Below are 54,418 nucleotides of genomic sequence, written 5' to 3' on the forward strand. Positions count from 1 at the left end.
GGCTGGCATCATGATTTGGACAATGTTGAATACCTGGTACGCCCAGCGTCTCATGCAGCGCTCGCGGCACGGCAAGGCCCTCAAGGAACTACCGCCCGGCCTGTACAATTACTGGAAAAGCAGCGCACGTCTCGAATACCACGGCATCCCGACGGATGCCGTTTTTTTTGCCCGATCCGCGATTGGCCTGCTCGACTTTTTCGAATGCGCCGCACAGGGCAGGACGCCATGCGCCTTGCCCTCGAAGGCCGCCGACTCGGTCTGGCATGCCTGGCTGCGCCTATCGCCGCTCAAGCTGGAAGCGTTCTGCCGCAAGCACTTTGGTCGCGTGGTGCCGCATGTGGAAGGTTCTGCCATGGGCGGCAACCTGGATGAAGCGCTGGCGGTCTGCCTGGTCAGGGCGCGCCATGCGGAAGGACTGAACCGCGAAGGACCGCGGCTGCCGTCGCTCTTCCTGTTGGACAAGAAGCTGAATATGCCGCTTGGCTATGGCTACTCGGTCAAGCACGGACAGCCGGGTTACAGCCAGCTCGACGCACGAGGCCGGTTCGACCCAAACATCAACTGCCCACCGCAGATGGCTGCCGCCGGCTTGCTGACAGCGGGCCTGATCACGACCGCACAGTTCAACGACTTCGAGCAACGCGCCCGGCAGCAGGCTGCGAGCAGTGACAGCAGCGGCAGCAGTTGCGGCTCCGGCTGCGGCAGTTCGGTCGACTGCAGCGATGCCTCAAGTTCCAGTTGCGACAGCGGAGGCAGCAGCTGCGGCGGAGGCGGCGACTAACGCTACGCTCGAGCCCGTGTCACACCCTGGGGTCACACCCCAAGTGTGACACGGGCTCGGCTGTTCACGCAGATGAGGCCGTGTCACTGTCGGGGTGTGACCCCATGGTGTGACACGGGCTGGGCCGTGGGATTTCAGGCGGGGCCGGTGGCGACGGGACGGGTGCTGTCGGCGCACCATTCGGACCAGGAGCCGGGGTACAGCGCGGCACCTGGCAGGCCGGCGATTTCCAGTGCGAGCAGGTTGTGGCAGGCGGTGACGCCGGAGCCGCATTGCATCACGGCGCTGGCCGGCGCGCCGACTATCTGCTGCAGTTCCTGTTTCAGCACTGCGGGCTCTTTGAAGCGGCCGTCGGCTTGCAGGTTGTCCTTGAAGAAGCGGTTGCGCGCGCCGGGGATATGGCCGCCTACCGGGTCGATCGTTTCGTTCTCGCCGCGGAAGCGGTCGTTGGCGCGGGCGTCGACGACTTGCAGGCGTTTCGTGTCGAGATTTTCAAGCAGCTCGCCGACCGTTGCCGTGCGCACCAGCGTTGCCTGGTCGGCGAGCTTGCCGCGCGGGCGCTCGGTGATCGTCGTCACCAGGGGCTGGCCGGCGGCGCTCCACGCTGCCAGGCCGCCGTCGAGCACCGCTACCGCGCCATGCCCGACCCAGCGCAGCAGCCACCACAGGCGCGCTGCGTACATGCCGCCGTGTGCATCGTAGGCGACGACTTGCGTGTCGTCGTTGATGCCCCAGCGGCGCAGGGTTTCCAGCAGCGCTGCGCGTTCCGGCAGCGGATGGCGGCCGCGGAACACGCCTTCGGCGTCCTTCTTGGGGCCCGACAGGTCGGTGTCGATATTGGCGAATTGGGCGTTCTGGATGTGGCCTTTGGCAAAGGCATCGCGGCCGAAAGCGGGATTCATCAGGTCGTGGCGGCAGTCGAGGATGATCCATTGCGGGTCGTCCAGGTGCTGCGCAAGGGTGTTGGCGTCAATCAGGGTGGTATGCATGCAGTTTCCTTCAGTGTCGCTGGCAATGCTGGCGACTATAGCAGCTTAGCTCCGCGCATGACAGCGCGTGGGGCCGCCTGCTCAGACTTCACTGGCAATCGGGTCGGTTTCGGAAATGGCCTTGCCGCGATCCGTGCTGCGTGTGTTGTAGAACGTCGCGGCCACGCCGGACAGCAGGATGATCGCCATGCCTACCCAGCTTAACCAGCCGAAGCTGTCGCTGAACAGCAGGACGCCCCAGATGCTGGAGAACACAATCCCGGTGTACTGCAGGTTGGCTACCACCAGCGTCTTGCCGAGGCGGTAGGCGCGCGTCATTGCCACTTGCGCGGCGGTGGCGCACAGCCCCACGCCCAGTATCAGCAGGATGCTGCGCGAGTTGTCCAGCGGGTGCCAGTGCCAGCCGCTTTCCAGCAGGTGTCCGCTGAAACCGGCGAAGAGGTTGGTCACGCTGAAGAAGAACACCACGCGCGATTCGGGTTCGCCCGCCAGGCCCAGCTTGCGCACCTGCATATAGGCCATGGCCGACAGCACGGAGGAGCCGAGCGCCATCAGGGCCGGGCCCAGCTGGTTGGCGTCAAAGGCCGGCTGCAGCAGGCAGGTGACGCCGACAAAGCTCATGCCGACCGCCATGATCAGCGGCCATTCGACGCGGTTTTTCTGGTGCCACCAGCCATGCGCGAACAGCCACACGGCGATCCAGATCGGCGCCATGTAATTAAGCGTCATGGCCGTGGCCAGGGGGAGCTTGGCGATGGTGTAGTACCAGATCCAGAGGGAGAGCACGCCGACTGCGCCGCGCCAGAGGTGGGCCAGCGGCATGGTGGTCTTGAGGGTGCCGCCTTGCAGGCGCAGCATGGTGAACAGGATGATCATGCCGATCACTCCGCGGTACATCACCATTTCGGATACGCTGAATTCGTCGGACGCCAGTTTCACGCACACCCCCATGGCGGCGAACAGGAAACTGGCAACTAACATCCAGAGTGATTGCATCAGATGTCCAGTTTGCTCCGGTACCATTCATGGAAGTGCTGCATGCCGTCTTCCATCGGCGATTGGTAAGGGCCGGCGTCGTTTTCGCCGCGCTCCATCAGGATCTTGCGGCCGGCGTCCATGCGGGCGCCGATTTCATCGTCCTCGACGCAGGTTTCCATGTAGGCTGCGCGTTCGGCTTCGATGAATTCGCGTTCGAACAGCACGATTTCTTCCGGATAGTAGAACTCCACCACGTTGCGGGTGCGGTTCGGGCCTTCCGGCCACAGGGTCGACACCACCAGCACGTGCGGGTACCACTCGACCATGATGTTCGGGTACAGGGTGAGCCAGATCGCGCCGTGCTTCGGCGGTTCGCCGTTGCGGAACTTGAGCAGCTGCTCGTGCCATTTCTGGTAGGTGTCCGAGCCGGACTTCTTCAGGCCGCGGTTCACGCCCACGGTCTGCACGCTGTAGTCCTGGCCGAATTCCCAGCGCAGGTCGTCGCAGGTGACGAAGCTGCCCAGGCCCGGGTGGAACGGCTCGACGTGGTAGTCCTCCAGGTAGACCTCGATGAAGGTCTTCCAGTTGTAGTCGCAGTGGTGCACTTCCACGTGGTCCAGCATGTAGCCGCTGAAATCCAGGTCCTTCGTGACCGACAGGGCGCCCAGCTTGTCCATCACGTCGTAGCCGTTCTGCTCGAACAGCAGGCCGTTCCAGTTCTGCAGCCTGGCTTTCGGCAGGTTCAGGCACGGGGTGTCCGGGAAGTGCGGCGCGCCAATCAGCTCGCCCTTCAGGTCGTAGGTCCAGCGGTGCAGCGGGCAGACGATGGTGTCGGCATTGCCGCGGCCATTGAACATCAGCGCCTGGCGGTGGCGGCAGACGTTGGACAGCAGTTCGATGCCGTTGGCATTGCGGACCAGCATGCGGCCTTCATTTTCAGCCGCCAGCGTGGCAAAGTCGCCGATATTCGGCACCATCAGCTCGTGGCCGACGTAGCGCGGGCCTTTCTTGAACAGTTCCTGCATTTCACGCTGCAGCAGCGTTTCGTCAAAATAGACGTTGACCGGAAGTTGCGCGTTCGAACGCGCCAGCTTGGCGTGGCTACCCAGATCGGACATCCAAACCCCCCTTAATTAAATATCAAACCAAGAAGAGAAAGATCCGTAAAGACCTGAATTCAGATTATAAAAACGGTATTTCGGACAGAACCGGAGATTATAGCGCGGAATAGGCTATCTTCGCTGAACTTTCTGGGGCGGGGCGCCCCGCAGGCGGCGTGAATGTAATTGCAACGTTTCCACCCTGTTTAGAGGCCGCTTTTTAGACCGAATGCAGGAGTTTGTTCTAAAATAGCGGGCTACACTAGTGTTATATAGCTTTATGACCAAGAAAATGAATGCGCCCGCCACCTTTGAGGAAGCGATGGCCGAACTGGCCCAGCTGGTCAGCCAGATGGAAGCCGGCCAACTGCCGCTGGAAGCTTCGGTGGCCGCCTATGCGCGCGGCTCCGAACTGGTGAAGTTCTGCGCCGGCCAGCTCGACAAGGTCGAAGCCCAGGTCAAGGTGCTCGAAGGCGATATGCTCAAGCCTTTCGCCGAAGACGAGGAGGCAGCCCAATGAGCGCATCGTTCCAGGACTGGATGAAGACCATCCAGGCCGGCATGGAGCAGGACTTGTCGTCCTACCTGCCTGCCGAAGATGTTGTTCCAACCAAGCTGCATGCCGCCATGCGCTATGCCGTGCTCGATGGCGGCAAGCGCGTGCGGCCGCTGCTGGTGCATGCCGCCGGGGCCCTGTCCGGCGCCGACGCGCAGGCCCTGAGCCGCGCCGCCGCCGCCTTGGAAATGATCCATGCGTATTCGCTGGTGCATGACGACATGCCCTGCATGGACGACGACGCGCTGCGCCGCGGCAAGCCGACCGTGCACGTGGCTTATGACGAAGCCACCGCGCTGCTGGTGGGCGATGCGCTGCAGGCGCAGGCCTTCGGCGTGCTGGCAGGCGTCGAATCGGTGCCGCCGCAACGCCTGGTCGGCATGCTGCGCCTGCTGGCCGATGCCGCCGGTTCGGCCGGCATGTGCGGCGGCCAGGCCATCGACCTCGATAGCGTGGGCATCAGCCTGACGCTGGAACAGCTCGAGCGCATGCACCAGCTGAAGACCGGCGCGCTGTTGCGTGCCTCGGTCGTGCTGGGCGCGATGGCTGGGAAGCACTTGACGGATGCCGAGCTGGCGGCCCTGCACGATTATTCGCGCGCCATCGGCTTGGCCTTCCAGGTGGTGGACGATGTGCTCGACGCGACGGCCGATTCGGTCACGCTGGGCAAGACGGCAGGCAAGGATGCGGCGGACAACAAGCCGACTTACGTATCCATCCTCGGCCTGGAACCATCGATCGCCCTGGCGGAAAAACTGCGGCAGGATGCGCACGCTGCGCTGGCGCCGTTCGGAGAACAAGCTCTGCGCCTGCGTGAACTCGCAGACCTGATCGTGCAGAGGAAAGCTTAAAATGAAACTGCTTGAAACCATCAATAACCCGGCCGACCTGCGCAAGCTGGCTCGCCACCAGCTCACGCCGCTGGCCGAAGAACTGCGCAGCTTCCTGCTCGATTCCGTGTCCAAGACCGGCGGCCACCTGTCCTCCAACCTGGGCACGGTGGAACTGACCGTCGCCTTGCACTATGTGTTCAACACGCCGCAGGACCGCATCGTGTGGGACGTGGGCCACCAGACCTATTCGCACAAGATCCTGACCGGCCGCCGCGACCAGTTCCATACACTGCGCCAGTTGAACGGCATTTCCGGCTTCCCGCGCCGTGTGGAATCGGAATACGACACCTTCGGCACCGCGCACTCGTCGACCTCGATTTCCGCTGCGCTGGGCATGGCCCTGGGCGCCAAGATCAAGGGCGAGCACCGCCACGCGATCGCCGTGATCGGCGACGGCTCGATGACCGCGGGCATGGCGTTCGAGGCGCTGAACAACGCAGGCGTGGAAAAGGACTGCAACCTGCTGGTGATCCTGAACGACAACGACATGTCGATCTCGCCCCCGGTCGGTGCACTGAACCGCTACCTGGCGCGCCTGATGTCGGGCCAGTTCTATGCAGCAGCCAAGAACGTCGGCAAGTCCGTGCTGCCAGGCCCGCTGCTGGAAGTGGCCAAGCGCCTGGAAGAACACGCAAAAGGCATGGTGGTTCCTGCCACCATGTTCGAAGAGCTGGGCTTCAACTACATCGGCCCGATCGACGGCCATGACCTCGATTCGCTGATCCCGACGCTGCAGAACATCAAGCAGCTCAAGGGCCCGCAGTTCCTGCACGTGGTGACCCGCAAGGGCCAGGGCTACAAGCTGGCCGAGGCCGAGCCCATCCTTTACCACGGTACCGGCAAGTTCAATCCGGCCGAAGGCATCAAGCCTGCGCTGGCGCCTTCTAAGAAAACCTATACCGAAGTGTTCGGCGACTGGCTGTGCGACATGGCCAAGGCCGACAAGCGCCTGGTGGCGATTACGCCGGCCATGCGCGAGGGCTCGGGCATGGTGCGCTACGAGAAAGAGCACCCGGACCGCTACTTCGACGTCGGCATCGCCGAGCAGCATTCGGTGACCTTCGGCGCCGGCCTGGCCTGCGAAGGCTTGAAGCCGGTGGTGGCGATCTACTCGACCTTCCTGCAGCGCGCCTACGACCAACTGATCCACGACGTGGCGCTGCAAGACCTCGACGTGACCTTTGCGCTGGACCGCGCGGGCCTGGTGGGCGCCGACGGCGCCACCCACGCCGGCAATTACGACCTGGCCTACCTGCGCTGCATCCCGAACATGGTGGTGATGGCGCCGTCCGACGAGAACGAATGCCGCCAGATGCTGACGACCGCTTACCAGCATCCTGGTCCTGCGGCCGTGCGTTATCCGCGCGGCGTCGGCATCGGCGCGACCATTGTCCAGGAACTGACAACGCTGCCGATCGGTAAAGGCGAAATCCGCCGCAAGGGCCAGAAGATCGCGATCCTGGCTTTTGGTTCGATGGTGGCCCCGGCCATGGGCGCGGCCGAACTGCTGAACGCCACCGTGGCCAATATGCGCTTCGTGAAGCCGCTGGACGTGGAACTTGTCAAGCAACTGGCGGCCGACCACGATGTCCTGGTGACGGTGGAAGAGGGCTGCATCATGGGCGGCGCAGGCGCCGCCGTGGCCGAAGCCCTGGCGGCCGAAGGCATCATCAAGCCGCTCCAGATGCTCGGCCTGCCGGACAAGTTCATCGACCACGGCGACCCGGCCAAGCTGCTGGCGCTGGTGGGCCTGGATGCGGCCGGCATCGCGGCCTCGATCAAGGGACGTTTCGGCGACGAACCGCGCCTGGTGGTCAACAACGGCTGATCACGCACAGCCTGCAAGGGACGGCAAGAGGCGAGGGATGCTGGCCGGGCTCCGGAGTTCAGCCAGCTTGGCGGGCGCTGAGTGCCTATTGGTGATTGACCCCGAGGTGCTGCACGGGTTCAACCCGGCAGCGCTGGATGCCTCGATCCGGCGCGCCGCGCCTTAGGGCAGGCGTGCCACGCGCAGCGTTGGGGCTTCCTTGTCGCGTGCATCAAGCGTGAAGGAGTAGCGGCCGGCGCTTTCCACTTTGAGGCGCAGGCGCTTGCCCTGTTTGGCCAGCGGCACGGCTACGCCGTCCGCTAGCTGCTGTTCCGGCGCCGGCGCGCCAAGGCTGATTGCCGCCAGGCCGCGCGTGCCGACCTTGAATGAATGTGAGCCCTTGTCCAGGTCCAGTTCTGCGGCGTAGATGCCTTCCTCAACCCTGCGCAGCGGATTGCGCGAAGCCCAGTCGCTCATGGAACCGGTCACGAACAGCGTTTGCAGCCAGGGATTGGCTTTTTCTTCCGGCGTCAACTCCGGGGCGTAACGCAGCTCGATGCGGGCTTCGTTCGACCAATCGCTTTCGCCGATCGGCGAGCGGAAACTGAAGTCGCCGGTATCGAGCTTTTCGTGGCGTTCGCCGTCGATGATTTCGGCGCTTTCGAGCGGGCGCAGGCTGCGGAAGGCGAACCTGATCTTCTTCTTGTCAAAGCTCATGTCGCACCAGTTGGTCGTCATGGCGACAGTGTTGACGAACAGCTTCATCATCAGGCCCATTTCCTTCTTGGCGATGGCGATCATCACCTGGCATTCCAGGCGCAGGTCGCCCAGGCGACGGACGTTTTCCGGCAAGCCTGGCGTGCGGATATCGGGGTAGCCTTTCAGCACTCCCTTCTTGCGGTTCAGTATCAGATCGGCATCGTCATCGATTGCCGATTGCACGCGTGGCACGGCGAAGGTGCCGTCTTGCGCGATGGGGACCGGGATCGGTTCGCCGTTGCCGACAATGCGCAGGTAGAGGGCATCGCCGGCAGGCTGCTCCTGGCCCTCGCGCCCCGTCAGCCGGAAGCGCAGCTCCGGCACCGATGGCGCCAGCGCATGGTGCTCCTCGAATGCATCAAGGCCGGCCACGACGGCGCGGTAGGACTTCATGTCCGGATTCTTTACGCCCTGTACCTCGACGCTTGGAGTCGTCTCCTGGGCTGCCGCGCCACCTGTCGCGAACGCGACTGCGATGGCAAAAACGCATTGTTGAAATTTTCGCATCTGCGCAGTCTAACAAAATTCCATCAAATCTTGTGCCTGCGGCGAGTGTCGCCTAGATTGGTATAAATAGTTTATTCCAATCGAGGGAGTGAAATGCGCTATCTCCTGCTCGCACTGCTGGTCTCGGCCTCGCAAGCCATGGCGCAGGTTCCCGAATCCGGCCGCTGGCAGGAGCTGCGTTTTCCCGCCGAAGAAGTCGAGCAACAGGCGGAGAGCCAGTATATCGAGCAGACGGTGTCGCTGGCTGCTGTTGGCCGGCTTGACCGCGACAAGGTCCTGCTGCTGCGCGTGAAGGGCATCGCCGATGGACTGGTGCGCGCAGCCAGCTCGCTAAGGCCCGCTGCTGCGGGATGGCCGTGGGAATTCCACGTTACCGACGATCCGGCTGTGGAAGCCGAAAGCCAGGCCGGCGGAAAATTGTTGGTCGGCAGCCTGTTTGTCGAACGCCTTCGGCTGAATGATGGCGAACTGGCGGTCCTGCTTGCGCATGAAATTGCCCACGTCGTCGCAGAACACGAGCGCGAAACCCTGTCGGAGGCCTTGCTCGACAGCCGGCGCGACTTGCCGCTCGATGTGGTTCTGGAGCGGTTGGCCTCCGACGTGCCCCTGCAATTCCGCCTGTCCAAACTCGCCGCGATCCAGGAGCGGGAGGCTGACCAGCTTGGCATGCTGATCGCCTATCGCGCGGGCTGGCCATGCGCGGCCATGCTGACCTTTTACAGCAAGCTTGCCGCCGATTCCCCCGCCTTAACCGTGCTCGCCAGCCACCCCAGTGGCGCCACTCGCCTGAGCCTTGCCAAAGGCATGTCGCGCTTGCTTGGCGATTAATGCTGCGGCGCGTGCCATTTCGGCATAGCCAGCGTCGCTGGGGTGCAGGTGGTCACCAGAGTCGAATTCGGGGCGCAGGCGGGATGGGTGCGCAGGGTCTTGCAGCAGGTGGTCGAAATCGATAATGGCGTCGAACTCGCCGCTGCGGCGGATCCACTCATTGACTTCGCGGCGTACGCGCTCCTTGGCGGGCGAGTAGTGGCCGGCGTAGGGCGTGCCTTGCAGGGCGTCTTCGAAGGGCAGCAGCGTGCCGCCGACGATGCGCACTTGCCGGGCGCGTGCGGCGGCGATCAGCTTGCGGTAGCCGGCGATCATGGCGCCGGCCGTGACTGGCGGCTCGTGCGGGGCAAATGCGCTGCCAGGCCAGCCGATGTCGTTGATGCCCAGCAGGACGATCACCGTGTCCACGCCTGGTTGCGACAGCACATCCCGCTCGACGCGCGCAGCCGCCTTTTCGCCCATGCCATCCGCCAGGAGGCGCGCGCCGGAAATGCCGGCATTGACCACGGCGACGCCCTCGGCACGCTCGGCCAGCTGGTCGGGCCAGCGCAGGTTGCGGTCGGGTGTGGAGCCGTTGCCGTCGGTGATTGAATCTCCGAGAGCGACAACGGTGCGTCGCGCTGGGCCGGAGACTTGCACGGCACTCAGGAAGGTGCGGCCAGCCAGCGCTTGGGCGCCCGGCAGCTCGGCGGCAGCGGCCCAGTTGCCGGGAGCCGCAAAGGCCGTTTGCTGCGCACCCCAGTGGAAAGTCGTGAGCGGAGAGCGTTGCGGCAGCCAGGTGGAAATTGACAGGCGCTGGCGGGCGCCAACCGCCAGCGGGGCCGCGTCGCTGGTGACCGACTGTCCCGGCGCAATTGTCACGCTGCGCTGGCCACCAAAGGTCAGTTGCACGCCTGCGCCATCTTGCTGCGACGTAGCTGCGCGCGACGGTTCGCCGCGGGCCGGCGCCAGCCGCACTTCGCCGATCACGAGCGGCGCGCTGCCATAGCGGTTGGAATAGCTGACGCGCACCTGGTCGCCGCCGACGCTGGTGCGCACGAACTCCCGCACTGTCTGCGCCTCCAGCGACGGCGGCATCATGGTGGGCAAGGCGAATTCGGCGCCCCAGGCCGGCATCGGCGCAGCGTACCAGCTGGTGCGCCATTCGGCTGCATGGACGGCTGTTGCGGCGAGCAAGGCAGCCAGGGAAAAAGCAAGGCGTTTCATGTGGATTCTCCAGTCAAGTTCGGATGGAGCCATGCTCCATTATTCCGATGTCGACTGGTAGTCGCGAAAATGGACTATAGTTAAGTCCAAAAAGGAATGATGGATGGACACTTTACGCTCCCTCGAATGCTTCGTGCGTGCCGTTGAACTGGGTAGTCTTTCGGCCGTCGCCCGCGAGCAGCACACCACGCAATCGAATATCAGCAAGGTCGTCGCGGCGCTGGAGGCCGACCTTGGCGTGCGACTGCTCGAACGCAGCACGGCCAGCCTGTCGCCGACCGTGCCCGGACGCCGCTTTTACGAACGCGCCCGCGGCGTGCTGGAAGAATATGCCGACGCGGTAGCCGACGTGCGCGGCGAGACGGCTGCCGCCAGCGGCCTGCTGCGCATCAATGCACCGGTGGCCCTGGGGCAGTTCTGCCTCAACGCCTATGTGCAGGACTTCCTGCGGCAATACCCCGCCATTGAAGTTGAACTGATCCTGAACGACCGCATGGCGGACCTGGTGGAAGAGGGCGTGGACATCGCGGTGCGTCTCGGCAGCGACTTGCCGCCGAACGTGATCGCGCGCCGCATCGGGGCTTCGCCGCGCCTGCTGGTGGCCGCGCCGTCCTACCTGAAGACGCACGGCACGCCGCAAACGCCCGCTCAACTGGGCGAGCACGAATACATCCGCTTCGCCTGGTTGAGCAGCGGGGACACGCTCGAATTATCGGATGGGGAGCAAAATGTGACAGTCGCCACGCACGGCCGTTACCGCGTCAACAATGCGCTGGCAATCCGCGATACGCTCGCTGCTGGCGGAGGGATCGGCTTGTGCCCGGAATGGCTGGTGCATGACTTGCTGGCCCAGCGCAAGCTGCGCCGGGTGCTGCGCGGCTGGCGGGGGCCGGCGCAGGAACTGCACCTGCTCTACCCCAGCCGCCGCTACCTGCCGCACCGGGTGCGGCTCATGCTCGACTACCTGCAGCAGCGCTTTGCCGCGCAGGCCGGCTTTTAACCGCGCTTGCGGTCGTGGTGCCACAGCACGTCGCTGCCGCCTGCAAAGCGGTTCAGCACACGCGCCAGCACGAACATCAGGTCCGACAGGCGGTTCACGTACTGGCGCGGGAAGTCGTGGATGGTTTCGTTCTTGCCCAGCGTGACGATGGCGCGCTCGGCGCGGCGGCATACGGTGCGGCACACGTGCGACAGCGCCGCGGCGCGCGAACCGGCCGGCAGGATGAATTCCGTCAGCGCCGGCAGCGTCGCGTTGTACTTGGCCAGCAGCGCATCCAGGCGCTCGACGTGTTCTTCCTTGATCATCTGGTAGCCCGGAATGCACAGCTCTCCACCCAGGTCGAACAGGTCGTGCTGGATCGAGACCAGTTCCTCGCGCATCTCGTCCGGCAGCGCTTCGGCCAGCAGCACGCCTAGGTTGGAGTTCAGCTCATCCACTTCGCCGATGGCCTGGATGCGCACATTGTCCTTGTCCACGCGGGAGCCGTCGCCCAGGCCGGTGGTGCCTTTGTCGCCGGTGCGGGTGGCGATTTTCGAGAGTCGATTACCCATTGCAGCCTCAAATTGTCGTTAACGGTGGCAGGATACGACAAATTACCATTGGTTGGGAGGGGAATTCCGCGTGCTTGCAGGATTTGAACTTACAATGGATCAATGAAAAACAGCACAGCCTTTGTTGCCGCCCTGCGCGCGGCCCTGCCGCCATCGAGCGTGCTGTCGGAAGCGGAAGACACGCGTCCCTATGAGTGCGATGGCCTGTCGGCGTATCGCCAGCTTCCCATGGCGGTTGCCTTGCCGGCTGACGAAGCTCAGGTGCTGGCCGTCCTGCAGGTCTGCCGCGAATTCAATGTGCCGATCGTGCCGCGCGGCGCGGGTACCGGCCTGTCCGGCGGCGCCATGCCGATTGCCGACGGCCTGGTGCTGTCCACCGCACGCATGAACCAGATCGTGCGCATGGACGCCTTTTCACGCACGGCAGTCGTGCAGCCGGGTGTGCGCAACCTCGCCATCTCCGAAGCTGCCGAACCATACGGCCTGTACTATGCGCCCGATCCTTCCTCGCAGATCGCCTGCACCATCGGCGGCAACGTGGCGGAGAATTCTGGCGGCGTGCACTGCCTGAAGTACGGCCTCACCGTGCACAACGTGCTGCGCGTGCGCATGGCAACCATCGAGGGCGATGTGGTGGAGCTGGGCGGCGAGTCCCTCGATGCCCCGGGCCTGGACCTGCTGGCCGCCTTTGTCGGCTCCGAGGGCATGCTGGGCATCGTCACAGAGGTCACCGTCAGGCTGGTGCCCAAGCCCGCCAGTGCGCGCGTCATCATGGCTTCCTTCGACGAGGTTGGCGCAAGCTGCAGCGCAGTGGCTGACGTGATCGCGGCCGGCATCATCCCGGCCGGCCTGGAAATGATGGACCGCACTTCGTCGCGCATGGTCGAACCCTTCGTGTGCGCCGGCTACGATACCGATGCCGCCGCCATCCTGCTGTGCGAAGCCGACGGCACGGTCGATGAGGTCGAAGAGGAAATCGCCCGCATGACGGCCGTTCTGCAGGCGGCCGGCGCCAGCGCGGTACTGGTCTCGAACAGCGAGCAGGAGCGCCTGAAATTCTGGTCCGGCCGCAAGAACGCCTTCCCGGCAGCAGGGCGCATTTCGCCCGACTATTACTGCATGGATGGCACCATCCCGCGCAAGCAGCTTGCGCGCGTGCTGCTTGGCATTGAGCAGATGGAAGCCAAGTACGGCCTACGCTGCGCCAACGTGTTTCACGCGGGCGACGGCAACCTGCACCCGCTGATCCTGTTCGATGCCAACCAGCCCGACGAGCTGCATCGCGCCGAAGCTTTCGGCGCCGAGATCCTGGCGCTGTGCGTGGAAGTGGGCGGCACCATCACCGGCGAGCATGGCGTGGGCATCGAGAAGATCGACTCCATGTGCGCCCAGTTCAGCGATGCCGAACTGGCGGCCTTCCTTGCGGTGAAGCGGGCGTTCGATCCTGTGTCGCTGCTGAATCCGAACAAGGCGATTCCAACGCTGAACCGCTGCGCGGAGTTCGGCAAGATGCATGTGCGTGCGGGACGTTTGCCGCATGCCGGATTGCCGAGGTTCTGAGATGGATGCGATGCTCGAACAGTTCCGCGCCCGCATCCAGGCTGCCAGCGCCGATGGCACGCGGCTGATGCTGCGCGGCGGCGGCACCAAGGACTGGTATGGGCAGAACGTGGTCGGCGATGTTTTCGATACCCGCGCCTATGCCGGCGTCGTCGAATATGAGCCGACCGAGCTGGTGGTCACGGCACGCTGCGGCACGCCGCTGACCGACATCGAAGCCTTGCTGGCGCAGCATGGACAGATGCTGGCCTTCGAACCGCCGCGCTTCGGCGCCGGCTCGACCATTGGCGGCGTGGTGGCCAGCGGCCTGTCCGGCCCGCGCCGCGCCACAGCAGGCGCCTTGCGCGACTTCGTGCTGGGCGCGCAGCTGATGGATGGCCGCGGCGAACTGTTGTCCTTCGGCGGCCAGGTAATGAAGAATGTGGCCGGCTATGACGTATCGCGGCTGCTGGCCGGTTCGCTGGGGACGCTGGGCCTGGTCACCCAGGTGTCCTTGAAGGTGCTGCCCGTGCCTTTCTGCGAGGCGACCATCCGCTTCGAGGTGGACGAAACCGGGGCGCTGCGCATGATGAACGAGTGGGCCGGGCGGCCGCTGCCGGTGTCGGCGACTTGCTGGCATGGCGGGATGCTGACCGTGCGCCTGTCGGGAGCCCAGGCGGCAGTAAGGGCGGCGCAGGCTGGCATGGGCGGCGAGGCGCTGGCCGACGGCAGCGCGTTCTGGAGCGCCTTGCGCGACCAGCGCGGCGATTTTTTCGCGAGCGCAGAGGCGGGAGCGGCGGAGCTGTGGCGGCTGTCCGTGCCAAGCGCCGCCAGCGCGCTGGTGATGCGCGGCGAACAGCTGATCGAGTGGGGCGGGGCGCAGCGCTGGCTGCGCGTCGACCACGGCGTCGCCGAAGACATTCGGCGCGTCGCGGCTGCGGCCGGAGGACACGCTACGCGTTACCGGGTCGCGAGCGAAGATCTTGGCGCAGGCGTTGGGGCCTTCCATCCGCTGGCGCCGGCGATCGCGCGCATCCACGAACGACTGAAGGCCGCCTTCGACCCGGCGGGCATTTTCAATTGCGGCCGCATGTACTGATATGCAAACGAACCTGGCAGATTTCATCAAGGGCACGCCGGACGGCGACGAAGCGGAAGCGATCCTGCGCGCCTGCGTGCATTGCGGCTTTTGTACTGCGACCTGCCCGACATACCAGCTGTTGGGCGACGAACTGGATGGGCCGCGCGGCCGCATCTACCTGATCAAGCAGGTGCTGGAGGGTGCGCCGGTGACGGCCAGCACCCAGCTTCACCTGGACCGCTGCCTGACTTGCCGCAATTGCGAAAGCACCTGTCCTTCCGGCGTCAAGTATGGGCGCCTGGCCGACATCGGCCGCAAGGTGGTTGAGCAGCGCGTGCCGCGCAAGCTGCCGGACCGCATCCGGCGCTACGTGCTGAAGGAAGCCTTGCCGCGCCGCTGGCTGTTCGAACCGGCCCTGCGCGCGGGGCAGTTGCTCAAGCCTTTGCTGGGCAAGCCGTTGCAGGACAAGCTTCCCGCGCGCCGGCCCGCGAGCGCATGGCCGGTGCGAGCGCACGCCCGCAAGATGCTGGTGCTCGATGGCTGCGTGCAGCCCGGCCTGGCGCCGAACATCAACGCGGCCGCTGCGCGCGTGCTGGACACCCTGGGCGTGCAGTTGCTTGCTGCACCCGGCGCCGGCTGTTGCGGGGCGCTGCGCTTTCACCTGAACGACCAGGATGCGGCGCTCGACGATATGCGGCGCAATATCGACGCATGGTGGCCATACGTGGCGCAGGAGCAGGTGGAGGCGATTGTGATGACCGCTTCCGGCTGCGGCGTCACGGTCAAGGAATACAGCCATCTGCTGGCGCACGACGGCGCCTATGCCGCCAAGGCGGCGCGCATTTCGGAAATGACGCGGGACCTGAGTGAAATCCTGCCGGCGTTCGAGGCCGAACTGGTGCAGCGCGCAGGCGCGCGCGCTGCCGGGGCGCCGGTCGCGTGGCACCCTCCCTGCACGCTGCAGCACGGCCAGCAGATCCGCGGCAAGGTCGAGGGGCTGTTGCGCGCGCTGGGCGTCGAGGTAAGGATGTGCCGCGATGCGCACTTGTGCTGCGGTTCAGCCGGCACCTATTCGCTGCTGCAGCCGGAATTGTCGCTGCAGCTGCGCGACCGCAAGCTTGCCAGCCTGGCCGGCACCGGCGCCGAACGGATCGTCTCGGCCAATATGGGCTGCATCGGGCACCTGCAGTCCGGCACGCAAACGCCGGTCGAGCACTGGATCGAACTGCTCGACCGCGCCTTGCACGGCTAGCTTCAGCGCTCGGCCCACTTGTCCATGATGCGCGTCACCTCGGGCAACTGGTCGAGGAACAGGTCCACCAGCCGCGGCTCGAAATGCCGGCCGCGCTGGTCCTTCATCCAGGCGCAGGCATCCTCCAGCTTCCAGGCTGCCTTGTAAGGGCGCACGGACGTCAGCGCATCGAAGACGTCGGCTACCGCCACGATGCGGCCCGCCAGAGGGATGTCCTCGCCGGCCAGGCGATTGGGATAGCCGCTGCCGTCCCATTTTTCATGATGGCACAGCGCCACGTCGTGCGCCATGGCCAGCATGCCGCCCTCGTGCTGGCCGATGATGTGGGCGCCGATGCCGGGGTGGGTTTGCATGACCAGGTATTCTTCCGGCGTCAGGCGGGCAGGTTTTTGCAGGATGCTGTCGGGGATGCCGATCTTGCCGATATCATGCATGGGGGCGGAAATGAACAGGTCATCCGCGTCCTGCTCGTCGAGGCCGGCGGCGGTGCCGAGCAGGCGGGCATAATGGCTCATGCGAATCACGTGCAGCCCGGTCTCGTTGTCCTTGTACTCGGCTGCCAGGCCAAGCCGCTGAACGATGGCCAGGCGGCTGGCGCGCAGCTCCTCCATGCGCACCATTGAGAGGTGCAGCTTGACGCGGGCCTTGACCACGGCAGGGCTGAGCGGCTTGCTGATGAAGTCCACCGCGCCCGCTTCGAAGCCGTCCACTTCGTCGTTCGAATCGGTCAGCGCGGTGACGAAGATCACGGGGATATTGGCGGTGGCAGGGTTGGCCTTCAGTACCCGGCAAACGTCGTAGCCCGTCATTTCGGGCATCATCACGTCAAGCAGGATCAGGTCGGGTTTTTCGTTGACCGCCAGCTCGATGGCGCGCGCGCCATCCTTGGCAAACAGCAGCCGGTAGCCGTCCTGCAGGATCTGGCGCAGCAGCTGCAGGTTGGTCGATTCGTCGTCGACGGCAAGCACGGTGGCTTGTCGGGTCATGGCGTATTCCTTTGCGTGTCCAGGCACTCGTCAAGCAGCGCTTGCAGGGCGTCGCGGGCGGCCGGGAAGTCGAAGTCGTCCAGCGCGCGCTGCAGGGCCTGCAGGTGCGCTTCGGCAACGCAGCCGCGCAGCACATCGGCCAGCGCGGCCAGTTCCTGCTGCTCGAAGCTGCCGCGCTCCAGCGACTGCAGCATGGCCTTGCCCATCGCCTGCACCTGCTCCAGGTCGAGCGGCGACGCCGGCGTTGCGGACTGCGCAAGCGGGTCGCCGGCATCGTCCCGCGCCCACACGGCGGCCAGGGCGTCCGCCAGACGCTGCGTCGCCTGTTCCAGCAAGGCCGGCAGCCCGGCACGGCCGTCCTGCGCCTGCAGGCCGGTCTCCAGCCGCCACAGCGCATCTGCCAATTGTTCCATGCCAAGGTTGGCGGCGGCGCCACGCAGGCGGTGCGCCAGGGCTGCGCAGGCTGCGTGCTGGCCAGCAGCAATTGCGGACCCGAGTTCCCGCTGCGCGCTCTCATAGTCTTGCGCGAAGCGCTGCAGCGCGCGCTGGTAGGCTTCGCGCTGGCCGGCCCAGCGCGCCAGGCCCTTGTCCGCATTCAGCACCATGCCGCGCACCGGGCTGGCCGCTGGCGCCAGTTGCGGCGCGCCGGACGGCATGCCAAGCACGCGCGCCAGTTCCTGCGTCAGCACGGCCACGTCCACCGGCTTGGTGGTGAAGCCGTCCATCCCGGCCTCCCGCGTGGCGTCGCGGTCGCGTTCCAGCACGCTGGCCGTCATGGCGATGACCGGGGTGCGCTTGCGGCCCGCGGCCGCTTCGTCGGCGCGGATGCGGCGTGTGGCCTCCAGGCCGTCCATGCCGGGCATCTGCACGTCCATCAGGATCGCATCGAACTGCGCTTCGGACGCCAGTTGCGCAGCCATGGCGCCGTCGCTGGCGCCGGTCACGGTATGGCCCAGCTTTGCCAGCAACAGCATCAGCACTTCCAGGTTCTGCGGCACGTCGTCGGCAGCCAGGAGATGCATCGGCGGCAGCAAGGTGGGCGCTGCCGCGCTGCGCACGGCTTCGTCGCGCGCCGCCAGCAGCGGCAGCAGCACGTGGAAGGTGCTGCCCGCGCCCGGCGTGCTGTCGGCCCACAGGCGGCCGCCCATCAGCTCCACCAGTTGCTTGCAGATGGTGGTGCCCAGGCCGGTGCCGCCGAAGCGGCGGTTCATCGAAGCGTCGGCCTGCACGAAGGGCTCGAAGATGGCAGCCATGCGGTCGGGCGCAATGCCGATGCCGGTATCGCCGACGGCGAAATGCACCAGGCGCCGCTCGCCTTCGCGCTCGGCGTTGACGGCCAGCGACACGCTGCCCTGGCTGGTGAACTTGACGGCGTTGTCCAGCAGGTTGGTCAGCACTTGCCGCACGCGCAGTTCATCGCCGTGGATCCAGTTCGGCAGTGCCGGGTCGTAGTGCAGCGACATCGCCAGGCCCTTGGCCTTGGCCGCATTGCCCATGCTGGAAGAGAGTTCGTCGGCCAGGGCCAGCAGGCTGAAATCATGCAGTTCGAGTTCCACCGCGCCCTTGTCCAGCTTGGCGGTATCGAGGATGGCGTTCAACAGGCGCAGCAGCGAACGGCCGGCATTGCGCACCGTGTCGAGGTGGCGCCGCTGCACGGCGCTCAATTCGCCATGCAGCAGCACGTCGGTGAAGCCAAGGATGGAGTTCATCGGGGTGCGGATCTCGTGGCTCATATTGGCCAGGAAGGCGGCGCGTGCCGCCGCTGCCTGCTCGGCGCGCTCCTTGGCAATGCGCAGGTCCTGCTCCATCAGGCGCCGGTTGCTGATGTCGAGCACCACGCCGTCCAGCAGTTCGACTTCGCCGTCCGGGCCGAGCACCACGTTGCCGTTGCCCCAGAACCAGTGGATGCTGCCGTCGCGGTGGATGATGCGGTATTCCAGCGTGAACGCGCGGCGCTGTTCGACCGCGCTGCGGCAGCCTTGCTGCACGCCCGGCCAGTCGTCTGGATGCACCAGTTCCCCGAACAGGCGCCGGGGCGGATCGCCGAGGAAGTCGGAGGCGGGGTAGCCGGTCATGCTTTCGATGGCGTCGCTGACGAATACCAGCGGCCAGCCTGGCGCATTGCGGCAGCGGAAGGTGATGCCGGGGATGTTGGCGACCAGCGAACGCAGTTGCTCTTCGCTGGCGCGCAGCGCCTGTTCCAGGTCGCTCACGTGGTGGAACAATGCGCGGTAGCGCAGCATGCCGTTGGCGAACACCACCAGCGCCGTCAGCAGCGCGGTGGTCAGGGTCACCGCCAGCGCCAGAAAGCCGGCATTCGCGATGCCGCTGGCCGGGTCGAGCGGCACGCGGCCGACGAAGCGCGCCGCAGCCATGCCGGTATAGTGCATGCCGGAGATGGCGCAGCCCATGATCACACCAGCCGCGGCGACGGTCCCGCGTTCCCCAAGCCGGCGGCGCAAGCCCTGCGAGCCCTGCAAGCCGAAGCGCACCCACAGCGCCAGGGTCGCCAGCGCAATGGCGACCACGATGGACAGCCCGAACATCCACGGGTCATAGCGCAGATGCAGCGCCGAGCGCATGGCCGCCATGCCCGTGTAGTGCATGGCGCCGATACCCGCGCCGACCAGTACCCCGCCCACCAGCAGGCTGCGCACGCCGATACGATGACGGCCAAGCAGCGGCAGGGCGACGCTGGAAGCGGCGATGCTGGGCAGCATCGACAGCAGGGTGGTGGAAGGATCGTAGGAAACCGGCGTGCACAGGTTAAAGGCCAGCATGCCGATGAAGTGCATGGCCCACACGCCGCTGCCGAGCGCAAAGCTGCCGGTCGCCAGGGCGGCCAGGCGCAGCATGCGCTTGCTGCTGCGTGCCGCCTGGCCGGCCATCTGCAGGCCCATGGCGGAGGAAAAACTCGCCACCAGCAGCGACAGGATGACAAGCGAGGGAGTGTAGATCCCGTAGGTGAGTAGCGCCGGGTCAGCTGGCGGCGAAAACAGCTGGATCAAGTAGTGCTTGATCTCGCCCATGGCGGCGCTTCCTCCTTACTGCGCTATCAGCTTCCTGATCTCGTCTGCCAGGTCGGCAGGCTTGGTGGTCGGCGCATAACGGTCATGGATGCTGCCGTCCTTGCGCACCAGGAATTTGGTGAAATTCCACTTGATGCCTTCCGTGCCGAGGATGCCCGGCGCATTCTTTTTCAGGTGCTGGTACAGCGGGTGCGCGTTGTCGCCGTTGACGTCGATCTTGGCGAACACCGGGAAAGTGACGCCATAGTTCTTCTCGCAGAAAGCGCCGATTTCGTCGGCGCCGCCAGGCTCCTGCTGGCCGAACTGGTTGCAGGGGAAGCCCAGCACTTCGAAGGGCTGGCCGGCGAACTGCTGGTGCAGTTCCTCCAGCCCCTGGTACTGCGGCGTGAAGCCGCATTTGCTGGCCGTGTTCACGATCAGCAGCACCTTGCCCTGGTACTGTTTCAGGTCCACCTGCTGGCCTGACAGGCTGTCGGCGCTGAAGTCGTAAACAGTGCTCATCAGACGATCCCCAGGTGCTCGGTGCCGGCGGCCAGGTCGCGGTTCCTCGCTTCCTTCGATTCCAGCTTGATGGCCAGGCGCAGGTCGTTGACCGAGTCCGCGTTGCGCAGCGCATCTTCATAGGTGATCTGGCCCGCTTCGTACAGGTCGAACAGCGCCTGGTCGAAGGTTTGCATGCCAAGTTCGCGCGAGCGCTTCATCAGCTCCTTGATCTCGTGCACCTGGCCCTTGAAGATCAGGTCCGCGATCAGCGGGGAGTTCAGCATGATTTCCACCGCCACGGCGCGGCCCTTGGCATCCTTTTTCGGAATCAGGCGCTGCGAAATCATGCCCTTCAGGTTCAGCGACAAGTCCATCAGCAGCTGCTGGCGGCGCTCTTCGGGGAAGAAGTTGATGATACGGTCCAGCGCCTGGTTGGAGCTGTTGGCGTGCAGGGTGGCCAGGCACAGATGGCCGGTTTCGGCGAAAGCGATCGCGTGGTCCATGGTCTGGCGGTCGCGGATCTCGCCGATCTGGATCACGTCCGGCGCCTGGCGCAGGGTGTTCTTCAGCGCCACTTCCCAGTCCTCGGTATCGACCCCCACTTCGCGCTGGGTGATGATGCAGTTGCGGTGCGGGTGCACGAACTCGACCGGGTCTTCAATGGTGATGATGTGGCCGTAGCTGTTTTCGTTGCGGTGGCCCACCATGGCCGCCAGCGTGGTCGACTTGCCGGAACCGGTCGCGCCGACCATGATCACCAGGCCGCGCTTGGACATGATCACGTCCTTCAGGATGGGCGGCAGGCCCAGTTCGTCGAATTGCGGGATCGAGCTGTTAATGGTACGCAGCACCATGCCGACCGCGCTCATTTGCACGAAGGCCGAGACACGGAAGCGCCCCAGGTCGCCGGGGCTGATCGCGAAGTTGGCTTCCTTGGTCAGTTCGAAAGAAGCGGTCTGCTTGTCGTTCATGATCGAACGGGCCAGGTCGGAGGTGTGGGCCGGCGTCAGCGCCTGCGCCGACACGGGCGTCATCTTGCCGTCGATCTTGATGGCCGGCGGGAAGCCGGCGGTGATGAATAAGTCGGAGCCCTTCTTGCTGACCATCAGGCGCAGCAAGTCGAACATGAATTTTGAAGCCTGGTCGCGTTCCATGGTTAGCCTGGGAAGTTATCTGGAATCTTGGCCGCCGAGCGTGCTGCTGCCGGGGAGATCATGTTGCGACGGATCAGGTCCGTCAGGTTCTGGTCCAGCGTCTGCATGCCAACGTTGTTGCCGGTCTGGATCGAGGAGTACATCTGCGCGATCTTGGCTTCGCGGATCAGGTTGCGGATTGCCGGGGTGCCGATCATGATTTCGTGCGCGGCGACGCGGCCGGAGCCGTCCTTGGTCTTGAGCAGGGTTTGCGAGATGACCGCCTGCAGCGACTCGGACAACATGGCGCGCACCATTTCCTTTTCTTCGGCCGGGAACACGTCGATGATACGGTCGATGGTTTTCGCGGCCGAGGAGGTGTGCAGGGTGCCGAACACCAGGTGGCCGGTTTCCGCCGCCGACAGTGCCAGGCGGATGGTTTCCAGGTCGCGCAGCTCGCCCACCAGGATCGCGTCCGGGTCTTCCCGCAGCGCCGAGCGCAGCGCGTTGTTGAACGACAGCGTATGCGGGCCCACTTCGCGCTGGTTGATCAGGCACTTCTTCGATTCGTGCACGAATTCGATCGGGTCCTCGATGGTCAGGATGTGGCCGTACTCGTTTTCGTTGAGATGGTTGATCATCGCTGCCAGCGTGGTCGACTTTCCGGAGCCGGTCGGACCGGTCACCAGCACCAGGCCGCGCGGCTTCATGGCGAAATCGGCGAAAATCTTCGGTGCGTTCAGTTCTTCCAGCGTCAGGACCTTGGAAGGAATGGTACGCAGCACGGCAGCGGCGCCGCGCTCCTGGTTGTAGGCGTTGACGCGGAAACGCGCTAGGCCCGGAATGGCGAACGAAAAGTCGCATTCCAGCATCTCTTCGTATGCCTTGCGCTGGCCGTCGTTCATGATGTCATAGATCATGCCGTGCACGTCCTTGTGCTCGAGCGGAGGCAGGTTGATGCGGCGCACGTCGCCGTGCACGCGGATCATCGGTGGCAAGCCTGCCGACAGGTGCAAGTCGGATGCCTTTTGCTTGAAGGAGAATGCGAGAAGTTCGGAAATGTCCATTTATAATCCCTGTGCTTTTTCAATAGCCAAAAAAGCTTGGCACTGTCTCATTCGATTATGTCCACAATAGCCCACAACTTGCAAGTTGTTACTGAAGCAATTAACGTTGCCGAGCGCGAAGCGCGGCGCGCGCCCAACGAAGTGCAGCTGCTGGCCGTCTCCAAGACCTTCCCGGCGCAGGCAGTTTTCGAGGCGGTGCTGGCGGGACAGCGTGCTTTCGGTGAAAACTACGTGCAGGAAGGTGTGGACAAGATCCACGAACTGGCAAGAATGCGCGGCTGCACGCCGTTGGAATGGCATTTTATTGGACCAATCCAGAGCAATAAGACGCGTCTTATAGCTGAAAACTTCGATTGGGTGCACACGATTGAACGCGAAAAGATCGCGCAACGCCTGAGCGAGCAGCGGCCGCAAGGCCTGCACCCCATGCAGGTGTGCATCCAGGTCAATACCAGCGGGGAAGCCAGCAAAAGCGGCGTGCTGCCCGCCGGCGCCGCAGCGCTGGCCCGTACCGTGGCCGCGCTGCCGCGCCTGGTCTTGCGCGGCCTGATGTCCATCCCCGAGCCGCAAGACGATTTTGACCAGCAGTGCGCGGCCTTCCGCGTCCTGCGTGAACTCTCCGATCAACTGCGTGCCGAGGGCCTGGCGCTCGACACGCTGTCGATGGGCATGTCGGCCGATATGCGCGCCGCCATTCATGAAGGCGCGACCATCGTGCGCGTCGGCAGCGCCATTTTCGGCGCCCGCGACTACAACAAAGGATAACGTGATGAAGATTGCATTTATCGGCGGCGGCAACATGGCCGCCGCGCTGATCGCCGGCCTGGCCGGCAAGCTGGCGCCCGGCGCCAATATCCACGTGGTGGACCCGAACCCGGCCTCGCTGGAAAAACTGCGCCAGGAATACGGCGTCACCGTGGCCGCGGCGGCCGGCGAGCCGGTGGCGGCGGCCGAGGTGCTGGTGCTGGCGGTCAAACCCCAGGTCATGCACGAAGTGACGCAGCAATTGCTGCCGCTGCTGCAGGCGGCGCAGGCGGCCGGCCGCTCGCCGCTGGTGCTGTCGATTGCGGCCGGCATCCGCGCCGCCGACCTGTCGCGCTGGCTGGGCGGCTACCAGGCCATCGTGCGCACCATGCCGAATACGCCGGCCCTGATCGGCATGGGCGTGACCGGCATGGTGGCTTCCGCCGGCGTCAGCGTCCAGCAGCGCGAGGCGGCCGACCAGATCCTGCGCGCCGTGGGCGCCACGGTATGGCTGGACGATGAAGCGAAGATCGACGCCGTGACAGCCGTTTCCGGCAGCGGTCCGGCCTATGTCTTCTATTTCATCGAAGCGATGCAGCAGGCGGCCGAGGAGCTGGGGCTGACGGCGGAGCAGGGCAAGGCGCTGGCCATGGCCACCTTTACCGGCGCGGCCCAGCTGGCGCTGCAGTCGCCCGACCCGGTGCCGGTGCTGCGCGAGAAAGTGACCTCCAAAGGCGGCACCACCTATGCAGCCCTGACCAGCATGGAAGCGAGCGGCGTCAAGGCCTCCATCATCGCCGCCGTCAAGGCTGCCGCCGCGCGCGGCAAGGAGCTGGGCGAGCAGCTCGGCGCCGCCGGCTGACGCCGGGCGGCTTCCCTGGCTTGCCAGGCCATGCGCTTGGCTCGCCGGGCCAGTGGACCCGGTGTGGCACAGCACATATCATTCTTGCTTTATTGATATTGGAATGGAGCAGGATATGCGCAGGACGATCGCGGCTGGCCTGGCAGTGCTGGCTGCGACATCCGCATGCTCAGCGAACACCTGAGTATTTCCGTCAAGCGCATCGAAGTGGAATACCGCTTCCGCAACGAGAGCGCGCGCACGATCGAAACCGTGGTCGCCTTCCCGATGCCGGAATTCCACTGGGACCCGGAACAGGATGCGAACTGGCGCAATATCGGCCCGGTCGAGAGCTTCCTGGTGCACGTCGATGGCAAGCCGGCCGTGGTGCGTGCGGAACGCAAGGCTTTGCTGCAGGGGCGCGATATCACGGCGCTGTTGCGCCGGGCCGGCTTGAGTGAAGACCACATCTTCCGCACCTTTGGCGATGCCTTCGATACCGGCGGCATGACGCTGCCGGAGGCGGTGGTGGCACGCCTGCATGCACTGGGCGCGAGCGACCAGAGGATGCCGCAATGGCGGGTGGCGGAAACGGCGTACTGGACCCAGGCCTTCCCTGCCGGGAAGGAAGTCGTCGTCACGCATTCCTATCGGCCCTTTGCCGGCCGCATCTTCGGCACCTATGATGACGCAAGGCCACCTTCTGAAGATAGCGTCCCGCTCTCATCCATCGGGGAACAGGATCGCGCCTGCCTGGCGGAAGGGGGAATGAAAGCCGTGTTGAACAAGGCACGCCAGAAAGTGAAAGATGGCGCCAGATCGGGCTACATCAACCTGAACGACGTTGAATACATCCTCGGTACGGGGCGCAACTGGAAAGGCAGCATCGGCGAGTTCACGCTCGACATCGTCAAGGAGGCACCGCAGGACACCGTCTCGCTATGCTTCCCCGGCAAGCCGGAACGCATCGGCGAGCGCACTTTGCGCTTCAAGATGCGTGACTATGTGCCACAGGAGCGGCTGGTGCTGAATTTTTACAGTCTTGAATAAGGGCCAGTTCGGCCAGCAGCGCCGCCAGCTCGCTTTCCACTTCGCTGACAAGCGGCGGGATGCGCTCGATCATGCCCGCGTTGGCAAGCGTTTCGACCAGGCCGCACAGGGCACTGAGTTCGCGCGCGCCAAACAGGCCGGCGCTGCCTTGCAGGCTATGCGCGTTCAGGCTGATCGCCGGCACGTCGCCGCACTGGATGCCCCGCCGGATTGCGGCAAACTGGCGCGGGCCTTCCTGCATGAAGGCGGCGCAGGCTGCGGGGCTTAAGGCGCGCGTCGGCGCCGGCGGCACCACGCTATCCGCGGTGCCGAACATGGCGTCAAGCTCGGCACGGCGCGGCGACTGCATCAGCAAGCCGGCGTGGCGGCCGATTTCCGCATGCAGGTTTGCCTCGTCGATCGGCTTGGGCAGGAAACCGTTGGCGCCGGCTTCCATGAAGCGCTCACGCTCTTCGGCAGCTGCGTTGGCGGTCAGGGCGATGACCGGAATGGCAGGCTGCCGCACGCGGGCCGCACCGGCACGCAGCAGGCGCAGGGCGGCGATGCCGTCCATGCGCGGCATGCGGCTGTCCATGATCACCAGGTCGAAGTCGCGTTCCGCCAGGCGCGCCAGCGCAGCGGCGCCATCTTCCGCGATCGTGACGGCATGGCCCATTTCGCCGAGCAGCTCGCGCAGGATGATCTGGTTGGTGCTGCCGTCTTCCGCGCACAGGATCTGCAGGCGCGCGGCATGCGGGGCGCGCGCCTCCAGCGCCCTTTCGGTTGCGGGCTGTCCTGCCTGCAGCGGCAGCCACACCTCGAACACGCTGCCGGCGCCGCGTTCGCTGCGCACCTCGATTGTGCCGCCCAGCGCGTCGACAATGTTCTTGCAGATCGCCAGTCCCAGGCCGGCGCCGCCGTACTTGCGCGAGGTGGCTGCATTGGCCTGCTCGAATTTTCGGAACAGGCGGGAAATCGCATCGGGCTCGATGCCGATGCCGGTGTCGCTGACGGCCAGCGCGATGCCGCCGTTGTGCGCCACGCTGGCCATCAAGCGCACTTCGCCGCGCTCGGTGAACTTGACGCCGTTGCCCACCAGGTTCATCGCCACCTGGCGCAGCCGTACCGGATCGCCGCGCCACCAGCGCGGCAAGGCCGGGTCGATCTCGGCCACCAGCGAAATGCCCTTGGTCTCGGCACGATCGGCCAGCAGCGCCACCACGTCGCGCAGCAGGGCCGGCAGGTCGAAGTCGATGCTTTCGAACGGCATCTTGCCCGCCTCCAGGCGCGAGAAATCGAGGATGTCGTTAATGATGTGCAGCAGCACCTCCGCGTTGCCCAGGCTGATGCGCAGCTTGTTGCGTGTTTCGGCCGACAGGCTGGCGTCCTTCTTCGCAAGCTGCAGCATGCCGATCACGCCGCCCAGCGGTGTGCGCACTTCGTGGCTGATCATGGCCAGGAATTCCGACTTCTGCTCGTTCGATTCTTCCGCCGCCTTGCGTGCAGCCATTGATTCGCGCAATTCCAGGTCGCGCGCCTGCAAGGTGGCGACCTGCTTTTCCAGCGCTTCCTGCACCGCACGCTGGCGCGCCAAGGCGCCTTCCAGGCCGTGCAGCAGGTAGGCGCAGGACACCACCAGCACCGCAGCCACCAGCGTGAAGTTCAGCGACACCAGCGACCAGTGCATCAGCAGGGTCACAAACACCTTGCTCAAGCCAGGATCGATGTTCCCGAAATAGCCGACGATGAAAAGGGTGGCGCTGCACCAGAGCAAGGCCACCATGGCCGGGCGTAGCCCGAGCAGCACGGTGCACAGGATCGGAACGGCAAGCAGGTAGGGCTGGACCAGCGGCCCCACGGAAAAGAGCTGGACCAGTGCAAGCAGGTAGCTGATGGCCAGGAATGCCAGCGCGCGGAAGCGGAACGACAAGGCGCGATAGCAATACAGGATGCCGACGCAAACCAGGGCGGTGATATCGCTCACGATCAGCGGCCACTGGTTCATCTTCATGCTGCCCACGACGCTGGGGATTGCCACCACCAGCCCGAGGAACAAGGCAACGGCGCACAAGCCGTTCAACAGGTTGTTGCGCCAGGTTTGCAGGTTGTCGGCCTGTTCGTTCAGGCCATCGAGCCGGCGGGACAGGAAGTCCCCGGCCCCGTCGTACTGCGGGGGCCGGTCCGGTGTGGTGGAAGAACTCTTGGCGCGGACGAACATTGCAACATAAAAGTATTGGCTAAGGGGTTGATTTTACTACAAGTGGCTACATGTTCACGCGCAGTTCGACGCCGACCTGGCGCGGCGAGTTGACCATGGCGTACGGCGTGCCAAGCAGGCCGGTGGTCATGTTGCCGATGCTGGTCACATAGCGCTTGTCGAACAGGTTGTTGGCAAACAGCGCCACTGCCCATTGATGGCTGGCGGCTTCGTAGCCGGCGCGCAGGTCGGTGCGCTGGGTGGCGCCGCCGACGCGGAAGCGAGGCGTGGTCAGGCAGGCGCCCTGCAGTGCATCGGCATTGCAGCGCGTGGCGCTGGTATAGGCATGCTGCAGCGTGAAATTCAGGTCCCCGCCCGCCACGCCGCGCACCCAGTAATCGGCGCCGAGCGCGGTGGTCCACTTCGGCGTGCCGACCGGCTGGCCATCGAGCCGGATGCCGTCGCTGGTGGTGAAGGTCTTGTAGGTCTGGTCGATGTAGGCGCTGCTCATGTTCAGGCGCAGGTCGCGCACCGGCTGCCAGCGCATGTCGAAGTCCAGGCCATGCGCTTCCTGGTCGCTGCTGGTGACCTGGTAGGTCGGGATGGCGGATCCGTTGTTCACCAGGGCCAGCGATTGCAGGTTGCTGAACTTGTACTTGTAGAGCGAGGCGTTCACCAGCAGCTTGTACTGGCGGTAGTAGTTTTTCACGCCGACTTCCGCGTTCCACACTTTTTCCGGTTCGTAGGTGGCGTTCACCTGCAGTGCATTGAACCCGCCGGCCTGGTAGCCCTTGGCGATGGAGCCGTACACCATCATGTCGTCGTTGAGCTTGTAGTCGAGCACTGCGCGCGGGCTGGTGTCGTTCCACCTGTTCTTCCTGGACAGCGGCGCCGTGGTCGCGCCGGCGCTGGTGAACTCGATGTTCTGCGTCATCGCGCCCAGCGTCATCATCAGCTGCTCCGGCGTGAGGGCGCCCATGCCGACCAGGGCATCGAAGAAGCCGAGGTTTTGCAGGCGGGTGATGCTGTCGTCCAGGCCGGCCGCCGTGCGCGGCGGGCTATACCAGCTGAAGCGCTTGTCGTCGCGCGTGTAGCGCACGCCGGTGGTCAGGTTCAGCTTCGGCGCCAGGTGCCAGATCACGTCGCCGTAGATCGCGGTCGCCTTGTAGCGGCCCTCGACGTGCATGTTCTCCTGCCAGGGGTTGCCCAGCAAGCCGGCCGGAATGTCGACAGCGGCCGCGGCGCCTTCCAGCAGGCTGAAAACGGGGAAGCTGGCCACGTTGCCGAAAATGGTGTCCAGGGTGTTGGTGTTGGTGTTGACCTGGCTGGTCTGGTGGGCTTTCTCGTGATAGAAGCTGAGGCCCGTGACCCAGTCCGCCATGCCGGTATTGCCCGACAGGCGGAATTCCTGCTGCCAGCTGCGGTTGCGTTCCGAGTTTTCGGTATCGACGTAGTGGGTGATCAGGTTGGTGCCGTCGTTGTCCTGCCGGTTGCGCGAGTCGAAGCGGCGATAGCCGGTGGTGGAATTGAAGGTGGCCCAGCCCAGCGGCACTTCGATGCGCAGCGTGCTGCCGCGGAAGTCGCGCGTTTCGCCGTTGTTCATGGCGTCGTTGTAAACCGGGGCCGTGCGCGGGTCGAGGTAGGTGGAAGGGTCGGACGGCACTACCGGAACGCCGGCCACCAGGCCGATGGCAGGGCGCGCCATGTGGTCGAGCTTTTCGGCCTCCACCGACAGCAGCACTTTCGCGCGTGCCGGCGCGTCCCAGCGCAGGGTCGCGCGCAAGCCGTTGTCGGTGCCGTGCTGTAGCGAGTCGCCTGTGGCCGCATCCTTCAGCCAGCCGTCGGTGCCGTGATGCACGGCGGTGATGCGCAGCGCCGTGGTGTCGCCGAGCGGCGTATTGGCCAGCAGCTCGACGTTGCGAGTGTGGAAGCGGCCGTAGCGCAGGCGCGCTTCCAGTTCGGTGTCGCGGCCCGGTTCGCGCGTCACGACCGAGATGGCGCCAGCCGCGCTGTTGCGGCCGAACAGGGTGCCTTGCGGCCCTTTCAGCACTTCGATGCGCTGCACGTCGTTGAAATTCATGATCGCCCCGCCGGTCTTGCCGGCATAGACGCCATCGATGTACATGCCGACCGGAGCGTCGGTGCCGATGCCGAAGTCGCCGGTGCCGATGCCGCGCAGCGACAGCGAGGGCTGGGTCGCCTGCTCGGCGTTGACCGACAGGCCGGGGATGTAGCCGTTCATTTCGGCCAGGCTGGGAGCGGCCAGCTTGTCGATCTGGTCGGCGCCAATGATCTGCAGCGCAATCGGCACGTCCTGCGCCTGCTGCGTGCGGTTCTGCGCGGTGACGACCACCACATGGGTTTCTTCCTTCGGCGCCGGATCGGCGGCCATGGCGGCGCCGCTGCAGGCGAGCAGGGCGGTGGAAATGCTGGACGACAGGACTTTCTTGCGCAGCTTCATGTGGTCTCCCCCGTTATTGTTGGTTGCAGCTTTCCTTCATCGATGCGATCCATTCGCGTATCAGTTCAACGCCTTCGCGGTGCGAAGTGGTGCGTCCCAGTTCGGGCATCATCACGCCGGTTTCAGTCGATTTCAGGCGGAAGACGAAAATCGAGTCGTCCGGTTTGCCGGGATTGATGCCGAAGGAGTTGCCGCCGGTGCCGGCGCCTGCGGCCACGGGCGGTTTGCACAGGCCCAGGTGCTGGTTGGCCGGCGCGCCAATCTCCAGGTGCAGGGCGGTAGTATTGGCGGTGCCCTTGTTGTTGTGGCAGTGGGCGCAGTTGATGTCGAGGTAGGCGCGCGCCCGGGCATCGATCGAAGCGCCCTTGTCGCGCCAGTCGACGTTGTGCGGCACGTCGGCGGCGTCCGGGACGCCTTGCAGGTAGCCTGCCTGCACCATCTTTTCCAGCTGGCCGTTCAGGTTGATGTGGCGCGCTTTCAGGCCAAGCGGTTCGAACTTCCTGCTCTTCAAGTCCGTTACATGGCAGGAGGCGCACTGGTTCACGTTCGGCACCACATAGGTGAACTTCTGGCGGCCCTGGGCCGATACCAGCTCCATCGGCACCTGGTCGCCGGTGCGCTTCAGTTCGGCCTCGGTCTGCGCCTCGTTCCAAACGTAAGGCAAGGCGATCCAGCCGCCTTCGCGCCGCACCAGCAGGCGCGTTTCCATAAGCCGCACCTTGCCCAGGTCGAGCGTGGTGTCGGTGCCGCTGTCGTCGCTCGCCAGCACGGCCTGGCTGCCGCCGTCGCGCGGATAATAGAAGGTCTTGCTGATGATGGTCCCGACCGGGAAGTCGAAGGCGGTATCGGCCTTGTAGGCAGCCGAAACGCCTTTCGGCATCCACACCGTGCGCAGCTTGTGGGCGTAGTCGCTGAAAAGAGGCGTGTTCAGCGTGTAGGGCAGCACGTCCTTATTCAGCGCCAGGCGGCCGTCGCCGGCGGCCATCAGGCGCCACTCGCTGAGTTTTTCAGGGCGGCCCTCGGCGATGAATTTCACGGGTTCGGCGGGCGGGGCAGGGCTGCGTGCGCAGGACGCGAGAACGAGCGCGCACGCCGCCATGCCGACCGCCCTCCACGGGCGGAAAGCAGGGACGGCAAGCTTCATCAGGATTGCGAACTGAGTTGAGGGATGGTAACCGGCGGCAGCTTGGCAAGCTGGCAGCGGTGCGGGGCCGAATCGGCTTTCGGGTTCTTGTACTTGTTGGGGCCATCGGCATTCAGCACTTCGACGTTGTCCTGCACGCAGATGCGGGCCTCGGCCGGCATGACGCCGTTCCTGGCCAGCGCATTGTCGGCGTAGCCGTCCCACAGCACGTCGGGCAGGTGGCCGGACAGGCCGTACATCGCCACCTTCAGCGCCTTCAGGTCCAGGCCGTCGGGCGCGTCGCCGCCGCCCTTGAAGTGGTTGCCGTAGACGTAGATCGCCTTTGGATACGGGTCGTAGTCCTTGGAGACGCCTTTCTCGGTGAAGTAGCCGGTCGAGTGGTAGCTGGAGATGATGACGTTGGCGGTCTGGTTGTTGACGATGTCGTTGTCGAAGATCTCCACCTTCGAATTCGAGTTGATCACCACCCCCGAACCGGCCGGCACGCTGGCCACGGCCGTGCCCTTGGCGGCAAAGTTGCCCAGGTTATTCTCGATGACCTTGTTCCTGAACACGCGCGTGCTGTGCCCCGGCTGCTGCAGGTTGGGCATGTTGAACACCAGGATGCCGCCGGTATTGGCGGTGGCGACGTTGTCGTAGACGTCGGCGTTGATGGTGTTTTCGATTTCAATGCCCGCCACATTGGCTTCGGCGCGCGAGTTGCGCACTACCACATTCTGCGACTGGCCGACGTAGATGCCGGCGTCCGATGCGGCAATGGCCACGCAGTGGTCGATCAGCACATTCTTTGTCTTGACCGGGTAGATGCCGTAAGCGCCGTTGCTCACCTTGGAGCCGCCGGTCCATTGCACCTTCACGCTGCGGATGGTGATGTGGTCGCCGTCGTTGATCTTCAGCCCATCGCCCTTGGAGTCCTCGATGGTCAGCCCTTCGATGGTGAAGTCGTTGCCGTAGACAAGCAGCCCTTCCGGTCCTGTTACTTGCGGCTTGAAAGACAAGACAGTCTTGTCCATCCCCGCGCCGCGGATGGTCACGCCGTCCGCGCGCAGTTGCAGCCCGCTGGTGAACCGGTATTTGCCGGCGGGGATCTCGATCACCGAGCCGGGCTTGGCGTCGAGCAGTTGTTCCTGGAGTTGCTTCTGGAACGCGATGTCGGCAGCCGAAGCAGGCGCCGGCAAGGAGGGCGTGGTCTTGTAGCAGGCGGATAGCAGGCCGCACAGCGCGAGTGCGCCGATGGCTTTGTACATACATGTCTCCCATTATTGTTGTAGGGATGCAGCAGCGAAGCCAGTATATCTGTCCATTATTGAAATGATATGTGCAAGATCGGCCAATTCTGCTGTTAGTATCGGCCAGGATGAGAGCGCCAGTTTCAATCGCCATTGTTGTGGGGGACGACTGCTGGGGAGGCCTTGCCCTGCTGGCGCGGGAAGCGTTTGCCATCGCCGGCACGCTGCATGCGCGCAACGCGGACCTGCGCGCAGCGGAGCTGTTCCGGGCGCGCCTGGTGGCCATCGACCGGGCCCCGGTGCGCTCCTTCACCGGCCCGTCATTGCAGCCGGAGGCAACGCTGGCCGACATGCCGGCGCCGCAAGCCGTCATCGTGCCGCCTTATTATTTGCCGCTGTCCGCGCGCCAGCCGATCGCCTCGCCGCTGCGCGATTGGCTGCTGCAAGCCCACGCCGCCGGCGCAGTGCTGGTGGGCATGGCGGGCGGCATGCGCATCCTGGCCGAGACTGGCCTGCTCGACGGCCGCGAAGTGACGGGCAACCTGTCGGACCAGCGCGTCTTTGCCCAGCACTACCCTGAAGTGCGCTTCAGCCCCGACGTGCCGCTGGTGATCGACGGCAGCATCATCAGCGCCGGTTCGGTCAACCCCTGCCTGGATGCCTGCAGCTACCTGGTCGGCCACTTCCACGGCGACGCGGTGGCGCACAAGCTCTCGCGCTATACCAATCCTCCCAGCCAGCCGAGCGCGGGGCACATCGCCCTGCGCAATGCAGGGCTGAAACAGCATGGCGACCAGCGCATCCGCCAGGCGCAGGAATACATCGAGCGCTGCTTCAAGCAGGACTTGACGGTGGAAGGGGCTGCGCAGCGCACGGCCATGAGCGTGCGCAATTTCTCGCGCCGCTTCCAGCATGCGGTGGGCATGCCGCCGCACATCTATATCGCGCGCTGCCGCGGCGAATATGCCAAGGAGCTGCTGGCCCGGCCGGGCCTGTCGATGCTGCAGGTTGCGCTGCAATCGGGGTTTCGCAGCGAGGCGATGATGCGCCGCAGTTTCTGCCAGCTATTCGGCGTCACGCCGGCCGCCTTCCGCGCCGGCGCCGCTCAGTCGCCTGCCAGGTATTTATAGTAGATGGCCTGGAAGCGGCCGGTATCCTTCAGCTGCTTCAGGCCTGCGTTGAAATCGTCGCGGATGGCGGCGTCGCGGAAGACAGGCCGGTAGTCCATCGGGTTGAGCTTGACGAAGGGATGCTCGACCACCGGCTTGGGCTTGAACGACTTGTTAAGCTTGAGCTGCAGGGTAAAGTACTTGAAGATGTTGCGGTCGCTGAGAACGACGTCGTAGCGTCCGCGATCGAGTGTCAGCACTTGCAAGGCCTGGTCGTTCTGCTCATAGTAATGGCCCGCCTTGCGTACAGCGTCCAGCCAGTCCGGATAGCGTTTGGATGCGCCGGCGAAGGAAATCACGGTCAGCCCCCGCAAGTCCTCCGGCTTTGTGATCGACAAGTGGCGTTCTTTCAGCGTGATGAAGACATTGTCGTAGATGACGGCGGGGTTGCCATAGTAGGCGCCCCAGCTCGTCATGTCTTCGCCCAGGTCGGTCATCGCTGCTTCCACTTCGCCAGCCTTGAAGGCGACCGGGATGCGGGCAAACGAGTAGTAGCGCGGCCTCAGGACGTGGCCGCGGTACGCCAGCGCTTCGCGCATCACTTCCAGTTCGATGCCGGAGTCCGTTTCGGGAAAGCAGAAGGGCGGGATCTTTTCGCCGAAAGCCATGGTGACCTCGGCCGCCAGCGCGGGGACGGCAACCAAGGCCAGGGCGGCGGCGCGTACGAGATGGATGGTCCAGGACACGGCATGCCTCAGAATTGATGGCGCATGCCGCAGGCAAGCAGGCGCCGCGCGCCACCGGGCAAGGATGCCTGGTATTGCACGGCATCGTCATTGCGCAGGTCGGAAGCGATGAGATAGGTATTGGTGCGCTTCGACAGCGCGTAGTAATAGCCCACGGCCAGCTGGCGTGCATCGGCATTGGCGTGGAAGCGGTCTGCCTTGTAGACGTAAGTGGCGGCGACCGAGGCAACGCCAAACGGCACGCTCACGCCCAGCAGGTAGTCGCGCGTATCGAGCTCGCTCTCGTTGCGGTTGCGCGCAGCCAGCAGCCAGGCGCGCAAGCGGCCGAAATCCATATTGCCGCCTGCGAGCACGCTGCGCACCTGCTTGCGGCCCTGGGCATCGTTGGTCTGATGGAAGGCCAGCACGGTATTCAGGGGCCCGGCCGTATATCCCGCGTCCATGCTGAGCTGCCGGTTGGCCGCCTGGCTGACACCGGATTCGCCAAAACCATAGGCCAGGTCGGCGTAGAATCCGCCCAGTGTCGGCGGCAGCGAGTACTTGACCGTATTGTCCATGCGCACGCCGGAATCCTGGAACAGGCGTGTCGCTTCGCCGGGACCTTTGGCGTCGAACGGATCGTTGGTGGCGATGGCGCCAAAATAGGGAGTGAACATGCGGCCCAGCCTGACCGTGCCCAGCGGGCTGGACAAGCCGACCCACACCTGGCTGCCAAACACGCGGCCGGCGAAAGATGGCTGGCCCGAATCGGCTTCAATCTGGGATTCGATGACAAAACTGGCCGCCAGGCCGCCGCCCAGTGCTTCAGTGCCCTTGAAACCCAGGCGCGAGGCGGTTTGCAGGCCGCTGTCAACCTTCATGGTGGTAACGCCTGAATCGCTGTCGCGCACCACGCCAAGATCGGCCACGCCATATACGGTGATGCCCTGCTGGGCAAAGGCTGTGACGCAGGTTGCCAATGCAGGCCATGCCAGTGCAAGCCGGTTCACGACTGCCTCGCGGAAAAAGCAGATAGTTACTTTGTACGCCTGGGCGCGCAACAATGCAATGCTGAGGCCGGGCACTGTTTTGCATTCGCTACAGGATTTGTCTATGCTGGCCCCATGTTGACCAAGACCCTACTGTGTGCAGCGCTCTGGCTGGGCGGCCCGCTGGCGGCGGCCCATGCTTGCGAAGCGGCGCGCGGCGGCAAGTTCAGCATCGGGGTCGAGAAACTGCAATACCTGCCGCTGCACACCGTGGACGCGAACAATCGCTACGGCGGCTATGCGCGCGAGGTGCTTGACGCCTTCGCCGCCCAGCATGGCTATACCTTCGAGTACGTTCCCTTGCCGATCAACCGGCTGTACAGCCGCTTCCTGTCCGAACGCACGCTCGACTTCAAGTATCCCGATCATCCGCAGTGGCGCGAGGACTTGCGAGCCGGCATACAGCTGAGTTACAGCAAGGTGGTGGTGTCAACCGAGGAGGGCGCCATGGTACTGCCGCAGCAGCGCGGCAAGCGCCTGGCGGACCTGCGGACACTGGGCACGGTGCTGGGGTTCACCCCATGGCCTTACAAGGCTGCCATCGACAGCCACGCATTGAAAGTGTCGACCGTCGGCAGCACCGACAGCCTGCTGCGGCTGGTCCTTGGCGGCCATCTCGACGCCGCGTACGTGAATGTCGATGTCGCCAACCATATGCTGGCCGGCGACCTGAAGGCGCCGGCCGGCCTGGTGTTCGACCCAGGCCTGCCGCATGCCCGCTCCGACTTTCGCTTGTCGACTTTACGCTGCAAGGAAGTGGTTGAGCAATTCAACCGCTTCCTGCAGCGGGAGCAGGGCATGTTGCAGCAGCTGCGTGCCAGCCACGGCATCGGCGAGGCCGGCAGCAACGGACGCTAGCGGCGCGCGATCAGCAGGCCGACAATCACGCCGATGGCGGCGCCAGTGGCAACCGACTTCCACGGATTGTCATGCACATAATGGTCGGTGGCCTGGGCTGCCATCTTGCCACGGGCAATCATGCTGTCTTCCAGCTTCAGCAGGTCGCGCTTGGCGGTACGCAGCGTGTCTTCGAACTTGGCCTTGACCATGCCAAGGTCTTCGGAATTGGCCGTAGCAGCATTGCGCAGCCAGGTTTCGGCATCCTGCACGGCCTGTTTCAAGTCGCCCATCAATTTTTCGCGGGCTTCCATGCTTTCGTTGTGGCTATGGCTCTTGCCGTTGGCAACGCCGCCGCCGTTGGGTTTTGCGGTAGTGGATTGTGGTGTCTGGTCCATGATCGCCTCGTCTCAGTGAACAGCACTCGAAGTAAATTCCAGTATAGGTCAGCGCAGCGCGTAGTCGAGCGCAATGCCTGCGAAGACTGCGGCGCCGAGGTAGTTATTGTGGCGGAAGGCGGCAAAGCAGGGCGCACGCTCGCGCCCGCGGATCAGGAAGTAGTGGTAAATCGCGCAGCCGGCTGCCACTGCAATACCCAGCAGGAAGGGCAGGCCCAGGCCGAACTGCCGGCCGACCACCAGCAGGATCGCCAGGTGCACGCCGTAGCAGAGCATGATGGCGGCCACGTCGAAGCGGCCAAAGGTGATGGCGGAGGTCTTGATGCCGATCTTCAGGTCGTCGTCGCGGTCGACCATGGCGTATTCGGTGTCGTAGGCAACGGCCCAGAACACATTCCCCGCCAGCAGCAACCAGGCCACCGGCGGCACCGTGCTTTGCACGGCGGCGAAGGCCATCGGCATGCCGAAGCCGAAGGCGATGCCGAGGTAGGCTTGCGGAATGGCGAAGAAGCGCTTGAAGTAAGGGTAGGTGCCGGCAATGATCAGCGCCGCCACGCTCAGTTGCTTGACCAGCGCGTTGAGCGGCTGGATCAGGAGGAAGGCCAGCAGGGACAGGCTGGCGGCGATCAGCAGCGCCTCCTTGCCGCTGACGCGGCCGCTGGTGATCGGGCGTTCGGCGGTGCGCTTGACGTGCTTGTCGAAGTCCTGGTCGGCGTAGTCGTTGACGGCGCAACCCGCGGAACGCATCAGGAAAGTGCCCAGCGAGAAGATCAGCAGCAGCTTCCAGTCCGGCACGCCGCCGGAAGCCAGCCACAGCGCAGCCAGGGTTGGCCACAGCAGCAGCACGGTACCGATCGGCTTGTCCAGCCGGACCAGGCGGAAATAGAGTTCGAGTTTGCTCAGGGGAGGAGTAGTCGCATGCATCCCGGCATTTTACTCTTCGTGGCCGTTCAGCATGCTGACGCCGGGCAGCTGGCAGTCGGCCACTGCGGCGACGATGGCATCGATGGCAGCCTTGCGGGTGAAACTCTTGCGCCAGACAATCACCACACGCCGGTTCGGCTCCGGCTTGTCGAAATAGCGGAAAGACAACATGCCGTCACGGCCTTCCATGTCCGGCACCGAGGCGCGCGGCAGCACGGTCAGGCCGATGCCGCTGGCCACCATGTGGCGGATAGTTTCCAGCGACGAGCCTTCGAAGGTGCGCTGCATGCCGTTGCCTGGCGAGGAAAAACGCGCCATTTCGGGGCACACTTCCAGCACCTGGTCGCGGAAGCAGTGGCCGTTGCCCAGCAAAAGCATGGTTTCGGTCTTGAGGTGTTCGGCGGGAATGCTGCTGCGTGCGGCCCAGGGATGGTTTTTTGGCATCGCCACCACAAACGGCTCGTCGTACAGCGGCTGGACCGCCATGCCGTGTTCCGGCAACGGCAGCGCCATGATGGCTGCGTCCAGCTCGCCCTGGCGCAGCATTTCCAGCAGCTTGACGGTGAAGTTCTCCTGCAGGACCAGCGGCATCTGCGGCGTGGTTTCAATCATCCGCTTGACCAAAGGCGGAAGCAGGTAGGGGCCGATGGTGTAAATGACGCCCAGCCGCAACGGCCCGGCCAGCGGGTCCTTGTTCTGTTTTGCCAGTTCCTTGATGGCCGCCGTCTGCTCCAGCACCCGTTCGGCCTGGGCCACGATCTGGGCGCCCAGCGGGGTGACCGAGATTTCCGCCCCGCCGCGCTCGAACAGGACGACGCCGAGTTCGTCTTCCAGTTTCTTAATTGCGACAGAAAGAGTAGGTTGGGCGACGAAACATGCCTCGGCGGCATGGCCGAAGTGTTTCGCTCTGGCAACTGCTACGATATATTTGAGCTCGGTCAGTGTCATGAACCCATTTGAACACAGTTGAATGCCTTGTTGCAATGCCATGAATGGGGGAGGGCTCTGGCTATAATGACCAGCAAAACCATAGAACGAGGCGAATATGTCTTCCACACTTGGCCATGAAGAGGCCCAGTCGTATATCTTTAAACTGCTGACGGCCATGCACCAGGTCGGCGGCTCCGACCTGTTTATTTCGGCGGATTTCCCGCCCAGCATCAAGTCGCAGGGCTCGATGCGCGCCCTGAGCCAGCAGCGCCTGACCCCGGACGTGACCCGGGCCCTGGCTTACGCCATCATGAACGAGAAGCAGCGCCGCGAGTTCGAAACCGAGCTTGAGTGCAATTTCGCGATTTCGCTGCCCAATGTCTGCCGCTTCCGCGTGAATGTCTTTGTGCAGCAGCAGGCGGTGGGCATGGTATGCCGCACCATTGCTTCCGAAATCCCGAATTTCGAGAAGCTCGACCTGCCGGAAGTGCTGAAAGAAGTCGTGATGACCAAGCGCGGCCTGGTGCTGGTGGTGGGCGGTACCGGCTCCGGCAAATCGACTTCGCTGGCGGCCATGATCGATTACCGCAACCAGAATTCGGCCGGCCATATCATCACCGTGGAAGACCCGGTCGAGTATGTACACAAGAACAAGAACTGCCTGATCACCCACCGCGAAGTGGGCGTGGATACCCTGTCCTGGCATCATGCGCTGAAAAACACCCTGCGCCAGGCGCCGGACGTGATCCTGATCGGCGAGATCCGCGACACCGAAACCATGGAACACGCGATTGCCTTCGCCGAGACGGGCCACCTGTGCCTGGGCACGCTGCACGCGAACAATGCGAACCAGACCATGGACCGCATCATCAACTTCTTCCCGGAAGAGCGCCGCAACCAGCTGCTGATGGACCTGTCGTCCAACCTGCGCGCCATCGTCTCGCAGCGCCTGATCCGTACCGAAGACGGCAAGGGCCGCAAGGCTGCCATCGAGATCCTGCTGAACACGCCGACCATCTCCGAGATGATCTTCAAAGGCAACTTCCACTCGATCAAGGAGATCATGGCCAAGTCGCGCGAACTGGGCATGTGCACCTTCGACCAAGCCTTGTTCGAACTCTATAATAAGGGCTACATTGCCTATGAAGAGGCGCTGCGCAATGCCGACTCGACCAACGGCCTGCGCTTGCAGATCAAGCTGAATAGCAGCCGTCCACCACCAGACGCCGCTGCGCCAGCCGCGGCGGCGCCGAAGTCGTCGGGCGGCCTGAGCATGCAGCTGGATGAAGAAGAGGAAGAAGAAGGCGAATGATCGAGTTTGAAAAGAAGATGTGCTCGCGCGAGGAACTGGCCGCGCGGGTGGCTGCGCTGCCGAAACCGGTGGTGATGACCAATGGCGTGTTCGATATCCTGCACCGTGGCCACGTCACCTACCTGGCGCAGGCGCGTTCGCTGGGCGCCTCGCTGGTGGTGGCGGCCAATACCGACGCTTCCGTCAAGCGCCTGGGCAAGGGCGATGACAGGCCCTTGAACAATTGCGAGGACCGGATGGCGCTGCTGGCGGCGCTGGAATCGGTGAGCCTGGTCGTGCCATTCGACGAAGATACCGCGCTGGAAGCGGTGCTGCAGGCCAGGCCCGAGATCTACGCCAAGGGCGGCGATTACGATATGACCGCGATCCCGGAAGGGCAGGCGGTGCTGGCATACGGCGGCAAGGCGGTGGCCATCGATTTCGAGCACGACCGCTCGACCACCAAGCTGCTGGCCAAGGTGCGCATGTTTGGACAATAGGAGGCCGTCATGGCTTTTGGTGTGCTGCTGACCGACGAAGGCGTGGCCGAACTGGGCGCTACGCTGAAGGATTACCTGACTGACGGACCGTCCGGCAAGTTCTTGCCCTGCAAGGAGGCCAGTCCCGACCGCAGTTTCTTCCACCTCATCTCCGAGACGCGCAATGCCGAAGGGGCGATGGTGGAGGTCGAGCTGTACATCCCCAACCGCTACATCAAGCTGGTGATGTCGGGGCTGGAGCGCAAGCACATCGGCTTCCTCTGATAGTTGTAGTCGTTCAGACTTGACATGACGTGAATGTCCAGTGTGTTGGAGTTCGTTTGAGCCGATCGGCTGCCAACCCCGGACGCTCAGGCGCCCGCCGATTAACGCAAGCTTGTTGACCCTATGAAGATAAATTGACTATGGCTAGCAAAATGAGTGCAGAACAACGATTCAAAGACCTGGATCTCGAGCTTCCTCACGTCAGCGCGCCAGCGGGTAATTACGCAACTGCAGTTCAGTCTGGAAATTTCTTGTTCATTTCTGGCAAAGCTCCACTACCGGTCAACGGTCGCCCCGCGAAAGGACGACTCGGGCAAGAGTATTCAACCGCTGAAGGATATGCCCTTGCTCGCTCTGCGTGCATGGACCTTATAGCCGCCATAAGGGAAAAGCTAGGTTCCCTAGACCGAGTCGTCCAGGTGGTTGAACTTCATGGCTCCATCAATGCTGTTCCTGAGTTCGAGGATCACGCAAAGGTCTTGGACGGTGCCTCAGACCTTCTCGCAGAAATTTTTGGTCCAGCCGGGGTCCATGCTCGTTCAGTCATAGGTGTGAGCTCACTTCGCAATGGGGTCCCCCTAACAGTTAAGGCAACCGTAGAAGTTAAGTCTGAATAGATGACGTCTCGTCAGCGAGCGATGAGGCGGCCGAGATCGGCCAGAACCGGACTACCGCAGCAAATTGAATGAATAAATGGAATATGGAATTTTCTGAAGATGTTGAGCACTGGCTTGCGTCCGCGCTCGCTGTAGAAGTCCCTCAAACAGTAGTGGCGTACTCATTTAACCTCTTCGAACTAGCATCTGCAGAGTCAAAATACGGAATTGAACTAATCGGCGCCGAAGAGTTCGATGAAGATGACTGGGACTGGGCATGTGATGAGGCGTGGGTGGCCAGTCCTCGTTCTATTTCAATTCCTCGAGAATTCGCCGACGGGAGCTGGGAAGAGTGCCTACGCGATACGAAGCAGTTGCTGGTCAAGCTGCTACGCAAGTCGTCGGGTGCTGCAGCAAAACTAAAGGAAGGAAAGGCCGTCGCTGTCGGGTTCATCGATGGCGACTTAGACCTAATTTGGCAGGGCTAAGCTGAAATCGGCCAACAGCTGCCGTTGCGCCCTCGGCTTCCCTCCCCAGTTGGTTGCAAATATGTCAAAATCGGTGCGTACTAGGTCGCTGCGACTTTTGTCGATTTTGTTAACCCTGTATGGAAATGCAGTAAATATTAAAGAAGCCCCGCCGTTGAAGGGCTTCTTTGGTCAAAAACAAGGGATGTTATATCGTAGACGCCCATGTTAACTCGGTATTTTGCGATCTATAACACGTTGGGCCTAAATGCGAACTTTTGGAAAACGCGAATGTCCCCGGTGTGGAACCGAAATGACGACATTTTGTCCGTCGGTTGAAACATTCTCTTCTATCGGAAATGATCTTGTGGGTAACCGGGACGCGCTCGAGAAGAAGATCGCTACTCTTGAAGATGTTGCTGTTGAAGTCGTTCGTGAGTACATGGATCATCGAATGTTTCCGAAATGCGAAGATGTTTTGGTATCTGCCCTCACTGTGGTGGGAAGCTCGCAACTCGGGCCGCTCAGCAATGTTTGAACTGTCATACCTCATGGCACTCCAGGTAATGCGCAACTGGCCCAACAATTCCGTCAACCGGACCTACGCATCGCTTCGCGCTGCTGCGGCCGGTTACGTCCAACGTTGATGCCGCAGGCAGAATCCGGCCAACAGCAGACGGCCAGGAAGTATGATTAAGAGAAATTCCTTCTACAGAGGTAACGTTTAATGTCTGTACGTGAGTTGGGTACTACCATCTGCTCCAGCCTAATCAAAACATTGAAACCTTATGGCTTTACCAGGAAAGGGGCAAGATTCAGCCGCGACAACGCCCAATACTGTGAACACTTCGCGGTAAGTGGTAGTCGCTGGAATTCGGGCGAAGCGCCATGGGAATTCTCCGTTGATGTAGGCGTGTTTTTTCATGAGATTCCTGCCAGAGAGGGCGCAAAAGGCCTTTGGCGATATTCGCACGCGGTTGGCTCGACCAATAGCATTCTGGCGGGAAGTCCGACTGCATTCTTTGTAACGCCTGATAACGTAGAATCCGTAGCTAGTGACGTGGCGAAAATCATTCTCGCAACAAGTGAGCAATTGCCAGGCATTGTAGGCCCAGCATGTCAGCGCGCACACGATGGTTGGGCTAGCTTCCTTCCTGTTCCTGCTTCGTGGAGTGTTGGCGAGGCGTGCCCGTCAAATGCTGACTAATGTAGTTGGTTTCGGCCAAGAGCGGCCCGTCGCAAAGTACATTTTGATGAAATACAAATCCATAAGGTCGATGGCGCATAATTGGTCGCACTCTTTTATGAGCGGCATGAATTACGTAGACGGCAGGTTCGTCTTCGAAGATGTTTATGAATTGGCGAGAACTAAGCGCGGGACGAAGGTCGTTATCAATTGGATTCCCGCGACAAGCGAAGAGTTATTCGGGCTTTCCCCGAGAGTAAGAAAATGCGTTTTAGCTTACCGGCAAGGATTGGAAGCGCATCTGCAGCGTCATCGCATTGATGTATCTACGCTACTCGCGTTTCGCACTGAGGTTTATGTGGAGGAAAATTTTCGGATGCGTGTCCGCTCCTATGTGCTCGATGATAGGAACAAAGAGCACATCGCATTCGTCTATAGCTAGTGCACCAGAAGGCCGCCGTCGGCCAGCAGCGGACGATGAAGTTTGACGATAGATTTGTATGCGACCAGAGATCAGAAGACTAGTCGAGTTGGGTCGGCTTCCAAGCGAAGACGATGCTGACATCGAAAAGCTTCGTATATACGAAGTTGAGTATCGTGGAATTGCGCGCCCAATCACTGACGAAGAAGCGACAGCGCTTGTCGGGCTGTTTGGTGACGACGGATGTTTTGGGCTCGCCTCATCATTGATGCATCTGATAGAAACAGCACCGGGCTGGCCGATAAAGAACTGCCTTACCAACACTGACAATCCATGGATTCTCGAACTTAAGAATCGTGCGATCCGAGGCGGTGTTTTATCAGATGGGCCGTGAGCTGCATGCAGCCATCAGCCGACGTTGGCCTCATTCGTCGTTCCTATGTGCTAACTGAAAGTACGATTAGTAGATGAACTTCAAGCTAGATAAAATTCCCCTTCGTCTACGCCGTATGCTACCGCTTGCGGGAAAATTTGGAATTGCGGATGATTGGGCTCGCGAGGAGCTCGTCAAGAAATCATCTCGTGAAGAGCTGCGTGAATTAAAAGGGGATGTTGATGAAAATGAAGACGCGCTTGATGCATGGCTTGCTGGGCCTGAGTCGTCCGGGCCCGATTACTCGGACGAGTACATAGCATTTAGTGCAATGCGAATGGCGGCAGATTTGTTAAGCAGGGACGGACAGTAGCCGGCCATTTGCAGACATCGATCTTTGAACCCCAACTGGAATTTATCAGTGATATCTACGGCATCCGAATTTGTTCGATTGCGTCAGAGTGAATCTCGTGCAGATTACATGCGCGCTGCCAATGAAGAAGCGAGCATCCAAGTATGGAACGAAGTCATTGAGCGCTATCCGGAAATGCGTCAGTGGGTCGCACATAACAAGACGGTGCCGCTCCCAATATTGGAGGTATTGTCGATGAGCTCCGATAAGGATGTTCGCTACGCAGTCGCGATGAAGCGCAAGTTGAGCCCTCTAATTTTTGATCGGCTAGCACGCGATCCAGACGAATCAGTGCGAGCCGCTATTGCGGCCAACCGGAAAGCTCCGATCGATTTGCTTTCGCTACTTGCACACGATCAGTCGCCGATGGTTTCATCGATTGCGCGATCGCGAATTAGCCCTTAACGGCCATAAGCCTCCCCATAGCAAAGGCATCTAACATCAATTCAACAGGCAAGCATGGCAATTTGGCAGTTTAAAGTTGAAATCATTCCCGATGCAGTAGCGGGGCAGCGTGAATTGATTCCTGACGATGAGTGGGAAGAGGCGCTATGGTGGCTGAATTCGCCCCCACCTGATGAGTTGCTTGAGGAGCTTGCGTGTCTTCTACCGTCGCACAAGTCTTGGTCAGATGATTTGAGCCAATGGGGAGATCAACAATCGGACCTTGTCGAGGTATGGCGTGAAGGTGAGAAAGTCGAATCGATTTCGGCGAGAATTGACACGCGTGCGTTGAATACTGGGTTCGTCAAGGCCTTGCTAGAAATCGCCAACAAATGGAATTGTCGTCTCGCGTATGCTCGTTACAGAAAAGTTCTGCCGAGGGACTATATCAATCTAGTAAATGCGCTGCTCGCGAGCCCAAATTTTAAAGTGATGAGGGACCCAGAATTGTGGCTCCCGAGAATGGCCGCCGAAGTAGAAAGCAACTCTGTGCGGGCGACGAGTAGCGCCCCTGGGGACCTTTAACGGTCAACAGCGGCCTTCCACATAAGAATTCAACGAAACCTGAATAAATGAAACAGCTCACAGTGGTATTGGTAGATCCCCCAGACGAGGAGTCCGCGTCCGTCACTCTGCGCAGTTCGAAAGGCGAACTCGTAGCGTTTTGCCATCCATGTAGTTTGAAGGCCGGCGACGTTATTAAAAATCGCCTGTGTGTCTTGGATGCTGATGTCCTTGCCGCCTTTCTTTCAGACTGGCCAGATGAAGAAAAGGACGCACTTTCGACTGAGTGGATCGAACGCATCGGACACTACGCGTATAAAGGACGGGGCCGCGTTGTCAATCAAGACGAAGGGCTGGTCGAAGTACAAGGTTTTTTAATTGAAATGGGCGCGCTAAGTGATGGATATGTCGACTTCGCAATTTCTCGCCTTGATATCAGCTATGATTGCTTAGATTAGCGAGCTCTCTGCTTTATGCGACGGCGATCGGCGGAATTCGCAGCCACAGGCTGCCCGTCCTTCGCAAGCGCATTTCCATTAACTATTCAGTTGGCATGGCATTCTACATCTCCATAAACAAGACATCCGAAACTGCGAAAGCTTGCACTTACGAGTTCTCCGACACCGAGACGGGTAAGGGGCTGCTGCGTATTGAAAAAGAAACTGGGAATGTTACCGAAGTAATGGCTGCTCCAGGGGACACATCGGGACGGAGGTTTGAGAGGGCTGCCGCAAAGATAATGCGCCATTGGAAGCTCGGCGAGTTCCCGGACGAAACTTGTTGGGCATCATAAAAATGCGTCGGCCGTCCCTAACGGCCATAACCAGACGTACACATGAGACCAGAAATTAATAGTCCTGGTGACCAGGATAAAATCTAAAGCTGCACCCACTGACTGAGAGAGTGTATTACTTGCACGAGTCCGGAGAGCCGTACGCCGAGGTACTAAATGAGATTTCTCGGGTTCTTGGGCGCATAGTAGGCCAAATCGACGTTCTCGGTGCTTTCGGTAGCATCAGCTCCAGTGAATTTGCGAAAAGGCTGGCGATAGACTGGCGCCGGATCCCGAGCGACTTTTCAAAGTCCGAACTCCTTGAGTTATTGGACGCCATTTGCGAAGTTCGAGGAGACCAGGTGACCATTGATTATTGGCTTCGCTGTTTGGAGCTTGGCACTGGCGATAGCAGGGTCTCGGACCTAATTTTCTGGCCTGACGCCTACTTTGGCGTTGAGTATGATGGTCGAGAACTCACTTCAGTTGAGATGCTTGAAATCGCGCTGAGTCACCAGAAAAAAGAAAATGGTTAGTGATCGCTCGGGGCCTATGCCGGCCATGAGCCGCCGCAGAAAATAATTTGGATGAGTCGATGACTTTTAGCGCCTTACCTTTGCACGATGCTACGTTGTTGGCGATTTGCATCTGTTGGGACGCAACCCGGTGCGACATGCGCTTGCGTCCAGTTGGCATGCGGCCGCATCTCTTGGTGTTCGAGGGATTCAAGAACATTGAACTTCCACGACGCGAAGAATGGGGCCCGTCATCATCGGTCAACTCGGTATCCGAGCGTGACGGGCTGTTTGAAATCGAGATGCAATCTGGCGATACGATTCGTGTGGAGGCCTGCCATTGGGCATTTCGCAAAGAAGCCGGGGAAGATAACTGACCGCCAATAACCGACGGTGGCGTAAGCACCTCCGCTTTCGCAATAAAGTAATCGTTTGGAAGACAGATGCAGTTTTATTTGTACATGACTGGAAAAGAAGGCGTGGCTGTCCCTGGTAGATGCAGGGGTGAAGGGCGCTTCGTTCGTCAGATGGGGCCGCCCGGACGTTACGGTGTCATAGATCTGGTTTTGGAGCCAACTAAGGAGAGCTTTGGACACTGCGTACTAAGCTGGGAAGTCAGTGAGTCTCAAATTCCTTTGGTTTTTCTAGATGGAGTTATCTCGGCGATTAAACACGTGATGACCGAGGATGGGTTTGCTGGCGACTACCTCTATGGTACGGTTATTCGAGTGGTGGACGGGGATTATAATCAGACGGACTCCAAGCTCAGCTGCTACGCTAAGGCGACAGTCCTCGCGTTACATGCGGCGCTAACGGAGGCAGGTCTCTACGAGCCGGCCCAGGCCGCGTAGACAGGGGATTCGCCGGTATGATTTCGGCTGCTGACTACAATCGACCATTGAATGTAGACGTACCGGGTGATTCGCTGAGACCGAAACCGGCCAGGAACGGCCATTCGGGCGTTATGATTGTCCCACTGCGCGAGCACTGAGAATGCGCCAATTCCTTGTTGACAAGGGATTTCTTGGTCTCGAAACATCAGATGTTATGTCACAGACGTCCATCTTAGGTCGCAGTTTTTGCGAATAAAAACACGTTAGGTGCTGTTTTGACTGTGCTACGCTTACTTATTCTTTCAGTATTTCTCGGCATGTGGAACGTCTGCTTTGCCGCAGAATACGGGATCCAACAACAAAAAGCCCTCTCTGCAATTCCAGCCGAATTTCGGTATTTTGGTTTTATCTGGGCTAGCACCGAGGGCGACTTGAATGGCGACGGAATCCCTGACATGGCCATGGTACTTACCGGGCGTAAGACGGAGAGTGACTCAATGGAAGAAAGATTATTTGTTCTTGCCGGAAAACCGGACGGGACTTACGAGGTACTTTCGATTTCAGCTGAGTTTTGCCATCCCAGCAAGTTCTATAACCTCGACATTGCAAGAAATTCCTTGTTTGCTCAAATGGTGGAGTTCGCAGACGCTACTCGCATATCGAGCCGCACGCTACAGTTTCGCTTCAATGCAAAACTTAGTGATCTGGAGCTAATAGGTGAAGAAGAAAATGCCGAGAGCTACGAAGATGGAGCCATGGAGCGAACCAGCACTAACTACCTTACCGGGAAGGTAATCCACGCAACGAAAAACGGAAGCAAAATAAAAACAAGAATAGAGCGGATTGATAAATCTGCGTCCCCTGCTCGGCTCAACGGATACCTGTGTAGAAGTTGACCTAGTCTACGAACGCAGATTGACGCTACCGGCCAGTTGCGGACGGCAGCTACACCTTAATGGACCCCGAATGAGAATCGTGAAGAAAGCGCTCCTTTCAGTAATCTTGGTTTCCATGATGATTTGGATCGCTTTTTCCGTTCCTGGTTACCTTGATCACAGGGCTGCGATGGCAAAATGGGCGCCGGAAAAAGCAGGGATCGAGGCCGCGAAAGACATATCAGCAGGTTCAATCAAGATTTACTTTCACGGGTCTTTTGCCGCCTACGCGGTGGGAGTAGATGAACAATTTATGCCTCTCATCAAAGAGCTTCCAAGGGAAGATGCTGGCGTCGGTTGCGTGATAGACGATCTGGATGTCTTTGAAGCACAGCGCGAGTACGCGACGCGCTATAACAAGATCATTGTTGAGCACCTGCAATCGCGCTTGGAAAAGAATGGATAATTATCAGTGGCAACCGGCCAATAGGAGTCACTTGCCAACATATCTGGAAACGACGGCGACTAGTCAATCTATAGGTGAAATTAGGAATGAATGCCTGGCAAACAATAGTTGCGGCAATCGTCGGTAACGGCGTTGTACTCGCAATACTCGGATGGTTAGCAAAAGCATTGATAGAGAAATTCATTCAACGCGATTTGAAAGCCTTCGAAGCTAATTTGCAACGGGACTTGAAAACCTTCGAGGCTGATTTGCAAGCAAAGGCGGGCTTCGCCATTGAACAACTGAAAAGCGCTCTCCAGATTCGTACGGTCGAGCATCAGGTTCGGTTTTCTCGCCTTCACGAAAAAAGGGCGACCGTAATTGCGGATCTGAATGCGCTGATTGTCGAAGCACTGTGGGAGGCTGAGAGCTTTCTATCGCCGATGCAGTGGTCGGGGGAACCCGATAAGAGCGAAAAACACCAGATTGCAATGGGAAAGCTAGTCGAGTTATATCGGTACTTTGACAAACACAGAATTTATCTTCCCGACCCGCTTTGTAGTGTTGTCGACAAGTTGGTAACTGACGTCAGAGAACATGTTATTCGATTTGGCACCTACCTAACTTGGGACGAAACCTCCCTCCAGGACCACACTAAAAAAGAAAAGCAAGAGGTGTGGATGGCCGGCTGGAATGCCATTAAGAACCAAGTTTCTCTCGTTCGGAAACAGCTCGAAAATGAATTTTGTACGCTGTTGGCCCCAACAGCCTAAGGCTTGCTGCAATAGTCCAGCGTGCAATATAAGTCAAACTTTACGTACGCGCTTTCAGGATGCCACTACGTCTGCAATGGGGCGGAAGCTGCCAGCCGCCTGGCGCGTTTAGTCATCAAGTTTGAGCTGCGACAGATTAGTGCTGCAGGATAGTGATCTTGCCGTCTGCCTCAAGGAAGGCATATTTCATTTTTTCGCGCGGGCAGTCGGCCTCGCGCAGCGACTGCTCCAGGTCGCTTTCTGCCACGTGGTTGCGGCGTAGCGCTTCCTTGAAGATTTTGCCGTCACGTCCCAGGAGCACGGCGGTGCCCTCCACCAGGTCGGCAGCCTTCCTGTTGCGGGCGGTGATGAAGGCGATTACCACGTTCAGCGCCACCAGGGTGACGACCACGATCAAGCCGCCGGCAACTGAATCGTCGCCGCCCGTCAGCCCGGGCGATACCGATTCACTGAGCAGCATCACCACCAGCAGGTCGAATGGCGTGAACTGGCCGATGGTGCGCTTGCCGCTCAGGCGCATCATCACCAACAACGCGCCGTAAATCGCAACGCCGCGCATGACGTATTCCCACCAGGGCAATTCGAGATCGAACATTGCGGCCTCCTTCCTGGCCGGTTATACGACGAATCGCCTGAGCCCGGCCACACGCTTCGATCGGGCAACGGCCAGTTGACGGGCTCAAGTCAATATCCCAGAATGTTCGATCTTGATTTACGGAAACATGTTTGATGAAGAATGCGATTGCCGTATTGAGCCTGTGCAGCAGCCTGTTGCCAGTGTTGGCGCGGGCGGACGAAGTGGAATACATCACCGGCAAGCTGGTGGCAGAGGCACAGCTGAAGTGCCTCGACGAGGCGCTCACCATTTCGAACAATCATTTTCGCAGCATCCTGCCCGACCTGATGCTGGACGGCGCGCGCGACCTGGCGAAAATGGGGCCGGAATGGGGGCCGGGCAATGAAAACTATCGCCAGGCTCGCGACCTGCTGGAAATGGCTTTCCAGGATGATGAGATGAGCAATGGGCCGTTGCTTGACGCCGGTTTGCCCCCTTTGCTGCATACCATGGTGAGTGGCTGGGCGCCGGCCCAGCGCACGGAATTCCAGTCCTTTTTGAAGCAGAAGGGCGGCCGCCTTTACTGGGATACGATGATGGACGGCGCGATGTGCGAGGCCTTGATCGAGTTGAGTTCGAAGCCTCCGCATCCACTGCCGCCAGGCGCGGATAAGAATCGCCTGTATGCGCTTGCAACAGGGATTGGCATCCGCAAGATGACAATGGAGCTGGAGTTCAACCTGCTGCCAAAGGACCAAGCCGCCCAGGTGGAGAAGGTGGGGGCGGAGTTGAGCAAATCCGTGCAGCAGGCATTCGGCACTGTGTCCGAGGCCTACGCTGCGCGCGCGCAACAAGTTTTCCGTGCCGTGGAGCCGGATCTAAAGAAAATCCTGGCGGCCTACAAGCCGTAGAGTTGCCGATTACTCAGGCGCCGCCGGCATAGCCGTGCTGGCGCCAGGCTTCGAACACCACCACCGCAACGGTGTTGGAGAGGTTGAGGCTGCGGTTACCGGGCATCATCGGCAGGCGAATGCGCTGTTCGGTCGGGAAGGATTCGCGGAACTCGGGTACCAGGCCGCGGGTTTCGCTGCCGAACACGAACACATCTCCGGGCTGGAAGGCCAGTTCGGCGAACGGGCGCGAGCCGTGGGTGGTCATGGCGAACATGCGGCTCGTATTCGGCTGGATATCCGCCAGGAAGGCGGCCCAGTCCTTGTGCACTTTCATCTGCGCGTACTCGTGGTAATCGAGGCCGGCGCGGCGCATCTTGGCGTCGTCCAGCGGGAAGCCGAGAGGCTCGATCAGGTGCAACTGAGCGCCAGTGTTGGCGCACAGGCGGATCACGTTGCCCGTGTTGGGCGGGATTTCCGGGTTGACCAGCACTACATGAAACAAATCGTTCTCCTAATTCCTAATGAGTCTGCGGCGGCGTGCGGGCGAACACATAGTTCGTCACGCGCGCGGCGCCGTGGCGCTTTAGCGTTGCGGCAAGTTCCTGCAGCGTTTCGCCGCTGCTCATGACATCGTCCACCAGGCCGATATGCCGGCCTTCGACCAGCGCCCGCTCGGGAATCGCAAAGGCATGCGCGATATTGGCATGGCGCGCGCCGTGGGGCGTGCTGCTCTGGGCCAGCGTGTCGCGCACGCGTACTGCGAGTCTGGCATGGACGGCGATGCCAAGGGCCTTGCCTAGCGGGCGGGCGATTTCCAGCGCCTGGTTGAAACCGCGCTCCGACAGGCGCTGCAGGCCAAGCGGCACGGGGCACAGCAGGGCAGGGCGCGGGTAAAGCCTGGCATCGGCGCGCTGCACCGCGTCTGCCAGCAGGCCGGCAAACAGGCGCGCCAGCGCGAGCTGGCGGGCGAATTTTAACTGAAGCACGAGGCGGTCCACAGGAAGGGCGTAGTCGGCAGCGGCCACCGTGGCGTCGAAGGCGGGACGCTCGGCCTGGCAGCGGCCGCAGGGCATTGGCTCCAGGTCCTCGGGCGCTGGCGGCAGTGGATTGGCGCAGATCGGGCAGCGGGGAGCCGTGGCGGCGAAGAACTGCTGGCGGCAGCCGGGGCAGAGCAAAGCTGGTCCGCAGGCGCCGCACAGCACGCAATTACAGGGCAACAGGGCGGCCAGCAGGCCGTTGGCAAATGCACTACCCATCGCAAATCTCCGCGAACGAGTAAACTGCCCGGATTATCCCATTAAAGAACCGTATTAAATATGCAAGCCCCAGCAAAACCGCCGAAATTGAGCGCTCCTATTGACCTAGATCGAGTCCGCGCCCTGTTTGCCGACCCGGCCCGCGTGGCGGAAGCCGATTTCCTGCGGCGCGAGATTGCCAGCCGCATGCACGAGCGCCTGCAACTGGTCAAAGTCAACCCGCTGCGCGTGATCGATGCGGGTTGCGGCACCGGCCCGGATTTGCCGGCCTTGCAAAAAAGCTATCCCGCCGCCCAGATCCTGGGCGTCGACACCTCGCCCGCCATGATTGCTGCCGCGCGCGGCCAGGCCGGCAAAACCGGCCTGAGCCAGCTGATTGGCAAATTGCTACCAGCAAAATCGGGCATTGACTACCTGTGCGCCGATATGGCCGACCTGCCGCTGGCGCGGAACAACGCGGACCTGGTGTGGTCTAACCTTGCGCTGCACTGGCACCCGCAGCCGGACCGCGTGTTTGCGGAGTGGCATCGCGTGCTGAAGGTAGGCGGCCTGCTGATGTTCTCCTGCTTCGGCCCGGATACGCTGCAGGAACTGCGGACCGCCTTCGCCGAAGTCGACCTGGCGCCGCATACGCTGCCCTTCGTCGACATGCACGATTTCGGCGACCAGCTTGTGGAAGCAGGCTTTGCCGAGCCGGTCATGGATATGGAAAAGATCACGGTGACCTACGACAGCGCCGACAAGCTGCTGGCCGATGCCCGCGCGCTGGGCGGCAATCCGCTGCAGACGCGGCGCAAGGGGCTGCTCGGAAAACTGGCATACCAGCGCATGCTGCAAGGCCTGGAAAAGCAGCGCCGGGCGGACGGCAAGCTGGCGCTGACCTTTGAAGTGATCTACGGCCATGCCTTCCGCCCGGCCCCAAAGGTCACCAGCAGCGGCGAAGCGATCATCCGTTTTGACTTGACAAGGAAGCCCAAAAAATAGGCAGGGAAGGCCGGGGTTACTTGCGTATACCACAGTGAAGGGTGTGCTGCCCTTGATGTAGGACATGTTCACTGAGTATAATCTTTAGCTAATTTTGCCAAGACTTCGCCCAGCCGAACGCAACAAGGCGGTCCAGGCCAGGCAAATATGGCAGCAAAGCTATCGATGATGTGTGGTCATCGGGAGTGTTTTTCAAGGTTCCAGCACAGTCCGGTCGCGAATTATTTTGCGCTGGCTTGGCTCGGAGCCTTTAGGTGTTTAGCGTGCGGCGGGTCCGCGGTTAGGCGGGCCTGGCGCACAAAAATCTTCTTTATTTTTGGGTGGTTGGGGAAAACATGAAACTTGCGAAGCGACTTCAATCGTTGATGCTCGGCTTGGCCGTTACCGCCGCAGCAATGCCGGCGTGGGCAGAGCCTGCGGCGACAGCGGCCGGCGACTACACGGCAAAGACCGGTGGCACCGGCGGTCCGATGGTCCATCAGTTGAACCTGCAGGCTCCTGCAACAAAGATCGCTGAAAACATCTATGACCTGCACACCATGATGATGGTCATCATTATGGTCATCTTCGTCGCCGTGTTCGGCGTGATGTTCTACTCGATCTTCAAGCACCGCAAGTCGGTCGGCCACAAAGCCGCCACCTTCCACGAATCCACCGCCGTTGAAATCGCCTGGACCGTCGTGCCTTTCCTGATCGTTATCGGCATGGCACTGCCAGCAACCAAGACCGTGGTTGCGATGAAAGACACCTCCAACGCCGACATCACCATCAAAGCCACCGGCATGCAGTGGAAATGGGGCTATGACTACCTGAAGGGCGAAGGCGAAGGCATCTCCTTCATCTCCAACCTGTCGACCCCGCGCTCGCAAGTGGGCAACCCTGGTGAAGAATTCACCGGCAAGCGCAACGAAAACTACCTGATGGAAGTGGACAACGAAGTCGTGGTCCCGGTCGGCAAGAAGGTCCGCATCGTCACCACCGCCAACGACGTGATCCACGCCTGGATGATCCCGGCATTCGGCGTCAAGCAGGATGCGATCCCAGGCTTCGTGCGCGACACCTGGTTCAAGGCTGAATACACCGGCACCTTCCGCGGCAACTGCGCCGAGCTGTGCGGTAAAGAGCACGCCTTCATGCCGATCGTGGTCAAGGTCGTGACCGCCGAAGAGTACACCGCCTGGGTCAACGGCAAGAAGAAGGAAATGGCTGCCCTGGCAGACGATCCGAACAAGACCTGGACCATCGACGAATTGAAGACCAAGGGCGAAAAAGTCTACACCGCTAATTGCGCAGTCTGCCACCAGGCAAACGGCAAGGGCGTGCCGGGTGCCTTCGCGCCACTGGACGGCTCCGAAGTGGTGAACGGCCCGAAAGCCGAACAGATCAATGTGCTGCTGCACGGTAAGAAATCGGGCAAGTACCCATCCGAAATGCCGGCATGGAAGCAACTGTCGGATACCGATATCGCGGCTGTCATCACCTACACCCGCAACAACTGGTCGAATAAGCCAGCGGAAAACATCGTTCAGCCAGCCGAAGTTGTGGCTGCTCGCGCCAAGTAATTAGGAGCATTACATGAGCACTATCGATCACGCACACGATCACGCCCACGGCGACCACGATCACGCACACGATCACCCACACGGCCTGAGCCGTTGGCTGTTCGCGACCAACCACAAGGACATCGGTACCCTGTACATGTGGTTCTCGTTCATCATGCTGCTGTCCGGCGGCGTGCTGGCGCTGATGATCCGTACCGAACTGTTCAAGCCTGGCCTGCAGTTCTTCCAGCCTGAATTCTTCAACCAGCTGACCACCATGCACGGCCTGGTGATGGTGTTCGGCGCCATCATGCCGGCCTTCGTCGGCTTCGCCAACTGGATGATCCCGCTGCAGATCGGCGCATCCGACAT

At 61.9% G+C, this 54,418-nt stretch carries 57 protein-coding genes (1 of these 57 only partly in view); 34 read left to right on the forward strand and 23 right to left on the reverse strand.

Translation table 11 applies throughout. The annotated features are described in order from the left end of the window. Positions 1 to 10: 10 nt before the first annotated feature. A complete protein-coding gene (locus ACN9MY_RS07290; protein ID WP_426321407.1) occupies positions 11 to 784 on the forward strand; it encodes a hypothetical protein in 774 nt (257 codons plus the stop codon). Between the two features lie 134 nt (positions 785 to 918). On the opposite strand, the gene ACN9MY_RS07295 is transcribed toward ACN9MY_RS07290, so the two are convergent. The 3 genes from ACN9MY_RS07295 to ACN9MY_RS07305 all read right to left on the reverse strand — a co-directional run bounded on the left by ACN9MY_RS07295 (position 919) and on the right by ACN9MY_RS07305 (position 3,869). Beyond that, positions 919 to 1,773: a sulfurtransferase gene (locus tag ACN9MY_RS07295; protein ID WP_426321409.1), complete on the reverse strand. Its 855-nt coding sequence runs from the start codon at positions 1,771 to 1,773 to the stop codon at positions 919 to 921. A gap of 81 nt (positions 1,774 to 1,854) precedes the next feature. After that, the gene (locus ACN9MY_RS07300; protein ID WP_426321411.1) at positions 1,855 to 2,769 is read right to left on the reverse strand and encodes a DMT family transporter; all 915 of its coding nucleotides are present in this window, start codon (positions 2,767 to 2,769) and stop codon (positions 1,855 to 1,857) included. Next, a complete protein-coding gene (locus ACN9MY_RS07305; RefSeq protein WP_426321413.1) occupies positions 2,769 to 3,869 on the reverse strand; it encodes an aromatic ring-hydroxylating oxygenase subunit alpha in 1,101 nt (366 codons plus the stop codon). Before ACN9MY_RS07305 ends, ACN9MY_RS07300 begins: the two co-directional genes overlap by 1 nt. Positions 3,870 to 4,131: 262 nt before the next feature. On the opposite strand from ACN9MY_RS07305, the gene ACN9MY_RS07310 reads away from it, so the two are divergent. From ACN9MY_RS07310 to dxs, 3 genes are read left to right on the forward strand one after another with little or no spacing between them, the layout of a single operon-like run. Next, positions 4,132 to 4,371, forward strand: a complete 240-nt coding sequence (locus ACN9MY_RS07310; RefSeq protein ID WP_426321415.1) for an exodeoxyribonuclease VII small subunit — start codon at positions 4,132 to 4,134, stop codon at positions 4,369 to 4,371. Continuing rightward, entirely contained in the window at positions 4,368 to 5,258 is an 891-nt protein-coding gene (locus ACN9MY_RS07315) for a polyprenyl synthetase family protein (protein ID WP_426321417.1), read from the forward strand. The genes ACN9MY_RS07310 and ACN9MY_RS07315 overlap by 4 nt, the downstream gene beginning before the upstream one ends. A 1-nt stretch (position 5,259) precedes the next feature. Next, entirely contained in the window at positions 5,260 to 7,128 is a 1,869-nt protein-coding gene (gene dxs / locus ACN9MY_RS07320; RefSeq protein ID WP_426321419.1) for a 1-deoxy-D-xylulose-5-phosphate synthase, read from the forward strand. Positions 7,129 to 7,290: 162 nt separating this feature from the next. On the opposite strand, the gene ACN9MY_RS07325 is transcribed toward dxs, so the two are convergent. Further along, positions 7,291 to 8,373 (reverse strand): hypothetical protein, encoded by a 1,083-nt coding sequence (locus ACN9MY_RS07325; protein ID WP_426169101.1) that lies wholly within the window; start codon positions 8,371 to 8,373, stop codon positions 7,291 to 7,293. Between the two features lie 93 nt (positions 8,374 to 8,466). Between ACN9MY_RS07325 and ACN9MY_RS07330 the strand changes: the two genes are divergently transcribed. Then, a complete protein-coding gene (locus ACN9MY_RS07330) occupies positions 8,467 to 9,201 on the forward strand; it encodes a M48 family metalloprotease (RefSeq protein ID WP_426169103.1) in 735 nt (244 codons plus the stop codon). On the opposite strand, the gene ACN9MY_RS07335 is transcribed toward ACN9MY_RS07330, so the two are convergent. Then, the gene (locus ACN9MY_RS07335) at positions 9,121 to 10,407 is read right to left on the reverse strand and encodes an SGNH/GDSL hydrolase family protein (protein ID WP_426321422.1); all 1,287 of its coding nucleotides are present in this window, start codon (positions 10,405 to 10,407) and stop codon (positions 9,121 to 9,123) included. The two genes, ACN9MY_RS07330 and ACN9MY_RS07335, sit on opposite strands and share 81 nt — an antisense overlap. A 103-nt stretch (positions 10,408 to 10,510) precedes the next feature. Between ACN9MY_RS07335 and ACN9MY_RS07340 the strand changes: the two genes are divergently transcribed. Further along, complete coding sequence (locus ACN9MY_RS07340; protein WP_426321424.1) at positions 10,511 to 11,407, forward strand: LysR family transcriptional regulator; 897 nt, start codon at positions 10,511 to 10,513, stop codon at positions 11,405 to 11,407. Here the strand turns inward: ACN9MY_RS07340 and ACN9MY_RS07345 are convergent. Further along, positions 11,404 to 11,958, reverse strand: a complete 555-nt coding sequence (locus ACN9MY_RS07345; protein WP_426321426.1) for a cob(I)yrinic acid a,c-diamide adenosyltransferase — start codon at positions 11,956 to 11,958, stop codon at positions 11,404 to 11,406. The two genes, ACN9MY_RS07340 and ACN9MY_RS07345, sit on opposite strands and share 4 nt — an antisense overlap. A 102-nt stretch (positions 11,959 to 12,060) precedes the next feature. On the opposite strand from ACN9MY_RS07345, the gene ACN9MY_RS07350 reads away from it, so the two are divergent. Genes ACN9MY_RS07350 through glcF form a run of 3 tightly spaced genes read left to right on the forward strand, consistent with a single transcriptional unit; the run spans position 12,061 to position 15,830 of the window. Beyond that, the gene (locus tag ACN9MY_RS07350) at positions 12,061 to 13,518 is read left to right on the forward strand and encodes an FAD-linked oxidase C-terminal domain-containing protein (protein WP_426321428.1); all 1,458 of its coding nucleotides are present in this window, start codon (positions 12,061 to 12,063) and stop codon (positions 13,516 to 13,518) included. Position 13,519: 1 nt separating this feature from the next. Then, a complete protein-coding gene (glcE, locus tag ACN9MY_RS07355; protein WP_426321430.1) occupies positions 13,520 to 14,596 on the forward strand; it encodes a glycolate oxidase subunit GlcE in 1,077 nt (358 codons plus the stop codon). A 1-nt stretch (position 14,597) separates the two neighbouring features. Beyond that, positions 14,598 to 15,830: a glycolate oxidase subunit GlcF gene (gene glcF, locus ACN9MY_RS07360; RefSeq protein ID WP_426321432.1), complete on the forward strand. Its 1,233-nt coding sequence runs from the start codon at positions 14,598 to 14,600 to the stop codon at positions 15,828 to 15,830. Between the two features lie 2 nt (positions 15,831 to 15,832). Here glcF and ACN9MY_RS07365 read toward each other — a convergent pair whose 3' ends face one another. The 5 genes from ACN9MY_RS07365 to ACN9MY_RS07385 are packed head-to-tail and all read right to left on the reverse strand — an operon-like array spanning position 15,833 to position 22,528. Then, positions 15,833 to 16,816: an HD domain-containing phosphohydrolase gene (locus tag ACN9MY_RS07365; protein WP_426321434.1), complete on the reverse strand. Its 984-nt coding sequence runs from the start codon at positions 16,814 to 16,816 to the stop codon at positions 15,833 to 15,835. Beyond that, the gene (locus ACN9MY_RS07370) at positions 16,813 to 19,845 is read right to left on the reverse strand and encodes an MHYT domain-containing protein (RefSeq protein WP_426337058.1); all 3,033 of its coding nucleotides are present in this window, start codon (positions 19,843 to 19,845) and stop codon (positions 16,813 to 16,815) included. Before ACN9MY_RS07370 ends, ACN9MY_RS07365 begins: the two co-directional genes overlap by 4 nt. Positions 19,846 to 19,860: 15 nt before the next feature. Further along, entirely contained in the window at positions 19,861 to 20,346 is a 486-nt protein-coding gene (locus ACN9MY_RS07375; RefSeq protein WP_426337059.1) for a glutathione peroxidase, read from the reverse strand. Further along, positions 20,346 to 21,482, reverse strand: a complete 1,137-nt coding sequence (locus ACN9MY_RS07380; protein ID WP_426169129.1) for a PilT/PilU family type 4a pilus ATPase — start codon at positions 21,480 to 21,482, stop codon at positions 20,346 to 20,348. Before ACN9MY_RS07380 ends, ACN9MY_RS07375 begins: the two co-directional genes overlap by 1 nt. 2 nt (positions 21,483 to 21,484) lie before the next feature. After that, a complete protein-coding gene (locus ACN9MY_RS07385; RefSeq protein WP_426169131.1) occupies positions 21,485 to 22,528 on the reverse strand; it encodes a type IV pilus twitching motility protein PilT in 1,044 nt (347 codons plus the stop codon). A 57-nt stretch (positions 22,529 to 22,585) separates the two neighbouring features. Between ACN9MY_RS07385 and ACN9MY_RS07390 the strand changes: the two genes are divergently transcribed. From ACN9MY_RS07390 to ACN9MY_RS07400, 3 genes are all read left to right on the forward strand, one after another. Beyond that, positions 22,586 to 23,293 (forward strand): YggS family pyridoxal phosphate-dependent enzyme, encoded by a 708-nt coding sequence (locus tag ACN9MY_RS07390; protein ID WP_426337060.1) that lies wholly within the window; start codon positions 22,586 to 22,588, stop codon positions 23,291 to 23,293. A gap of 4 nt (positions 23,294 to 23,297) precedes the next feature. Then, complete coding sequence (gene proC, locus ACN9MY_RS07395; RefSeq protein ID WP_426321441.1) at positions 23,298 to 24,134, forward strand: pyrroline-5-carboxylate reductase; 837 nt, start codon at positions 23,298 to 23,300, stop codon at positions 24,132 to 24,134. A gap of 165 nt (positions 24,135 to 24,299) precedes the next feature. After that, entirely contained in the window at positions 24,300 to 25,163 is an 864-nt protein-coding gene (locus tag ACN9MY_RS07400; RefSeq protein ID WP_426321443.1) for a DUF4424 family protein, read from the forward strand. On the opposite strand, the gene ACN9MY_RS07405 is transcribed toward ACN9MY_RS07400, so the two are convergent. The 4 genes from ACN9MY_RS07405 to ACN9MY_RS07420 are packed head-to-tail and all read right to left on the reverse strand — an operon-like array spanning position 25,102 to position 32,191. Then, entirely contained in the window at positions 25,102 to 27,360 is a 2,259-nt protein-coding gene (locus ACN9MY_RS07405; protein ID WP_426321445.1) for an ATP-binding protein, read from the reverse strand. The two genes, ACN9MY_RS07400 and ACN9MY_RS07405, sit on opposite strands and share 62 nt — an antisense overlap. Positions 27,361 to 27,406: 46 nt before the next feature. Beyond that, the gene (locus ACN9MY_RS07410; protein ID WP_426337061.1) at positions 27,407 to 29,800 is read right to left on the reverse strand and encodes a TonB-dependent receptor; all 2,394 of its coding nucleotides are present in this window, start codon (positions 29,798 to 29,800) and stop codon (positions 27,407 to 27,409) included. A 13-nt stretch (positions 29,801 to 29,813) separates the two neighbouring features. After that, complete coding sequence (locus tag ACN9MY_RS07415; RefSeq protein ID WP_426321449.1) at positions 29,814 to 30,944, reverse strand: SO2930 family diheme c-type cytochrome; 1,131 nt, start codon at positions 30,942 to 30,944, stop codon at positions 29,814 to 29,816. Then, on the reverse strand, positions 30,944 to 32,191 hold the full coding sequence (locus tag ACN9MY_RS07420; protein WP_426321451.1) for a parallel beta-helix domain-containing protein: 1,248 nt from the start codon (positions 32,189 to 32,191) through the stop codon (positions 30,944 to 30,946). Before ACN9MY_RS07420 ends, ACN9MY_RS07415 begins: the two co-directional genes overlap by 1 nt. A 110-nt stretch (positions 32,192 to 32,301) precedes the next feature. Here ACN9MY_RS07420 and ACN9MY_RS07425 point away from each other — a divergent pair, with 110 nt between their 5' ends. Further along, positions 32,302 to 33,303, forward strand: a complete 1,002-nt coding sequence (locus tag ACN9MY_RS07425) for a GlxA family transcriptional regulator (RefSeq protein ID WP_426321453.1) — start codon at positions 32,302 to 32,304, stop codon at positions 33,301 to 33,303. Here the strand turns inward: ACN9MY_RS07425 and ACN9MY_RS07430 are convergent. Further along, positions 33,279 to 34,028, reverse strand: coding sequence for a substrate-binding periplasmic protein (locus ACN9MY_RS07430; RefSeq protein ID WP_426321455.1), 750 nt, complete (start codon positions 34,026 to 34,028; stop codon positions 33,279 to 33,281). The two genes, ACN9MY_RS07425 and ACN9MY_RS07430, sit on opposite strands and share 25 nt — an antisense overlap. 8 nt (positions 34,029 to 34,036) lie before the next feature. Next, on the reverse strand, positions 34,037 to 35,017 hold the full coding sequence (locus ACN9MY_RS07435) for a porin (RefSeq protein WP_426321457.1): 981 nt from the start codon (positions 35,015 to 35,017) through the stop codon (positions 34,037 to 34,039). Between the two features lie 114 nt (positions 35,018 to 35,131). Here ACN9MY_RS07435 and ACN9MY_RS07440 point away from each other — a divergent pair, with 114 nt between their 5' ends. After that, on the forward strand, positions 35,132 to 35,914 hold the full coding sequence (locus ACN9MY_RS07440; RefSeq protein WP_426321459.1) for a substrate-binding periplasmic protein: 783 nt from the start codon (positions 35,132 to 35,134) through the stop codon (positions 35,912 to 35,914). On the opposite strand, the gene ACN9MY_RS07445 is transcribed toward ACN9MY_RS07440, so the two are convergent. From ACN9MY_RS07445 to ACN9MY_RS07455, 3 genes are read right to left on the reverse strand one after another with little or no spacing between them, the layout of a single operon-like run. Next, positions 35,911 to 36,291, reverse strand: a complete 381-nt coding sequence (locus tag ACN9MY_RS07445; RefSeq protein ID WP_426169160.1) for a DUF883 family protein — start codon at positions 36,289 to 36,291, stop codon at positions 35,911 to 35,913. The genes ACN9MY_RS07440 and ACN9MY_RS07445 overlap by 4 nt on opposite strands. Before the next feature lie 48 nt (positions 36,292 to 36,339). Beyond that, positions 36,340 to 37,194, reverse strand: coding sequence for a 4-hydroxybenzoate octaprenyltransferase (ubiA, locus tag ACN9MY_RS07450; protein ID WP_426323699.1), 855 nt, complete (start codon positions 37,192 to 37,194; stop codon positions 36,340 to 36,342). Between the two features lie 30 nt (positions 37,195 to 37,224). After that, positions 37,225 to 38,163, reverse strand: coding sequence for a hydrogen peroxide-inducible genes activator (locus tag ACN9MY_RS07455; protein WP_426321461.1), 939 nt, complete (start codon positions 38,161 to 38,163; stop codon positions 37,225 to 37,227). 97 nt (positions 38,164 to 38,260) lie between these two features. Here ACN9MY_RS07455 and ACN9MY_RS07460 point away from each other — a divergent pair, with 97 nt between their 5' ends. The 16 genes from ACN9MY_RS07460 (at position 38,261) to ACN9MY_RS07535 (ending at position 48,816) form a co-directional block, all read left to right on the forward strand. After that, positions 38,261 to 39,457, forward strand: coding sequence for a PilT/PilU family type 4a pilus ATPase (locus ACN9MY_RS07460; RefSeq protein ID WP_426169165.1), 1,197 nt, complete (start codon positions 38,261 to 38,263; stop codon positions 39,455 to 39,457). Beyond that, entirely contained in the window at positions 39,454 to 39,936 is a 483-nt protein-coding gene (locus ACN9MY_RS07465; RefSeq protein ID WP_426169168.1) for an adenylyltransferase/cytidyltransferase family protein, read from the forward strand. Before ACN9MY_RS07460 ends, ACN9MY_RS07465 begins: the two co-directional genes overlap by 4 nt. A 9-nt stretch (positions 39,937 to 39,945) precedes the next feature. Continuing rightward, positions 39,946 to 40,200, forward strand: coding sequence for a hypothetical protein (locus ACN9MY_RS07470; protein WP_426169170.1), 255 nt, complete (start codon positions 39,946 to 39,948; stop codon positions 40,198 to 40,200). A gap of 152 nt (positions 40,201 to 40,352) precedes the next feature. Continuing rightward, positions 40,353 to 40,817: a RidA family protein gene (locus tag ACN9MY_RS07475; RefSeq protein ID WP_426169173.1), complete on the forward strand. Its 465-nt coding sequence runs from the start codon at positions 40,353 to 40,355 to the stop codon at positions 40,815 to 40,817. Between the two features lie 68 nt (positions 40,818 to 40,885). Next, complete coding sequence (locus ACN9MY_RS07480; RefSeq protein WP_426337062.1) at positions 40,886 to 41,284, forward strand: hypothetical protein; 399 nt, start codon at positions 40,886 to 40,888, stop codon at positions 41,282 to 41,284. A 292-nt stretch (positions 41,285 to 41,576) separates the two neighbouring features. Then, the gene (locus ACN9MY_RS07485; RefSeq protein WP_426337063.1) at positions 41,577 to 41,801 is read left to right on the forward strand and encodes a hypothetical protein; all 225 of its coding nucleotides are present in this window, start codon (positions 41,577 to 41,579) and stop codon (positions 41,799 to 41,801) included. A gap of 189 nt (positions 41,802 to 41,990) precedes the next feature. Then, the gene (locus ACN9MY_RS07490; RefSeq protein ID WP_426337064.1) at positions 41,991 to 42,470 is read left to right on the forward strand and encodes a hypothetical protein; all 480 of its coding nucleotides are present in this window, start codon (positions 41,991 to 41,993) and stop codon (positions 42,468 to 42,470) included. A gap of 867 nt (positions 42,471 to 43,337) precedes the next feature. After that, positions 43,338 to 43,616 carry a hypothetical protein gene (locus ACN9MY_RS07495; protein WP_426337065.1) on the forward strand — a complete coding sequence of 93 codons (279 nt, stop codon included), beginning with the start codon at positions 43,338 to 43,340 and terminating at the stop codon, positions 43,614 to 43,616. A gap of 108 nt (positions 43,617 to 43,724) precedes the next feature. Then, positions 43,725 to 44,060 (forward strand): hypothetical protein, encoded by a 336-nt coding sequence (locus ACN9MY_RS07500; RefSeq protein WP_426337066.1) that lies wholly within the window; start codon positions 43,725 to 43,727, stop codon positions 44,058 to 44,060. A gap of 54 nt (positions 44,061 to 44,114) precedes the next feature. Further along, positions 44,115 to 44,624, forward strand: coding sequence for a hypothetical protein (locus tag ACN9MY_RS07505; RefSeq protein ID WP_426337067.1), 510 nt, complete (start codon positions 44,115 to 44,117; stop codon positions 44,622 to 44,624). Positions 44,625 to 44,671: 47 nt separating this feature from the next. Continuing rightward, positions 44,672 to 45,061 (forward strand): hypothetical protein, encoded by a 390-nt coding sequence (locus ACN9MY_RS07510; protein WP_426337068.1) that lies wholly within the window; start codon positions 44,672 to 44,674, stop codon positions 45,059 to 45,061. Positions 45,062 to 45,970: 909 nt separating this feature from the next. Next, positions 45,971 to 46,267 carry a hypothetical protein gene (locus tag ACN9MY_RS07515; RefSeq protein WP_426337069.1) on the forward strand — a complete coding sequence of 99 codons (297 nt, stop codon included), beginning with the start codon at positions 45,971 to 45,973 and terminating at the stop codon, positions 46,265 to 46,267. Positions 46,268 to 46,333: 66 nt separating this feature from the next. Next, positions 46,334 to 46,741 (forward strand): hypothetical protein, encoded by a 408-nt coding sequence (locus ACN9MY_RS07520; RefSeq protein WP_426337070.1) that lies wholly within the window; start codon positions 46,334 to 46,336, stop codon positions 46,739 to 46,741. Positions 46,742 to 46,998: 257 nt separating this feature from the next. Continuing rightward, complete coding sequence (locus ACN9MY_RS07525) at positions 46,999 to 47,619, forward strand: hypothetical protein (RefSeq protein WP_426337071.1); 621 nt, start codon at positions 46,999 to 47,001, stop codon at positions 47,617 to 47,619. A 79-nt stretch (positions 47,620 to 47,698) separates the two neighbouring features. Continuing rightward, complete coding sequence (locus ACN9MY_RS07530; RefSeq protein ID WP_426337072.1) at positions 47,699 to 48,064, forward strand: hypothetical protein; 366 nt, start codon at positions 47,699 to 47,701, stop codon at positions 48,062 to 48,064. Between the two features lie 86 nt (positions 48,065 to 48,150). Continuing rightward, positions 48,151 to 48,816 (forward strand): hypothetical protein, encoded by a 666-nt coding sequence (locus ACN9MY_RS07535; RefSeq protein WP_426337073.1) that lies wholly within the window; start codon positions 48,151 to 48,153, stop codon positions 48,814 to 48,816. 136 nt (positions 48,817 to 48,952) lie between these two features. Here the strand turns inward: ACN9MY_RS07535 and ACN9MY_RS07540 are convergent, their stop codons facing one another. Beyond that, positions 48,953 to 49,411, reverse strand: a complete 459-nt coding sequence (locus ACN9MY_RS07540) for a DUF421 domain-containing protein (RefSeq protein ID WP_426169186.1) — start codon at positions 49,409 to 49,411, stop codon at positions 48,953 to 48,955. Positions 49,412 to 49,545: 134 nt separating this feature from the next. Between ACN9MY_RS07540 and ACN9MY_RS07545 the strand changes: the two genes are divergently transcribed. Continuing rightward, positions 49,546 to 50,283 carry a hypothetical protein gene (locus ACN9MY_RS07545; RefSeq protein WP_426337074.1) on the forward strand — a complete coding sequence of 246 codons (738 nt, stop codon included), beginning with the start codon at positions 49,546 to 49,548 and terminating at the stop codon, positions 50,281 to 50,283. A gap of 13 nt (positions 50,284 to 50,296) precedes the next feature. Here the strand turns inward: ACN9MY_RS07545 and trmL are convergent, their stop codons facing one another. Further along, positions 50,297 to 50,767 (reverse strand): tRNA (uridine(34)/cytosine(34)/5-carboxymethylaminomethyluridine(34)-2'-O)-methyltransferase TrmL, encoded by a 471-nt coding sequence (gene trmL, locus ACN9MY_RS07550; protein ID WP_426321467.1) that lies wholly within the window; start codon positions 50,765 to 50,767, stop codon positions 50,297 to 50,299. A 16-nt stretch (positions 50,768 to 50,783) separates the two neighbouring features. Next, entirely contained in the window at positions 50,784 to 51,521 is a 738-nt protein-coding gene (locus ACN9MY_RS07555) for a phosphoribosyltransferase family protein (RefSeq protein ID WP_426337075.1), read from the reverse strand. 60 nt (positions 51,522 to 51,581) lie between these two features. On the opposite strand from ACN9MY_RS07555, the gene ACN9MY_RS07560 reads away from it, so the two are divergent. The 3 genes from ACN9MY_RS07560 to ctaD form a co-directional block, all read left to right on the forward strand. Continuing rightward, positions 51,582 to 52,505, forward strand: a complete 924-nt coding sequence (locus ACN9MY_RS07560; protein WP_426337076.1) for a methyltransferase domain-containing protein — start codon at positions 51,582 to 51,584, stop codon at positions 52,503 to 52,505. Positions 52,506 to 52,840: 335 nt separating this feature from the next. Continuing rightward, the gene (gene coxB, locus ACN9MY_RS07565) at positions 52,841 to 54,067 is read left to right on the forward strand and encodes a cytochrome c oxidase subunit II (protein ID WP_426169197.1); all 1,227 of its coding nucleotides are present in this window, start codon (positions 52,841 to 52,843) and stop codon (positions 54,065 to 54,067) included. 13 nt (positions 54,068 to 54,080) lie between these two features. After that, positions 54,081 to 54,418: the beginning of a cytochrome c oxidase subunit I gene (gene ctaD, locus ACN9MY_RS07570; protein ID WP_426169200.1), read on the forward strand. The gene runs 1,261 nt beyond the window's last position; the window shows 338 of its 1,599 coding nt (coding positions 1-338); the start codon lies at positions 54,081 to 54,083; its stop codon lies off the right edge, out of view.

Origin of the sequence: Pseudoduganella sp. R-31 (genome assembly GCF_049913235.1) — a bacterium.
Taxonomy (GTDB): Bacteria; Pseudomonadota; Gammaproteobacteria; order Burkholderiales; family Burkholderiaceae_D; genus Rugamonas.

Bases quoted from the DNA above. Each gene is read 5' to 3' on its own strand.
- ACN9MY_RS07290 (WP_426321407.1), top strand. From the start codon at position 11: ATGATTTGGACAATGTTGAATACCTGGTACGCCCAGCGTCTCATGCAG.
- ACN9MY_RS07295 (WP_426321409.1), bottom strand. From the start codon at position 1,773: ATGCATACCACCCTGATTGACGCCAACACCCTTGCGCAGCACCTGGAC.
- ACN9MY_RS07300 (WP_426321411.1), bottom strand. From the start codon at position 2,769: ATGCAATCACTCTGGATGTTAGTTGCCAGTTTCCTGTTCGCCGCCATG.
- ACN9MY_RS07305 (WP_426321413.1), bottom strand. From the start codon at position 3,869: ATGTCCGATCTGGGTAGCCACGCCAAGCTGGCGCGTTCGAACGCGCAA.
- ACN9MY_RS07310 (WP_426321415.1), top strand. From the start codon at position 4,132: ATGACCAAGAAAATGAATGCGCCCGCCACCTTTGAGGAAGCGATGGCC.
- ACN9MY_RS07315 (WP_426321417.1), top strand. From the start codon at position 4,368: ATGAGCGCATCGTTCCAGGACTGGATGAAGACCATCCAGGCCGGCATG.
- dxs (WP_426321419.1), top strand. From the start codon at position 5,260: ATGAAACTGCTTGAAACCATCAATAACCCGGCCGACCTGCGCAAGCTG.
- ACN9MY_RS07325 (WP_426169101.1), bottom strand. From the start codon at position 8,373: ATGCGAAAATTTCAACAATGCGTTTTTGCCATCGCAGTCGCGTTCGCG.
- ACN9MY_RS07330 (WP_426169103.1), top strand. From the start codon at position 8,467: ATGCGCTATCTCCTGCTCGCACTGCTGGTCTCGGCCTCGCAAGCCATG.
- ACN9MY_RS07335 (WP_426321422.1), bottom strand. From the start codon at position 10,407: ATGAAACGCCTTGCTTTTTCCCTGGCTGCCTTGCTCGCCGCAACAGCC.
- ACN9MY_RS07340 (WP_426321424.1), top strand. From the start codon at position 10,511: ATGGACACTTTACGCTCCCTCGAATGCTTCGTGCGTGCCGTTGAACTG.
- ACN9MY_RS07345 (WP_426321426.1), bottom strand. From the start codon at position 11,958: ATGGGTAATCGACTCTCGAAAATCGCCACCCGCACCGGCGACAAAGGC.
- ACN9MY_RS07350 (WP_426321428.1), top strand. From the start codon at position 12,061: ATGAAAAACAGCACAGCCTTTGTTGCCGCCCTGCGCGCGGCCCTGCCG.
- glcE (WP_426321430.1), top strand. From the start codon at position 13,520: ATGGATGCGATGCTCGAACAGTTCCGCGCCCGCATCCAGGCTGCCAGC.
- glcF (WP_426321432.1), top strand. From the start codon at position 14,598: ATGCAAACGAACCTGGCAGATTTCATCAAGGGCACGCCGGACGGCGAC.
- ACN9MY_RS07365 (WP_426321434.1), bottom strand. From the start codon at position 16,816: ATGACCCGACAAGCCACCGTGCTTGCCGTCGACGACGAATCGACCAAC.
- ACN9MY_RS07370 (WP_426337058.1), bottom strand. From the start codon at position 19,845: ATGGGCGAGATCAAGCACTACTTGATCCAGCTGTTTTCGCCGCCAGCT.
- ACN9MY_RS07375 (WP_426337059.1), bottom strand. From the start codon at position 20,346: ATGAGCACTGTTTACGACTTCAGCGCCGACAGCCTGTCAGGCCAGCAG.
- ACN9MY_RS07380 (WP_426169129.1), bottom strand. From the start codon at position 21,482: ATGGAACGCGACCAGGCTTCAAAATTCATGTTCGACTTGCTGCGCCTG.
- ACN9MY_RS07385 (WP_426169131.1), bottom strand. From the start codon at position 22,528: ATGGACATTTCCGAACTTCTCGCATTCTCCTTCAAGCAAAAGGCATCC.
- ACN9MY_RS07390 (WP_426337060.1), top strand. From the start codon at position 22,586: ATGTCCACAATAGCCCACAACTTGCAAGTTGTTACTGAAGCAATTAAC.
- proC (WP_426321441.1), top strand. From the start codon at position 23,298: ATGAAGATTGCATTTATCGGCGGCGGCAACATGGCCGCCGCGCTGATC.
- ACN9MY_RS07400 (WP_426321443.1), top strand. From the start codon at position 24,300: ATGCTCAGCGAACACCTGAGTATTTCCGTCAAGCGCATCGAAGTGGAA.
- ACN9MY_RS07405 (WP_426321445.1), bottom strand. From the start codon at position 27,360: ATGTTCGTCCGCGCCAAGAGTTCTTCCACCACACCGGACCGGCCCCCG.
- ACN9MY_RS07410 (WP_426337061.1), bottom strand. From the start codon at position 29,800: ATGAAGCTGCGCAAGAAAGTCCTGTCGTCCAGCATTTCCACCGCCCTG.
- ACN9MY_RS07415 (WP_426321449.1), bottom strand. From the start codon at position 30,944: ATGAAGCTTGCCGTCCCTGCTTTCCGCCCGTGGAGGGCGGTCGGCATG.
- ACN9MY_RS07420 (WP_426321451.1), bottom strand. From the start codon at position 32,191: ATGTACAAAGCCATCGGCGCACTCGCGCTGTGCGGCCTGCTATCCGCC.
- ACN9MY_RS07425 (WP_426321453.1), top strand. From the start codon at position 32,302: ATGAGAGCGCCAGTTTCAATCGCCATTGTTGTGGGGGACGACTGCTGG.
- ACN9MY_RS07440 (WP_426321459.1), top strand. From the start codon at position 35,132: ATGTTGACCAAGACCCTACTGTGTGCAGCGCTCTGGCTGGGCGGCCCG.
- ACN9MY_RS07445 (WP_426169160.1), bottom strand. From the start codon at position 36,291: ATGGACCAGACACCACAATCCACTACCGCAAAACCCAACGGCGGCGGC.
- ACN9MY_RS07455 (WP_426321461.1), bottom strand. From the start codon at position 38,163: ATGACACTGACCGAGCTCAAATATATCGTAGCAGTTGCCAGAGCGAAA.
- ACN9MY_RS07460 (WP_426169165.1), top strand. From the start codon at position 38,261: ATGTCTTCCACACTTGGCCATGAAGAGGCCCAGTCGTATATCTTTAAA.
- ACN9MY_RS07465 (WP_426169168.1), top strand. From the start codon at position 39,454: ATGATCGAGTTTGAAAAGAAGATGTGCTCGCGCGAGGAACTGGCCGCG.
- ACN9MY_RS07470 (WP_426169170.1), top strand. From the start codon at position 39,946: ATGGCTTTTGGTGTGCTGCTGACCGACGAAGGCGTGGCCGAACTGGGC.
- ACN9MY_RS07475 (WP_426169173.1), top strand. From the start codon at position 40,353: ATGAGTGCAGAACAACGATTCAAAGACCTGGATCTCGAGCTTCCTCAC.
- ACN9MY_RS07480 (WP_426337062.1), top strand. From the start codon at position 40,886: ATGAATAAATGGAATATGGAATTTTCTGAAGATGTTGAGCACTGGCTT.
- ACN9MY_RS07485 (WP_426337063.1), top strand. From the start codon at position 41,577: ATGACGACATTTTGTCCGTCGGTTGAAACATTCTCTTCTATCGGAAAT.
- ACN9MY_RS07490 (WP_426337064.1), top strand. From the start codon at position 41,991: ATGTCTGTACGTGAGTTGGGTACTACCATCTGCTCCAGCCTAATCAAA.
- ACN9MY_RS07495 (WP_426337065.1), top strand. From the start codon at position 43,338: ATGAACTTCAAGCTAGATAAAATTCCCCTTCGTCTACGCCGTATGCTA.
- ACN9MY_RS07500 (WP_426337066.1), top strand. From the start codon at position 43,725: ATGCGCGCTGCCAATGAAGAAGCGAGCATCCAAGTATGGAACGAAGTC.
- ACN9MY_RS07505 (WP_426337067.1), top strand. From the start codon at position 44,115: ATGGCAATTTGGCAGTTTAAAGTTGAAATCATTCCCGATGCAGTAGCG.
- ACN9MY_RS07510 (WP_426337068.1), top strand. From the start codon at position 44,672: ATGAAACAGCTCACAGTGGTATTGGTAGATCCCCCAGACGAGGAGTCC.
- ACN9MY_RS07515 (WP_426337069.1), top strand. From the start codon at position 45,971: ATGACTTTTAGCGCCTTACCTTTGCACGATGCTACGTTGTTGGCGATT.
- ACN9MY_RS07520 (WP_426337070.1), top strand. From the start codon at position 46,334: ATGCAGTTTTATTTGTACATGACTGGAAAAGAAGGCGTGGCTGTCCCT.
- ACN9MY_RS07535 (WP_426337073.1), top strand. From the start codon at position 48,151: ATGAATGCCTGGCAAACAATAGTTGCGGCAATCGTCGGTAACGGCGTT.
- ACN9MY_RS07540 (WP_426169186.1), bottom strand. From the start codon at position 49,411: ATGTTCGATCTCGAATTGCCCTGGTGGGAATACGTCATGCGCGGCGTT.
- ACN9MY_RS07545 (WP_426337074.1), top strand. From the start codon at position 49,546: ATGAAGAATGCGATTGCCGTATTGAGCCTGTGCAGCAGCCTGTTGCCA.
- ACN9MY_RS07555 (WP_426337075.1), bottom strand. From the start codon at position 51,521: ATGGGTAGTGCATTTGCCAACGGCCTGCTGGCCGCCCTGTTGCCCTGT.
- ACN9MY_RS07560 (WP_426337076.1), top strand. From the start codon at position 51,582: ATGCAAGCCCCAGCAAAACCGCCGAAATTGAGCGCTCCTATTGACCTA.
- coxB (WP_426169197.1), top strand. From the start codon at position 52,841: ATGAAACTTGCGAAGCGACTTCAATCGTTGATGCTCGGCTTGGCCGTT.